This is a genomic window from Bradyrhizobium sp. WSM4873 (assembly GCF_055811355.1).
The window spans coordinates 109,791-163,998 of record NZ_JBVVPS010000003.1 but is presented as its reverse complement, the minus strand read 5'-3'; the positions used below and the strand labels follow the sequence as shown (position 1 = coordinate 163,998).

Genomic DNA, 54,208 nt, shown 5'->3' with positions numbered 1-54,208 from the left:
ATACTTGGCGCCTCGATAGTCGTCGATGGCGAGCCCGGTGTCGAAGCGCTCTGTTCTTCCCCCCAGCCGCGGACCTCATCAAACCGATTTACGCGAGCACGCCACGCTCGCGCTGCGGATGCAGAATTTCGCCGAGGCTGAGCGGCTTGCAGCCGAAGTCTTGAAGACGAGCCGGAACGATATCGTCGCGACATGGGTTCTTGGCCGCGCCTTGCTCGCTCAGAACCGCGCAGCGGAGGCCATCCTGCCCTTGGACAAGGCGGCGCGCCGCACGAGTGATCCGGGCATTGAAACTCTACTTGGCGCGGCCTTGGGCGAATCCGGACGTCGCACGGAAGCCGTCGAACAATTGCGCCGGACCGCGGCGCGTCGCCCGCCTTTCCTGCCGGCGTTCCAGGAACTCGCCGGCCAGCTTGCCAAGGATCGGCGCCTCGATGAGGCCATCGCGGTGATCGGCAACGCTCTCGCGCTCGCGCCGGAAAGCATCGACCTACAACTGGATCTTGCGCGCCTGCATCTCGAGCGCAATACGCGCGGTGAGGCGCGCGCGATTCTCGTCAAGGCCCACGAGGTCGCGCCTGGGCGTCCCGATATCTCGACCCTACTTGCACGCGTGCTGCGCCAGGACGGTGACTATGCCACGGCCGCAGAAATGTACCGGCTCGCGCTGGCGCTGCGCCCTGACGATGCCATGGCACGCACCAACCTCGCGGCCTGCCTGTTCGAGTTGGGTGAGCGCGAAGCGGGCGAGGCGAGCCTTCGTTCGGCCTTACACGGCCGCCCTCGCATGCTGGCACAAGCCGCCTACACGCTCGTCCATTCATCGCACGGCCGCTTCTTCTTCCGCCCGAGCGCGCTCAAGAAGTTTCTGCAAGGCGAAGTGCCGTAACACGGCTCACGCACGGAACTGCCGTCGATAGGCGCCGGGCTCCTGCGCGACCGACTTCGTCACCTCGAATACCCGCCGCATCTCCTCTGCAGTCAGTGGTGCGGTCTGAGCGACCCAGGTTTCCCGCTTCACCGCCATGCATTGCGCAATCGGTGTCCCCTTCTGCAGCACGCCGTTGAAATTCACGTCGTGCCAATGCACCGGGAAATGGATCCAGCTGTCACGATATCGATCGCAATCGACGAGGCCCGTCAGCGTCGTGAAGGGCAAATCAAACCGATTGATCGGATGCATGAACAGAACCGAATAACCTTCCGGCGCTTCGATCAGCCATGGGTTACGAAACTTGATGAGAAGCCGGTCCGGCTCGAACAACGGCGATCCCGTGACCTGACTGGAGTCGTGAAATCCAACGGGAGAGCGCGGGAAATCGAGCTCACCACCGGCTGGCAGGTCATTGTCCCAGGAAATTTCCCCGTTCTCAAACCTGACATCGCACATCAATGGGATCAGGAAGCCGCTCGTCATGGCGTCGACGACCGGAGGACACCGCTTGACCGTATCCTCCTCGCGCTGATTGATCGCGTTGAACGCCTGCGTCGGCATCGCCTTCAGCCAGGCAGGCAGGCCCAAACTCGCAGGGATCGGCGCCGGCAATTTGTCTTCAAGGGCCGGCGGGCAGCGGAACTTGAGGGTCAACGGCTCGTCGGGCACTTCTGATGCTCTCATTGTCGCCGGGCGAGCCCTAGGCCTGATCGCGAACAGACAATGCATCCGTTGCGATGCTTTTCGCGCGTGTGCTCAGCCAAGCCTACGAACAAATGGTCGGAGCGAGAGGATTTGAACCTCCGACCCCTAGTCTCCCAGGCGAGCGCTGAGGATTGTTTTCGCTCTCTATTTTTGCAAACCGTAGGATTCGGCCTGCACTGAAATCCTAGAGGTTTTGACTTCCATTGCAAACCGATTTCCCGCGCTCACAGAAGCGCCGCGCAACAATATTTCAAAATTCTCTTGACCCGAACGAAGTTACACGAAATAATATTGCTCATCCGATAGTTCGGACCAGCACACAGAGAATCCGTTCACTCGCCCGCCTAACCAGCGGGCCAAACGCTCTGTTGTGCTCTTTTGTCCTTCGCTTCGCGCTTCAAATCTCTTCTCGGTATCGAGACCAAGGCCAGCCTCGCTGAGCCCGACGACTTCCTGTTGTCGCTGTTCGGCGCGGGGCAGACACTCGCTGGTGCCAACGTGACCCCGGCCAGCGCCATGACGTGCGCGCCGGTTGCGTGCGCTGTGCGGTCGATCTCCGAAGCAGTCGGCCAGCTTCCGTTGCGCATTTACCGGCGGCTTGCCGATGGCGGCAAAGAGCCGGCGACGGACCATCCCCTGTATCGGCTGCTCGGTGACGCACCGAACGGCTGGACCCCGGCTTTGCTCTTCCGGTCCCAGGTCACGGCCGACGCTCTGTTGCAGCCCTACGGCGGCTTTGCGCAGATCGTTCGCGTCGACGGTAAGCCCTATGAGTTGATCCGGCTCGATCCGCAGCTGTCCTCCATCGTGGTGGACTACTCCAATTTCGAGCCTGCCTATGCCGTGAAGGCGGACGGCAAGAACCCCGCGCGCGAAATTCCCGCCGCTGATCTGATCCACCTTCATACGCCGGCCTACCGCCCGTCGCGCGGCCTTGTCGGAGAGGCCCGCGAAGCCATCGCGCTTTGCATGGTCCTGGAGCAATACGCTGCCCGACTTTTCGGCACAGGTGCCCGCCCCTCCGGCGTCCTATCGCTCAAAAGCAACATGACGCCTGACGCCATCGCAAAGGTCCGCGCGGCTTGGCAGGCGGCCCACGGCGGCTCGAACAGCGGCGCCACTGCAATCCTGCCCGGTGACGTCAATTGGCAGGCGCTCGCTCTGACCAGCGTAGACGCTCAGTTCTTGGAAATGCGCCAATTCGCCATTCGCGAGATCGCGCGCATCTTCCGCGTTCCGGCACATATGCTGATGGACACCGACCGCGCGACGCCGCGCAGCATCGAAAGCCTTGGTCAAGAATTCATCTCCATGACGCTGCTGCCCTGGCTCAAGGCCTGGGAACAGTCGCTCGAGCTGAAGCTCTTGGCGAAGGAAGAGCGCGACCAGTTCTGTATCGAATTCAACCTGGACGCCTTCGCCCGCGCTGATTTGCTCGCCCGCGCACAGGCGCTTTCCGTCGCGGTCGCGGCGCGCATTCTCAATCCCAACGAAGCTCGCGCGATCGGCTTTGGTCTGCCTGCCTACACCGGCGGCGACAAATTCGAGAACCCGAATACGTCATCTGCCCATGCCGGTGGCGCGCTCAATGCCGGCAACGACAACAACGATCAAGAGGCCGCCTGATGCTTCGCACTGTCCATCTTCACGGCAAGCTCGGCAAGCAGTTCGGCCGACTCCATCGGTTTGATGTTGCGACTGCGGGCGAAGCCTTGCGCGCGCTCAACTGCGCTTTCCCCGGCCATTTCGTGAAAGCTCTACAGGACGGCTATTACAAGGTTGTTCGCGGCGACAAGCGAAACGGCATGCAGCTCGATCTTGAGCTGGTCAATGGCTTCAATCTCGGCATCGCCGACCTTCACTTGATCCCGGTCGCTAAAGGCGCGGCCTCAAACACTGCCAAGGGCACTACCAAGATTGTGCTCGGTGCCGCACTAGTCGGCGGCGCGGTTTTCCTATCCGGCGGCGTGCTCGCAACCCCGCTCGCCGCGTCCGGCATTCTTAGCGGCACGACCTACGGCACACTTGCGGCGCTGGGTTTGGGCCTCGCCCTGTCGGGGGCATCAACGCTGCTTACAAAGCCTGCCGGCCCGTCACCCCAGGCCTCCAATGGTCTCAGCGCGAACGGCGGCAACATCGGCAATTCCGGCAAGCAAGGTGACGCGGTCCCCCTAATTTACGGCGAGGTTCTGGTCGGATCGACTCCGATCTCAGCCTGGTCCGACGTGGAAGATATCAGCGTCTACGCCGACAGTGCCGGCTCTATTGAGACAGCGTTCGGGCAATGACCATGACACCATACACAACCTTTTTTGGCGACGGCGAGCACACGTTTAAGCTCACCCCTGGGTCAATCCGCGAGCTTGAGACCAAGTGCGGCCCCATCGGCGCGCTCTGTAATCGGCTTTTTGCGCGCAACTTCGCTCAAGCCGACCTCAGCGAAACTATTCGCCTCGCCCTCATCGGCGGTGGCGTCACGCCTAAGCAGGCTCATGAGCTGATCGTCGCCTATGTCGATGGCCGGCCGCTGGTCGAAACATACGAACTCGCCGCCAAAATTCTTGAAAGGACCCTGTTTGGAAATCCCTCGAAAGGACAGGACTAAATGAGCTTCGCCATCGGAACACCGATCACTGAAGACAATCCGCTCCCGACGATCGCGGCCGACGGCGTGCGCGATGACCAGGGCGCCCTCATCAGTCCGGACAACTACTCACAGCACTTCGAATACAACGACGATGGAAAGATTGCCTCCGTATCGTTCTCCAACGGAGCCGATACGTGGGTTCAATACTACGAATACAACGGCAAGGGCCTGCTGACCGATATTAGCGCATGGATCAAGACCATCATCGAAGACGGTGAGGACTGATCATGAGCAAGGTAGACCGTCTCGAAGTCAAAGCAACGCTGAGCATTAGCGACGAAGGTGAGATCACCGGCATCGCTTGGCCGTTCAATGCCGGCCCAGACACGATGGGCGACACGATCACCAAGGGCGCCTTCAACGTCGCCACCGATCTGCCTATGCTGTTCTCACACGATCCGTCCGATCTGGTCGGCACCTGGTCAGAAGTCGCAGAGACCAATGACGGCTTAGTCGTCAAAGGCATGATCCATAGGGACCAGCCGCGGGCTCGCTCAATCCTGTCAATGGTCAAGTCGGGTTTGGTTGGCGGCTTGTCCATCGGCTTCCGCACCCGTGAGGCGAAGCAGCAAGGCCGCAACCGCGTGATCAGCTCGCTCGACCTGGTCGAAGTTTCGCTGGTCCGCAACCCGGCGCACCCCAGGGCGCGTGTCACCTCCGCAAAAGCTTACGACGCGGCGCAAGCCGTGGCCGCAGTCATTCGACGCTTCACGGCGGCGTCAACCCACTGACCTCAACTCTGAAAGGCAAAGTCCCACTCCAATGAAGCATGTTTCCCCCATCGAACTGAAAGATACCGGCGCCGGTAGCGACGACCCGGCCGCGATCGTGACCAAAGCTCTGGAGGGCTTCCAAGGCACGTTCGAAGATCGCATCAAGGCAATCGAGACCAAGTCGGCCGAACGCCTCGACCGTCTTGAGGCCAAGCTCAACCGTCAAGGTCGTGGCACCGCCGCGGAAGTCGAGACCAAGTCTTTCGAGACGTTCCTCCGCCACGGCCCGGACGGACTGAGCGAGATCGAAAAGAAGTCGCTCGCTGCTGCCGGCAACACGGTCCTGACGCCGCCGGAATTCGGCGCGGAAGTCCTCAAGCTCCTGCGTCAGTTCTCGCCCATCCGCCAGCATGCGCGCGTCGTGACTGTCGGCTCGGCACAGGTCCAGTATCCGCGCCGCACCGGCTCGACCGCTGCGACCTGGGTCGCCGATACCGCCGACCGCACGTCAAGCGATCCGTCTTTCGAAGGCGTGACGATCACGCCTTACGAAGCAGCGACCTACACCGACGTGTCCAATCAGCTCCTGGAGGACAACGCCTACACTCTTGAAGGCGAGCTGGCCTCCGATACCGCGGAATCGTTCGCCATTGCGGAAGGCACCGCTTTCGTGAAGGGCAACGGCACCACTCAGCCGGCCGGCCTGATGACGGCTACTGGTATTTCCCAGATCATCACCGGTGCTGCGGCAGACTTCCCGGCCTCAACGCCCGCAGACGTGCTGATCAAGATGTTCCACGCCTTGCCGACTCTCTGGGCCCAGCGCGGCGCGTGGCTGATGAACCGCAACACGATCGCGGCTATCCGCCTCTTCAAGGACAGCATGGGCCGTTACCTCCTGATCGACGACCTCAACAACGGCGCCGCCTCGACTTTGCTCGGCCGGCCGATCGTTGAAGCGCCGGATATGGACGATATCGGCGCGAACAAGTTCCCCATCCTGTTCGGTGACCTGTCCGGCTATCGCATCGTGGACCGCATCTCGTTCCAGGTGCTTCGCGACCCTTACAGCATGGCGACCAAGGGCCAGACCCGCTTCCACTCGCGCAAGCGCGTGGGCGGCTCGATCACGAACCCCGATCGGTTCGTGAAGCTCAAGGTTTCGGCGAGCTAAGGGACACCACTATGCAGCTCGCAGCGAATTTTGCCCTCCAGCTAGGAAGCAAGGCCTACACCTTGCGACCGACGCTGCGAGCTGCATTCCACCTACATCACAAGTATGGCTTCGCGGCCCTGTATCAGGCCGTCGCGGAAGGCAGTTTCACCACCATCATGGACCTGATCACCGCGACCAGCGATACAGTCCCGGTCGCATCGCTGCGCAGCATCTTGGATGCACGCGAACAGCTGCTCGAATTCGTCCTCATCTTGAGCGGCGCTGATGGGTCCGACGACAAGCCGGCATCGGGCAAGCCCATGCCGTTCGACGAATACTTCACTCGCCTGTTTCAGCTCGGAACGGGTTGGCTGGGCTGGTCGCCGGAAACGACGTGGAACGCGACACCCGCTGAAATCCTCAGCGCCCGCGAAGGCCGCATGGAAATGCTCCAGGCCCTCTTTGGTGGCAAGCGCGAGGAAGAGCCTGCCGGCGATCTCGGCAGCGTCCGCGACAAGCTTAACGCCATTGGGGACCTCAACGTTCATTCTTTGGGAGCCGTCTGATGCCCTACAAGTGTGGACGAGTGTGCGCATGCGGACGCGTTGTTGCCGGTTATGATCGCTGTGTCTGCCAAAGCCAGCGTCGCCAGGAAGCCGACAAGCGCCGGCCCAACGCCAATGATCGGGGCTACGACAGCCGCTGGTCCAAGGCCCGTCGCGCCTTCCTCGACAAGCATCCTGATTGCGCCATGTGCGGCAAGCCTGCCGTGGTGGTCGATCACATCAAGCCGCACAAAGGCGACCGCGCCAAGTTCTGGAACAGCAGCAACTGGCAACCGCTTTGCACCCATCACCACAACAGCACCAAGCAATCTCTCGAAAGGTCCAAGTAGTCCCATGCGCCAGATCGAATTCAACGGTGTATCTCGCCCCATCGCCGATTGGGCTAGGCTGACCGGCATCAGTTCAGACACGCTCACCAAGCGGTTGAACTTGGGTTGGTCCGTGGAAGAAGCCCTGACCAAGCCCGTCGGCAAGCAAGGACGCAAAGCGTTCGCACCGTCGGCCCGGTCGCAGTCGCGCTCGCTTACTCAAGCCTTGCCCGCCCTTGTGGAGTGGCAACGCGACATGCACGCCGCACACCGGCAAATGACAAGCGCAGTCCGTTCGTTCGTTCGCCAGATGGAAGAGCAGATGGCCCAGCTACGCCATGGCCTCGACCAGCACCTAGCCGCACAGCGCGACGAAGCGCAGCGCCACATCATCGCGTCACACACCCGGGGGGAGGCCTCAACGAACGCGAAAAGCCGCCACGACCGGTCCATTCCCCCGACGCAAGAGAGCCGAAAATTGGAGATTTATTGACCATGCCCGGCATCACCCTGGAGCAGGCGAAAGCGCACCTCAACGTCACGTTCGACGCCGACGACGCGCTGCTTACTGACAAGCTGGCAGCGGCGAAGGCGTGGATTGGCGCCTATACGGCCGCAAATCTGGATACCGACAGCACTCCCGCCCCAGTGAACGAGGCCGTGCTGCAATTGACCGCGCACCTCTATCAAAATCGTGAGGCCAGCGTTGTCGGTGTCACTGCCCAGGAACTGCCGTTCGGTTTCTTGGATTTGCTGGCCCCTTACCGCGCGTTTGCCTTCTGAAATGGCCGTTTCCGACCCCTCTCTCGCCCTTCAGAAGGCCATTCGAGCGCGGCTCATCGCGAGCCCGGAACTCATGGCTCTGGTCCAGGCTGATCATGTGATGGACGCCAATGGCCGGCCGGAGATCATGCCGGCCGTCTACATCGGCGAGGGACAGACCGTATTCCGGCGCTGGGACGCGACGACGCATGCCATGCTGCACGTCTGGTTCGCAGAGCCCGGTTTGGTCCAGTGCAAGGAAGCCGTTTCCGCTGTCGTCGCGGCGCTGCGGATCGACGCCCAGGCCGACGGCGTGCTGCCGATCGACGGCTTCACCGTGCATGACATGCAAGCCGACCAAACCCGGTATCTCCGGGACCCGCATGGCTCGTATTCGCATGGTGTAGTTGCCGTTGCGGCCATCGTGAAGGCGAACTGACATGCGCGCCGGCAACCTCGACCGTCTTGTTGAAATCCAACGGCGCACCACCGGCCTGGACCTCTACGGCACGCCCGTAGAGACCTGGACGACGTTCGCCACCATGCGGGCGCAACTGCTCAAGAACGCCATCGACGACCTGGAGGGCGCTCGCGGGCACACCGCCAACGCCGTGCTGACCTTCCGCATGTATTACTTCGCGAGCCTCAGCCTCAATGATCGGCTGCTTTATGAAGGCCACCAATACGAAGTCACCGGCATCACTGAGATCGGCCGCCGCGTCGGAATGGACATCACGTGCGAGCGGATTGGCCCATGATCTCACTCATGCAGCGCGTAAATGGAGCGAAGCCTTTTCTCTATTGCTTCGAGACGCTTAAAGCCATGCGGCGTGATACGGCTTCGGCTCCTTGTCGCGACAACGACGCGCCACTCGCCTTTGGCGTGATGGGGAACGACCGAAAGGCCGACCAAATCAACGCCGCTCTCTCTCAATTGCTCAATGATGATCCAGCTCAAATCGCCACTCGAAATCGGTTTTTTGTCCATCGAATCTCCTCAGCCCCCCTGAAGCCTATCCGCACCCGGTTGCGACGCAAGTCCGGTCCAATTCGGGGGCCAAAATGAAGGGCCGAAAACCAGAACTGTCCGTCGAGGGCGAACCGCTCACCGAGCTACCGCCACCGGCCTGGTTGTCGAAATACGCTAAGCAGGAATTCCGGCGCGTCATGCCGGAGCTGGTCAAGCGTCGCATCCTCACGCCTGCCGATCTGGGCTGCCTGGAAAGCTACTGCATCGCAATAGGCCGCATCCGCGACATTGAATTGCTGTTGCGCGCCGGCATCGATCCCAGGCTTTGCCGGATGCAAGACAAGGCCATGGTCACAGCGCGCCAACTCGCCGCCGAGCTGGGCCTAACCCCAGTGTCGCGCTCGCGGCCGGCTGTCCGGGAAGACGCTCCTGAAAGTGACGATGATCCGCTCGCCGTATCCTGATTGGCTTTTCGACGATAGCCCGATCGACGACCCGCTTGGCCATGGCGAACGCGCGGTGACGTTCCTGCGCCGGCTGCGCCATCCTAAGAGCACAGCGCGAGGGAATGCATTCCAGCTTGATCCTTGGCAAGAACGTATTGTTCGGCGGATCTATGGGCCGAGGCATGCGAATGGCACCCGTAAGGTCAAGACGGTTGTCCTTCTCCTGCCTCGCGGCAACCGGAAAACCTCTCTGGCCGGTGCACTGTCCCTGCTGCACACGATCGGGCCGGAGCGCCGGCCTGGCGGAGAGGCTATTTTTGCGGCATCCGACCGCCAACAAGCCGGGCTTGGTTTTCGCGAGGCAGCCGGTATCATCCGTTGCGATACTAGATTGATTGCCGCAACGAGGATTTACGATGCCCACAACTCAGTCAAAAAGATCGAATTTCGAAGGGATGCTTCTTTTCTGGAAGCAATTAGTGGCGAGGGTGCGCCCGCCCATGGTCGCTCGCCGGCATTCGTATTTGTGGACGAGCTTCACATCTGGAAGAATCCTGAACTCTGGAAAGCGCTTACGTCAGCGCTTCCAAAAACCCAGAATTCCCTGATGGTGGTTGCCACGACTGCCGGTCGTGGCCAAGCAAACATTGCCTACGAGATTGTCGACCGCGCTCGCAAGGTCGCAAGCGGGGAAATGGACGACCCGAGCCTACTTCCGATTTTGTTCGAAACGCCGGCTGATGCCGATTGGACCGACGAAGCCCTCTGGTATCGTTCGAACCCCGGCCTGACGCTCCAGTATCAGGACATCGAGGGCTTGAGGCAACTCGCACGTGAAGGCGCAACCAGCGTCACGTCGCGAGAGACCTTCCGCCAATATAATTTGAACGTCTGGCTCGATCATTCGACCTCGCCTTTTGTCGACATGGCTACCTACGATCGCGGCGCGGCACCGCTCGACTATGAGGCCTTGCGCGGCGCGCCGTGCTGGGTTGGCGTAGACATGAGTAAAACCACAGACCTCTCCGCAGTCGTCGCGTGCTTCAAGAATGGCGATGGCTACACCGTGTTGCCGCACTTCTTTTGCCCCGAAGCAGACATTCTCCGGCGCGGCGACGTTGACGGCGTGAACTATGAGCAGTGGAGCCGCGATGGCTTCCTGACAGCCACGCCTGGAAACGTCATCGATAACGCCGCAGTCGCCGACTACATCCGAGGCCTTGCCGAGCGCTTCCAGGTCCAGGAAGTCGGCTTTGACGTGACCTATGCCCAGGCCGTGATTGCACCGCTGCAAGAGGAAGGCTTTCCGGTCGTCATGATCCGGCAGGGTTGGGTGACGCAATCGCCGGCACTCAACACCCTTGAGGCCGCAATCATCGGCGGGAAATTCCGCCACGGTGGACACCCGATCTTGCGCTGGAACTTCTCCAACGTCGCAATCCACACCGACGCAAACTCGAACCGGATCATCCACAAAACCAAGTCGACCGATCGGATTGACGGCGTAAGCGCGACCTGGATGGCCGTGTCGCGCGCCGCTGCCGGTGAAGGCGGTTCGTTCCTCGACAACCCCGATATCACTGCCGACATGCTGGTGCTTTAATGGCCGACGACCTGGACGCCTACCTGCAATCGCTGCCGGACAAGCTCACTGAGCATTTATCGGACGTTCTGCGAGAGCAGGCATTCCGCCTTTCCGACGCCCAGCGCGCCGCGTTGCGGTCGCTTGAGCAGTCGCCAGAGACCGGCGCCTTAGAAGCGTCGTGCACCGTCGCTGCCGGCGCCCATGATCTCGAATACTTCGTTGAGGCGGGCGGCGACATGACGACCAAGGAAGTCCGCGAGGGCAGCGGCGAGCCTTATGATTACGCGCTCGGCTTTGAATTCGGGACAAGCCACCAGCCGGCGCGCCCTTTCTTTTATTCCACCTACAACGCCATGCGCGACGACATGCAGCAGGCGATCAACGAAGCTGTAAATGAGGTTCTAAATGACTGAGACTTCCCGCGAGATTACCTGGGCCGGCGGCACCCATACGTTCGACCTGGGGCACCCTTGGGTTCGCCGCGTTATGAGCTATCGTGGCCCGGCGCCCGCCCCCGTTCTGGCGCGCTTTGAAGCGGGCACCTACAGTCCAGAAGACGTAGAGCGCCTGATCGAACTAGGGTTGATCGGCGGAGGCATGCCCGAGCGCGACGTTGACGCGCTGCTCGATACCCACGTTCGCGGCAAACCTCTGGCGGCGAACGTGATGCTCGCGAGCGCTGTCCTGTCCGCGCTCTTTGTGGGGGCGGACAATGGCTAGCCTGACCATCCCCGTTAAGCTCAACCTCGACCAGTTGAAGGAACAACTGCGGCAAACGTCATCGCTGACCGGCACCGCTACGCGCCAGATCGCCAAGCAGTTCCTGGACATGAACAAGGACTTCGCTAAGGACGCAATCTTTGCGACCATGGCGCGCGGCGCCCTCGATCTCGCCGGCAAGGTCGCGCTGGCCGTCGGCGCCTACAAGCTCATGACGGCCGCGATCAGCGGCGCCCGCGAGCAGATGCAGCAAATGGTCGATATCGCGGACAAGGCCCAAAACCTTGGCGTCTCGCCCGCGTTTCTTCAGGCCTTCACCAGCGAGGCACGCAAGCTCAAGGTCGAAGCTGGCGAGCTCGAATCCGCCCTCGACCACGCCTTCCAGGCGACCAAGGATAAGTCGCCGATTGACGTCGGCGAGTGGAGCGTCGGCGAAGAGAAGATCACCGGCGTGGAGAAGGCCTTGCGCGTCTACAACGACACGATTGCCAAAGCTGCCGGCCAACAGTTGCAAGGCTTGGTTCTGTTCCGGGACGCTCAAACCCAGGAGGACAAGAGCAAGGCCGTTCTCGCGGCCATCATTCAGCTCGACCAGATCGGGCAGCATGCGGCGAGTCTGGACCTCGGCGAGAAGATGTTCGGCGCCCAGATTGTCGACCGCATGCGGCAAGGCAAAACCTCCGCCGAAAGCATGTTGCAGACGATCAGGGAGGCCAGCGCCAACGCGGACGGTATTTTCAGCAATGCATTGGTGGAGCGCGCGAAGGAAGTCGACGACCAGCTCAAGCTCGCGCATCAGCGCCTATCGACCGCGCTCAAGCCGTCCTGGGACGATCTCGCTAGTGTCATGATGGATATCAAGGGCGCCTGGGCCGACGTGATCGGCTACATCGCCAAGGCGGTGGAGCTATCGAACAAGCTTCCGCGCATTCCCGGAATGCCGGCGAGTTCCACTGATCTCGATGCGAAGCAGGACGCGCTGGCCCAGGTCAATGCTCGCCTGAACGGGACCGGCGGCGGCCTTCTCGGCAGCGTAAACCTCCCGCCCTTGTCCATTCCTGGCATCGGACAGGTCTATGGCGGCACCACCGCCGACCTGGAGGCGCACCGCGACCGCTTGCAAAAGGAAATCGCAGCGCTATCGGCGAACGGGGAGCAGTATGGCCCACCGGCGCCCAGCCGGACGCGTGGCACCGGCGCTGCACCGACGAAGATCAGTTCCGGCAGCGACGTGGACAAGCTCGACACGGCGGCCGACAGCATTGAGAAGCGCACCGCCGCATTGCAGGCGGAAGCGGCCGGGCTGGACTTGACCACGGCCGCCCGCGAGCGCGCCAAGGTGGCCGCACAGCTTGAGACCGTCGCCATGCAGGCCAACGCGGCCGCTGGTAAGGGCGAAGGCGTCGTGACGGCCGAACAGCGCCAGCGCATCCAGGAAGTCACAACCGCGTATGGCGAGGCCACCGAAGCCATCGAAAAGGCGACCGTGGCGCAATCGATCCGGCGTGGCCGGCAGACCTCGCTACTCGATCCCCAGGACGTGCAGATTGCCGAACAGTTGAAGGGCCTCTATCCGGACGTCGGGACGGCCCTGAATTCGGTTGAGGCATCCGCCATGCGGACCAATGAGGCCATGCGCTCGATCGGCAGCACCATGAGCAGCAGCCTCACGACCGGACTCGCGGACATCCTGGACGGGACCAAGAGCGTTAGCGACGGCTTTGCGAGCATGGCTAGGTCGATCGTGCGGGCGCTCGAAGAGGCCATGATCAAGATGCTGATCGTGCAGCCGATCATGCGCTCGCTTGGCGGCGCGTTCGGCTTCAGCGACGGCGGACTGGTCGGCGGCACTGCACCCCTAGCCAAGGCAGACGGCGGCTACATCGCCGGACCAGGAAGCGGCACGTCCGACAGCATCCCGGCACGGCTCAGCAATGGCGAATTCGTGGTGCGCGCGTCCGCCGTGGCGAAGCACCGCGCCGTCCTGGAGGCGATCAACAGTGATCGGATTCCAAGGTTCGCGGACGGTGGCTTGTTCGGCGGCACCGGCAGCGGGGCTGCTCCCATGATCGCTCCCTCTAATGTCATCGCGCCGCAGATCGCAGTCACCGTGCAGGGTAGTCCCGGCCAGTCTTCACAGGACCATCAGCGCATGGGCGAGAGCATCGCCCAGTCGGCCCAGCATCACATCAGGACCTTGATCGCCCAGGAACTCCGGACCCAACGGCGGCCCGGCGGCGTGCTGCGGTGAGAAAGTGCGAGGAACCCGGTCTGCCGCCGCTATAGGCCAGTATTGAACCCACTTGAATGCGAAAGCCACCCGGAGGCGAACCCGGGCGGCTTTCTGGAGGACCTGAACGTGCCGTTGCTTAAGAGAACGTCCGATCAACTTGATTATAGCGCTGCCAGCTCTATTCCGAAGGACCGCGACCAAACAAAGCGGTCGAAAAATGTCGGGCGATCGCGGTCGAAAAATGTCTCGCAGCGGGTCCGCCGATCGCCGGCCAAAGACAGCAAAATCCTTCGGAAGATACAGGCCTTTCGAGCCCCTGATGACGCCGCGCCTGGCGTGTCATCTTCAGTGGCACATCACACCCCTTCACAGGCATCCTCTAAGACACCCGCTAAGGACAACAACATACCCCTCTGGTCTCTGACAGGCGACAAGGTCAAGCTGGTGTTCGCGACCGGTGCCCTGCTGATCGCAGACAGGCCCGCCGTGGCGTTCACGTTCAATCTGACTCCGGAAGCCATAAAGCTAGCCAAAGGCCGCCCCGGGGGCTTTGTAGACTCTTTAAAGCGCTCTCTGGACGAAGAGCTACGGAAGGCCTTCGGCGCTGCCTTCCCCTACTTGTTCGCCATCGACATCAGCGACCATGGCCGCCTGCATATCCACGGCGCCTTCCTACCGCCGACTGAATCGACCAGGATCGACCGGAAGATTAGAGACGCGATGAAGGAGGCTTGGGGCACTTGGAAGGGTCCGGGCGTTCACAAGCAGCTCCTGTTCAGGCCCCTCTACAGTGATGGCTGGGTGGACTACTTGTTCAAGCGGCAGCGGCGGGTTGCCAAGATAATCGAGGGCCGCACCTTCACCATCAATCAGCCGCTGCGCCGTGAAGGCGAATGGACCTACACCGAGGTCCGGCGGATCATCCGAGGGGAACGATAGTCCCGGATTTGCCGCCGCCCCCGAGCCTGGAGGTAACAAGATCATGAATTGCCCGGGGGCGGCCGACCACCCGCGTCTTCGGCTGGGGGGCAGATTAAGACGCGAGCAGCGCGACAAAGCTATGATGCGGCGCAGGGTGTGCAACCCACGGCTTCGTGAACTCAGAAAGGGGGCGCGGTGCGCCGGCACCCTGGGAAATTTCCCAGTATGCGCCCGATGGCTGTCCTCTAAACTCCCGTTGCATTGACGCTTGGGTGGGGATCTAGCGGATGGAAGAGCTGATTGCGACGCTCGAAAAGTTTCGGGCGGAGGCGGACGATTGTGCTCGATTGGGGAGAACTGCGCCCGACAGGCAGACGCGCGCGCTGTTCGAACGGCTGGCTGAACGGCTCCGGGAGATGGTGCAAGAGATCGAGACGACGATCGCCGCGCGGACTAAGCTGAGTGGTCGATGGGAATAGCTGTCCCGGCGCGATGTAAGTCAGTGCTGACTTATGGTAGAACTACGGGATTGACGCAACTAAAAGGACATGAGTCTTATGGCACGTGGATCACCATTCCGGTGATAGCTGCCATGGGGCATTTGATGACGACGAAGTTCATTTCCGAGACGACTTTCCAATTGAAGCGCCAGCTCCTGGTCCGGCGACTCCTTTCGACGGTGCGGGAGTTCGCAGGCGACCACGGCCTGCCGCCGCTCGACGAGGCGGCCTTGCACCAAATGTCAGTCAAGCTCGATGAGGTCGCGGGCGAGCTGCTGATGTTCGGCCATGACGCATGGCCGGAATCAGCTCGCGGTGAGGATAAGGAAGCTGCCTAAAATTTGTGCGCGCGATCGGAAGGTCCAACGCTATATCGCGCTTACCGAACAGCTTCAGCCGTTCGTCTCCTCTGTCAGTGCTCAGCCGGCGCCGGATCAGCGCCGGCTGATTTTTCAGGGGAGAATAGTTCAACCAGTGACATGGAGAGAAGTGAATGCCGAGAGAGCTGAGTAGGGCAGAGCGTGCCTCGCGAGAAGCGCTCGACCTTAAGTTCAAGAGGACCGGACGCGCGAAGGAAACCAACAAAGAGGTCGCCGACGATCTGGTCGCAAAACTTACGCCGAGCGTTGCGACCTCAATCAAGGAGATGCGAGCCGCCATGCGGAAGCAAAAACTTCCCGTCGTTGGTGAGCCTCGCATTGGCGACCTGACCAGATCGCAAGCCATGTCCTACAGCAAGCAATTCGTCCTACTGGCGTTCATGCTGAATCAGGTCGCGGATGATCTTCCGGATACGCCGGAGGAAAAGAAACGGCGCAAAGAAGTCGTGCCTATTGGGATTTCGATCTAAGGAGTTTACCGAAAGGGCGCGGGTCACACCGCGCCCTTTCCTATTCATGGCCCTGAGGAGGCCTAGATTCCAAAAAAGCGCTCCCTCAGTTGATCGCATGCACCATCTAATCCGGGAAAGAGCGAGCCGGCATTGATGCCCATCATGCTCAGCTCTGTTAGAACGTCTTTCCGCTGCTCGACAGGCAAGTCGATGGCCTGGAGGTATTGTCTCCCGGAGCGCTCTTTGGATTTGGATTCCACGTATTCTTCTATGTCCTCCACATTCGTTACAGTCGAGAGGGCCTGCTGGGGGATCATGCGTTGGTTGTTTATCGCGATCGCATCCAGAATTGAGAAGTGAGGACGAGCCGGCGTCAGCTTCTGCAGTTGGTTCCAGTCATTGCGCCATTGCGTTCGATCGAAGATGAAAATCCTGATCTTACCATTGGGCTGATGAACCCGCTTGAACGCAAAGTAGGCGGCAATGAACGGGGAGTAGGTCCAGTCTAGCAGCGGAGTGGGATATCCATGATGCTGCGCTAAGCTTATGAATGCCGCGTTCTCAATAGGATTGATCAAATTGAAGACGTGCGCCGTCAAGCTGCTCAGCTGCTGTTGCAGCGCCGGCACATCGACCTGAAGAAATCTTATGAGGTCCGATCGCTCTGTTCGATGAAAAGCCGTGCAGAGCCGCCACTGGCTATTCTCCTGCCCTCTGTAAATGTAACGGTAATGCTCAAGGTCTCGCACATACCTGCGAAATTCGTCCCACGAATGGATCTCAAGCGGAATGAGGTCCGAGGGCCTGCGCGCGCTGCTGCGCTGGAGTTCCGCCTTACCGAAACTCCCTATGTCCGACTTCCATTTGACTGAGATTTGGTCGCCGTTCCAATTCCAGTCGGTATCGATGGTCTTGGGGAAGATAGCGTTCGGATAGCTAGCTTTAAGATGATCCCAGTGCGCGAAGTCTAGCGTATGTGGATCAAGTGGGGTCAGCGGGACCTTGTCGAGCTTAAAGGACTCTCGGTCCGCTGGGATTTGGACGAACGCAGCCGTCGAAGGTAAGGACCAGTCATCGTCAAACACGTAAGCGCGGCCCTCATAGTTGGGTCCGACCTTATCCATTTCTAGGACAGCAACGCCGGCATTTGACCCAGAGACACGTCCCAACCACTGGCCCTTCACGATATCCGCCCCCTCAATCTGCAAACACCAATACTCATATCCGACCGCCTCTATCATCGCCATGCGATCCGCAGCGGCCCTTCGGCAGGTCGCATTTTCCGCGCGTGATCCTCAACGTCCTCGCTATATGCAAGTCATCAGTAGCGACCAGGACGAACGGAAGTGCACTCTCTCACCAAGCGCGGGCTAACGAAACAGGAGGCAGCCGAATACGTCGGCTGCAACAGCCTCGCCGCGTTTGACCGATGGGTTCACAAGGGACTTATCCCCAGGGCAATGCCTGGGACCACCCGTTGGGACAGGAAAGCCCTTGACGCTGCCCTAGACCGGGCATCGGGGCTTGTGACAGAATCTGCCCCAGAACTGACCCCTTACCAGCGTTGGAAAGCCGAGAATGCGCGTAAGACCCAAGCCGCTTAAGCTCAAGGGCATCAACCGCGTTCCCAAGCTTCGGGCCGACGGCGCAGTCAAAATCTATTTCTACCATCGCGCCACCGGCATTCGGTTGGACCCGGATAGGCTCGCTGAGACCTATGCTGAGGCAGAGAAGCGGAGCCGACGCCGGAGCGACAAGACGCTCACCGATCTCATTCGTCTGTTCGACGCGTCAAGCACCTACGCCGCGCTAAGTGAAGAGTCCCGGAAGCAGTATCCCTGGAAGCTCAAGCGCATTGAACAGCAATGGGGGACCGTCCCTGAGGAAACGTTCAACAACTCCGACGACGCCGACGCCTTCGCGGCGGACGCCCTCGCGTGGCACCAGGAGATGGGTAAGACCTCCCGTCGATCGGCCGACAACCTCATGTCAGCGCTTTGCCGAGTGCTCTCGTTCGCCAAAGAGCAGCGCCGGATCAAGCACCACCCCATCCCGACCTTCCACCGGCTCTACAAGAGCAACCGCGCCGACAAAACGTGGTCGGATGAGCTACAGCAGCAATTCATCAAGACCGCGCGGCCCGCTATGACGACGGCGATGATTCTGGTCCGAAACACCGCGATGCGCGCCAGCGACGTCCGCATGTTTGCCTGGACGCGCTACGACGGCCAGCGCGTGCAAATCCGGTCCAGCAAAACCGGCAAGATGCTTTGGATTCCCGCGACCCGGGAGTTGAAGGCGCACCTGGACGCCCTGCCCCGCACCGGCGCGCTGATCATGCTAACGCTAACAGGTAAGGCCTACACCAAGCGCTACTTCAACGAACATTGGCGCGAGGATGCCGACGCGGTCGGCGCGGGCGATCTAAACTTCCACGACAACCGGGGCACGGCAGCGACGCTTCTAGCTGAGGCACGCGCCACGGCCCCGGAGATTGCTGAGGCCCTAACCTGGACCGTCGACAAGGCTCAGCGCGTGATTGACGCGTATTTGGCCCGCCGTGGCGTTCTGGCAGCGAACGCTATCGCAAAGCTGGAAGAACATCGCGACCGGATAGCTCAAGCAAAAGGGGCCGCCCACTGAGGCGGCCTCCAAGCCTGGTTTGCATATTCAATTAGTGAGGAGAGAGGACAGCCGCGAAGCTAAACGCCACTGCACAGGCGGCGGCTAGTGACCATAGCGTTATCTTTATCTCTCGCGGCATGCCCGGCTAACTCCGGAAGCAGAAGCTGGTTCCGCCCCCCTAAAGCGGCTTTAGTCTTTGTAGAGCAGTATCCCCAGCTCCCGTGCCTGCCTGCGCACTGAGCTAACGTGCCGGCCCAGTGCTTTGGCTGCTACTGTCGCCGTGCTGCGTTCTTGGGCAAGCCGAATGAGTTGGGCCAACTCTTCTTTGGTCCAGTCGCTCTTTGGCCGAGGGGAATCGGTTGCGAGTTCCATCCCCAAGTGTGCCGCATCATGGTTGACGAAAGCAAACGCCGCGTAGTCCTACCTGCTGACTGTTGTGCCGCGTAACTCAGCCGCTAGCTCGGCTCTGAGTTCGTTCTCAAGCTCCCGGATATGCTTGGCCGTTGGGCCATCCGGAAAGTCTTTCGCAAGCTGGCGGCAGTGCGCCAGCTTCCGTTGGATTGCCAAAATATCCCGGTCGCTTTCCATGCCGGGTAAAATCGCCTTTAGACCGCGATGGTTCCGATCAGTGAGGCGGGGCTATTCTCTGAATTGCGAACGAACAGACCAGGACACAAAGAACGGCGGGCGAACAAAACTGCAAACTATCTGCAAACGGGCGGTCGGCTGCAAACCAACCACCCAAAACAGACCTTGATCATATTGAGAAAATTGGTCGGAGCGAGAGGATTTGAACCTCCGACCCCTAGTCTCCCAGACTAGTGCGCTAACCGGGCTGCGCCACGCTCCGAACGTCGTTCCATTAGCTAGGATCGCCGGTTTGCGCAAGGCGAGGTGACACCATTTTGCTGCCTCTGCCGGAGGGCACCGGAACTGGCCCAAAGCCGAGGAGATCCGGCGTCAGGCGTCCTTGAGCGCCTGATCCAGCATCTCGCGGCAGGCGATGAGCTCGGCGAGCACCCGTCCAAGGCGCTCGCGGTCGATGGCGCTGGGGCCGGCGGGCGCGGCGGGGGTGCCGCCCTTGCGGAAGGTGGTGAGGATTTCCTCGTCGTCGGTCTCGGAGAAGCGGAAGTCGATGCCCTCCTCCTCCTCGCCCTGGTAATCGTCATCGTCGCTGTCGCGGGCGCCGCGGACGCCAGTCTCCTCCTCGGGCTCCATCAGGCTGGCGCCGACGGCGTCCTCGATGGCGCCGAACGAGACCGCGGCGGCGCTGTCGGCGAGACCCTGCACCGATTTGACGCCGTGTTCTTTCAGGATCCGCTGCACCCCGCGGATGGTGTAGCCCTCCCCGTAGAGCAGACGGCGGATGCCCTTGAGCAGGTCGACGTCGTCGGGGCGGTAATAGCGGCGGCCGCCGCTGCGCTTCATCGGCTTGATCTGGGAGAATCGGGTCTCCCAGAACCGCAGCACGTGCTGCGGAATGTCGAGTTCCTGCGCTACTTCGCTGATGGTTCGGAACGCATCCGGCGCCTTGTCCAAATGCCAAATCCTTATCCGAAGGGCGGATTACGCCTCGGGTTGCGCCTTGCTGGCGTCGCCATTGGTGCGGTGCTGGGCGTTGATCCGCTGCTTCAGGATCGCCGACGGCTTGAACACCATGACCCGGCGCGGCGAGATCGGCACCTCGGTGCCGGTCTTGGGGTTGCGACCGATGCGCTGACCCTTCTTGCGGACCATGAAGGAGCCGAACGAGGACAGCTTCACCGTCTCGCCTTTCTCAAGGCAATCGGTGATCTCCTTCAGCACGAGTTCCACGAAGGCAGACGATTCCGTGCGCGACAGCCCCACCTTCTGGTAGACGGCCTCGCAGAGATCGACACGCGTTACGGTTTTACTTTGATCGGTCATCGCCCTGCCCCACATCACGGCGAACAATTGTTGTCTGAAATTATGAGCTTACGATACGGCGGTCAACAGCGCTCATCAATGCAGGCGCATCGATAATCCGATCTGATTCGGGCAAAATTTTATCGACTGTGGCTTACCAGCGCACCAGCGCGGAGCCCCAGGTGAAGCCGCCGCCCATGGCTTCCAGCAGAACCAGGTCGCCACGCTTGATGCGGCCGTCCTTGCGCGCCACCGACAGCGCCAGCGGGATCGAGGCCGCCGACGTGTTGCCGTGAAGGTCCACCGTCAGCACCACCTTCTCCGGCGCGATATGGAGCTTGTGCGCGGACGCGTCGATGATTCGCTTGTTGGCCTGGTGCGGCACGAACCAGTCGATGCTGTCGGCATTGAGCCCGGTCGCCTTGAAGGCATCGACGATCACGTCGGTGATCATGCCGACCGCGTGCTTGAAGACCTCGCGGCCCTCCATGCGCAGATGGCCGACGGTCTGGGTCGAGGACGGGCCGCCGTCGACGAACAGCTTCGCCTTGTGACGGCCGTCAGAGCGCAGATGCGTGGTCACGATCCCCCGGTCGGTCGCGGCATTGCCCGGCTGCTCCTGCGCCTCCAGCACCACCGCGCCGGCGCCGTCGCCGAACAGCACACAGGTGCCGCGGTCGGTCCAGTCGAGGATGCGCGAGAAGGTTTCCGCGCCGATCACCAGCGCGCGTTTGAAGGCGCCCGTGCGCAGGAAATTGTCGGCGGCGGCGAGCCCGAACACGAAGCCCGAGCACACCGCCTGAAGGTCGAAGGCCGCGCCATGGTTGATGCCGAGCCCGTGCTGCACGGCGACCGCGCTGGCGGGGAAGGTGTTGTCAGGGGTCGAGGTCGCGAGCACGATCAGGTCGATCGACTGCGCGTCCACGCCGGCATCGGCGAGCGCGGCCTGCGCCGCCCTCAGCGCTAAGTGCGAGGTGAACTCGCCCTCGGCCGCGATATGCCGCTCGCGAATGCCGGTGCGCTGCACGATCCACTCGTCGGACGTGTCAATGCGCGCCGCCAATTGGGCGTTGGTCACCACCTGCTCCGGCAAATAAGAGCCGCAGCCCAGCACGACCGAACGAATTTGAGTCACGAAACAGCCTCCTGCGCGGCCTGCACGGAATTGAGTGCACCACCTTCGCGGTTGAGCATCTGATTGATCTTGTTGAGGAGATCGAATTTGACCATCTCATAGCCAACATCAATCGCATAGGCAAAGCCTTCGGCAGCGATTCCGCCATGGCTCTTGACCACGATCCCGTTCAACCCCAGCAACACGCCGCCGTTGGATTTGTTCGGGTCCATCTTGTTCCGCAGGGCCTGAAAGGCGTTGCGCGCAAAGAGATAGCCGAGCTTTGACAGCCAGCTCCGCTTCATCTCGTCCCGGAGCAATTCCGCCATCTGCCGCGCGGTTCCCTCCGCGGCCTTCAGCGCGATGTTGCCGCTGTAGCCCTCGGTGACGATGACGTCGGCCACCCCCTTGCCGATTCCGTCGCCCTCGACGAAGCCGAGATAGTCGAGCTCGGGCAGGTTCCTGGCGCGCAGGATTTCGCCGGCCTCGCGGATCTCCTCGTGCCCCTTGATCTCCTCGACCCCGATATTGAGCAGGCCGACCGTGGGTCGCTTCTTGTTGAACAGCACGCTGGCCATCGCCGCGCCCATGATGGCGAGCGACACCAGATGATGCGTATCGCCGCCGATGCTGGCGCCAAGGTCGAGAACCACGGAATCGCCGCGCCTGGTCGGCCACATGCCGGCGATGGCCGGACGGTCGACGCCCGGCAGCGTGCGCAGGTGGAAGCGCGACATCGCCATCAGCGCGCCGGTATTCCCGGCCGAGACCGCAACATCCGCCTCGCCCTTTTTCACCGCATCGATGGCAAGCCACATCGAGGAGGTCCTGCGGCCGCGCCGCAGCGCCTGGCTCGGCTTGTCCTCGCCGCTGACCGCGACATCGGTATGGATGATCTTCGACGCCGCCTTCAGCGCGGGGTGGCGCTCGAGCTCAGGCTCGATCTTGGCGCGATCCCCGATCAGCAGGAATTCGATCTCGCGATGCCTATCAAGCGAGATGGCGGCGCCTGGAATGACCACGGCGGCGCCGGCGTCGCCCCCCATGGCGTCAAGCGCGATGCGAACCTTGCTTGGCATAAAAGTCCTGGAAACCTGGTCTGGTGCGGTCTTGAACGAGCGGGGCCGCAAATGGGTTCGCCACGAACATGGCGGTCGGTCAAGCGCCACGCCGCACCCGGACCGGGGCGCGACAATAGCGTTTTGTTATCCCGAAACAACCTCTTGCCCCCAGCCTTTTGCATCTGGGAGCATCGGGCCGCGGACGGAGTAATTCACAAGAAACGCATCAAAATCAAACGGATAATTCGACCTTTCAAACCACCACCGCAAACACCTCGCGCCCCGTAGCAAAGCGGTCCTCTGGGAAAGACGGCAGCTATTGGTCTTTCTTCTTGCCCTGGAGTGCCTTCAGGACCGCAAAGGGATGGTCCTCCGGATCGGGGGCGATGACCTCGGGCTCAAACACGACCCCCGGCTTCCGCGGATAGGGGTCGACCGCCAGGAACAGGGCGTCGGTGGCGAGCCGGCCGAGGTCGATAGTGCCGTTGACGATCGCCTCCGGCGGGTCGGCGACCTGCTCCTGATCGTCCTGCCCCTCCTCCATCAGGTCGGCCAGGCGGCGGACCTCGGCCTCGGGGGCGAATATCAGGTCCACCGCCTCGTCGATGTCACTCTCCATCGGGTCAAGCGTGACCACACAGGTCTGGCCGATCCGGGCACGAACGTGGCCCGTAACCTGGATCCGGTTGCCGCTCTTCGGCACGACATCGAAGTCGGCCTGGACCGAGACAACCTCGCGCAAGCCAGCCGTCTCGGCCATGGCCTGCCGCTCGGCGGCCGAGGCCTCGAGCTTGCGATGCAGGCCGGTATCCGGGATCTGTGCAACGATGACGGGCACCCGCCAGGGATCGGGCCCGGTTGCTGGTATCGGTCGGGTCATGGCGTGACATCCTCAGGGAGTGCTGGGGGAAACTTGAAGGACGCACCCAGCAGTGCGGCCTCGCCGGTCCGGGCGAGCTCGGCCTCGACAGCCCTGGCATAGGCCGCGAGCCGCTGCGCCTGGTCCATGCCGACCCCATTCAAGATATTCTTGCAGATCGCCGATGCCAGCGCCTCGCCGCCGCTTTCCATGGCCTGATCGTAGGCCTGGACCCGGCCGTAAAACGCCTCGCCGAAGGCTCGCATCCGCTTCGGAACGGTCTGGTCGCCTATCCCCATCTCGCGCAGATTGTCGTCCATGTCCTCGCAGAAGCGGTCGAACAGCGCCTGCGACAGCTCGGTGGCGCCGTGTCCGGGAGCGCCCTGGACCGTGCGCAGGCGGCGCAGCAGCAGCCAGAGGTGCAGCAGCAACAGATCGAAACGCCCGTTAACGGTATCCGGCACGCCCAAGTCGCGGTAAAATATGGGTTCTCGCGCCTGCGTCACGATCATGCCATAGATGGCTTCAATGGTGCCCGGCGAGGCTAGGCGGGGTTTCCTGAAGTGATTGAACGGCCAAAGCATTGTGGTTTCCGCAAGCGGGCGCGCGCGTGTTGCATTCAGAGCCTCCGCCCGGTACTTCAGCGCCTCGCGCGACGCAAGGGGACGGAATCAGTTCCGCTATGACGATAACGAACCAGACCAGCCTGCGTGCAGACAAGCGGCGCGGCCTTCATGCACATTGGCGCGGCTTGCGCCTGCTCGCGGCCGCGGCCCTGATTGGCGTTGCGCTTGCCGGCTGCACCGGCGAGCAGTTCCAGAAGGGTTATATCCTGCCGCCTGGCGCGCTGGAGCAGATTCCGATCGGCGCGAGCCAGGACCAGGTGCTGATCGTGATGGGCACCCCCTCCACCGTGGCAACCCTCGACGGCGAGGTGTTCTATTACATCTCGCAGCGCTCCGAGCGCATGGTCGCCTTCATGAACCAGAGGGTGGTCGATCAGCGCGTCATCGCGGTCTATTTCGACAAGAACCGGCGCGTGCGCCGGCTTGCGAATTACGGTCTCCAGGACGGCAAGATCTTCGACTTCATCAGCCGGACCACGCCGACGTCGGGCCAGGAGATGAGCTACCTCACGCCGATCTTCAAGCTGCTCAGCTTTAACTGAGCCTTCAGCCTGCGGCTTCGTGCGGCTTGCCGTTGCGCGTCCTGTTCCATACGCTCCCTGCAAAACAAGATGCAGGGAGTGGATTCGTGCCCAATCAATTGCTGTCCCGCCGTCGCGTGCTCACCGGCGCTGCCGCCCTCTCGACCGCAGCGATCCTGCCGCGATCGAGTCTGGCGGACTGGAAGCCCACCGAAAACGTCCGCCTTGTCGTGCCGGCGGCCGCCGGCGGTTCGACCGACGTGATGGGTCGACTTCTGGCGGCGCATCTGCAGACCGCCTGGGGCCAATCGGCCGTGGTGGAAAACCGGTCCGGCGGCGGCGGTACGATCGGCACAGCCGAGGTGGTCCGCGCCAAGCCTGACGGCCACACGATCCTGATAGGCAATCCCGGCCCTAACGCGATCGCCTACAGCATTTTCAAGAACCTCACCTACAAGCCGGACCAGCTCCAGCCGGTCTCCAACATGATCCGGATCCCGAACATCGTCTCGGCGCATCCCAAGACCGGCATCAAGTCGATCGCCGAGCTGGTCGCCTATCTCAAGGCCAATCCGGACAAGCTCAGCTACGCCTCCTCCGGCGTCGGCCAGAGCCCTCACCTCACCGGCGCCTGGTTCCTGCAGCTCACCGGCCTGAAGATGACGCACATCCCGTTCCGCGGCGCCGGTCCCGCGCTCCAGGCGGCGCTCGCCGGCGACATCCAGATCCTGTTCGACAACCTCTATCCGAGCCTGCCGCAGGTACAGAACGGCACCCTTACCGGCCTCTGCGTCACCACGACTGAGCGCAGCGACCTCGCGCCGAACCTGCCGACCATGCGCGAGAGCGCGCCGGAGCTCGCGGCTTTCGACGTCTCGTCGTGGTTCTCGGTTTTCCTGCCGAAGGGTGTGCAGCCCGCCATTGTCGAAGCGCTCAACCTTCAAGTGAAGGCGATGCTCGAGCGTGACGATATCAAGAAGAACATCGTCGCCATGGGCGCCCGCGCAGACTACGGCACGCCCGACCAGTTTGCCGCCTTCGTGGACGCCGAGACGAAGAAGTTCGCCGGCATCATCCAGAAGGAAGGGCTGCAGATGGACGTGCAGTAGGTCCCGCTTGTGGCGCTGGGGATTTGAACCAGTTGAAGGCGAGGAGGATGGCCGCCGCCAGCGCGACTGCCAACATTGTGCGAGGCCCGGATTGCCGAGAGCCCCTTTGCGCCTTGCCGCAAGTTGGACAAACACTGTCTGCCGCCAACATGTCGCAGCCGCACCCTATACATCTGGTCGTCTCGAACTTCATGGCGACGGTCTCTTAGAGCGAACAACAAAAAACCCGCGGTTTGCACCGCGGGTTTGTCGCTTGTCGCGCACTGCAGGTTCAGTGCGCGAGGATCGCCAGCAGCAGCAGCGCCACGATGTTGGTGATCTTGATCATCGGGTTCACCGCCGGTCCCGCCGTGTCCTTGTAGGGATCGCCGACCGTGTCGCCGGTCACGGCCGCCTTGTGGGCGTCGCTGCCCTTGCCGCCGAAATGACCGTCTTCGATGTACTTCTTGGCGTTGTCCCAGGCGCCGCCGCCCGAGGTCATGGAGATCGCGACGAACAGGCCTGTCACGATCACGCCGAGCAGCATCGCGCCCACGGCCGAGAACGCCGCCGACTTGCCGGCCGCCCCGCCCCCCGCGATCGCATAGATCACGAAGTAGACGAAGATCGGTGACAGCACCGGAAGCAGCGAGGGGATGATCATTTCCTTGATCGCCGCCTTGGTCAAAAGATCGACCGCCTTGCCGTAATCCGGCTTGTCGGTGCCTTGCATAATGCCCGGCTTCTCGCGGAATTGGCGACGGACTTCCTCGACGATCGCGCTCGCCGCACGGCCCACGGCGGTCATGCCCATCGCGCCGAACAGATACGGCAAGAGACCTCCGAACAACAGGCCGACCACGACGTAGGGGTTGTTGAGCGAGAAGTCGGGTTTGACGCCGGCGAAGTAGGCGTGGTGCGCGGAATCCGCAATGAAGAACTTGAGGTCCTCGTTGTAGGCCGCGAACAGCACCAGGGCGCCGAGACCGGCGGAGCCGATCGCGTAGCCCTTGGTCACCGCCTTGGTGGTGTTGCCGACCGCATCGAGCGCGTCGGTCGACTTGCGGACCTCCTTCGGCAGGCCCGCCATCTCGGCGATGCCGCCGGCGTTGTCGGTGACCGGACCGAACGCGTCGAGCGCGACGACCATGCCGGCAAGCGCGAGCATCGTGGCGGTCGCGATTGCGATACCGAACAGGCCGGCGAGGCTGTAGGTGACCAGGATGCCGGCAATGATGACGATCGCGGGCAGCGCGGTCGATTCCATCGAAACGGCGAGGCCCTGGATCACGTTGGTGCCATGGCCGGTCACCGACGCCTGGGCGATCGACTTCACGGGACGATAGTCGGTGCCGGTGTAGTATTCGGTGATCCAGATGATCAGCGCGGTGACGGCGAGGCCGACCACGCCGCACTCGAACAGCGCCATGCCGGTGTAGTCGACGCCGGCGAGCTTGCCGAAGCCGATCAGGTAATAGATCACGCCGGCGATGCCGACCAGCGACAGGACGCCGGTTGCGATCAGGCCCTTGTAAAGCGCGCCCATGATCGACTGGCTCGGCCCGAGCTTCACGAAGAAGGTGCCGATGATCGAGGTGATGATGCAGATGCCGCCGATGGCGAGCGGCAATGTCATCATGTCGGCGAGGATCGGCGTCTTGGCGAAGAAGATCGCCGCCAGGACCATGGTGGCGACCGCGGTCACCGCATAGGTTTCGAACAGGTCGGCGGCCATGCCGGCGCAGTCGCCGACATTGTCGCCGACGTTGTCGGCGATGGTGGCCGGGTTGCGCGGATCGTCCTCGGGAATGCCGGCCTCGACCTTGCCGACGAGGTCGCCGCCGACGTCCGCACCCTTGGTGAAGATGCCGCCGCCGAGACGGGCGAAGATCGAGATCAGCGAGGCGCCGAAGCCGAGCGCCACCATGGCGTCGATCACGACGCGGCTGTCAGGCGCAAGCTTCAGCGAATGGACCAGGAAGCCGAAATAGAGGGTCACGCCGAGCAGCGCGAGACCCGCCACCAGCATGCCGGTGATGGCGCCCGCCTTGAAGGCAAGCTCGAGACCACCCGCGAGCGACGTGGTCGCCGCCTGGGCGGTGCGCACATTGGCGCGGACCGAGACGTTCATGCCGATGAAGCCGGCCGCCCCCGACAGGATCGCGCCGATGGCAAAACCGATCGCGACATAGAGCCCCAGGAAATAGGCGAGCAGCACGAAGATGACGATACCGACCATCCCGATCGTGGTGTACTGACGCCGCAGGTAGGCCTGTGCGCCTTCGCGCACCGCTGCCGCGATTTCCTGCATGCGCGGAGACCCCGCATCCGCGCTCAAGACCGAAGACGTCGCCCAGATCGCGTAGACGACGGAAAGCACTCCGCAGAGCACAATCAACCATAATGCTGTCATGTGATTTTTTGCCTCAGATCCTTGATGAACGTACCCCCGGCGCCTTTTGTTTTCCGTCGTGCGGTGCGGCGCCTTGATTTGAAAAAGGCCGCTCCTTGCCCGAAGGCGCGGCCCTAGTCGGTCACGACCTTGCCAAAATCAAATTGAGGGTGCAACGCCGGATGACCCGAAAAAGCCGATCTCGGCAAGTATTTAGGCCGGTCCGGAGTCGCCCGTTTGCCACAGAACAGGCAAGCGACCTACCGAAGGGACCGAGCCCAGCCGTGGCCAAGCCTAGGCCGCCGACCTCACAGGATGACGGGATGAGGACGCGATCTCGAAGGTCTGGCCATCATCCGTCCTCCGCGTAGTCGAGACCTTGATCTCATAGACGCCACCGTTCGGACTAGGCTCCAAACGAACTGCGATCGTCTGGTCGGGTGTCACGGGACCAAGCGCCACATCCTGGTCAGGCAAAACGAGTGTCGCCAGCTCGTTGACGAAAACGACCACATGCATGCCCTTCGGCATGTTCTTCGTCGCCCATTGCCGTAGGTGATCGTGATAGGGCTGTCGGCTCCATGCCGATGGCAGGCCTGGATCGACCTGGATCTGGATGTTCCGGCTGATCGGATGGATGGTGACCACCATCTTCGCCTGATCGGGCTTCCATTGCGCCGGCATCGCCGCATCCGTTCGCCAGAGGCAATTGAATTCCGCGCACTGGTCCGGCAGGCTGTCGTGGATCTTGCAGCCGCGCCCGGGCTTGCACTGCCCGCACCACTTGCCGGCAGGCTTCTGGATCTCAGGAATGTTGTAGACCTTGCAGCAGAGCGTGCAGCTTCCACATTCCCTGCCGGGAACAGGCTGCAGCTTGCTCGCGGTTGAGGTCGCTGTCATCCGAATCAAATCCGCCGGTTTGCGATTGCCGATAGTACCCGGTTGTCCCCAAAAAGCAGAGAGACTAGACGCGCCTGGCCGCACCAGGGCCTAGAAATGGCTATAGGATAGGCGGCGCAGTGTGATTTTGCGGCCTTCTGCGCCCGTCCATCGCGGCGCTTGTTGGCCGGCGATGATGGTGCCGATCGCCGTGACGCGGACACCAGCCTGCTCGGCCTCCCGTATGAAATCGGCGCAGCGCGATTCGGGAATGGCGCACAGAACTTCGTAATCGTCCCCGCCGGACACGAGCCTTTCAAGGCCGACGGCGGACATCGCAGCGGCTGGTGACAGCGGAACATGGTGCGCCTCGACCAAGGCGCTGACGCCGGAGGCGGCGCAGAGCTTGGCAAGATCACCTGCCAGACCATCGGACACGTCCATCGCTGCGCTGGCATGGGCGAGCACTGCCCCGGCCAATGCATTGCGCGGCCGAGGGAGGCGATAGCGATCGATCAGATAGTCCTGCGCGGCCTGATCTGCCGTCAGCATGGCCGCCATCGTCCCGCCCGTGAGCACATCGAGGCCGAGCGCGGCATCGCCGATCGTCCCCGTGACCAGGATACGGTCGCCCGGCTTCGCGCCGGTGCGGCCAACCATCCGCCCCTGCGGCACGCGGCCAAAGGCGGTGATCGAGATCATCTGCGGCCCCGGCGTCGACACCGTGTCCCCGCCGAGCAGCGGACAGGCGAAGGTCTTGGCATCCTCGCCTAGCGCATCGGCGAACGGCCTGAGCCAGGCGTCTTCCTTGCTGCGCAGCGCCAGCGTCAGCATGAAGCCGGCCGGCACGGCGCCCTTGGCGGCGAGATCGGACAGGTTCACCCGCAGCGCCTTGCGCGCGATGGTATCGGGCGGATCGGCGGCAAGATAATGCACGCCCTCGACCACCGCGTCGGTGGTGACGACGATGTCGCTGCCGAGCGCCTGCAGGATGGCGGCATCGTCCACCAGCCCCAGCGCGCCGGGATCAGTCGCCAGCGGTTTGAAATAGCGCGCGATGAGGGAGTCTTCGGCGGATACCGTTTCTTTGTCCTGCGTCACGGCACTAGACCCGTCATCCTGAGGTGCGAGCCCTTGCGAGCCTCGAAGGATGCGCGGCCGAGATGCACCTTCGGTGGCACGCCGCCGTCCTTCGAGGCCTCCGCTTCGCTCCGGCACCTCAGGATGACGGCTACGGCGGACGTCGTCTCAATCTACCCCCGCCCGAACTCGTCACCGCGAAACTGGCGGCCGATCTGGTCGAGCACCGCGTTGACCATGCCGGTCTCCTCGCGGTCGACGAAGGCATTGGCGACGTCGACATATTCGGACACGACGACGCGGCCCGGCACGTCCTTGCGGTGTTCCAGTTCGTAGGCCCCTGCCCGCAGCACCGCGCGCAGGATCGCTTCGATGCGCTTCAACGGCCAGCCCTTCGACAGCGCCTCGTCGATCAGCGGATCGAGCTTCTTCTGGTCGCGCACGACGCCGGAGACGACGTCGCGGAAGAACGCCGCTTCCGCCGGGAGATATGTGTCGCCCTCGACCTCGTTACCGAGCCAGTGGCTCTCGAACTCCGCAAAAATGTCGTTGATGCCGGCACCGCCGATATCCATCTGGTACAGCGCCTGCACGGCTGCGAGCCGCGCCGCACCGCGCCGGTTCGCCTTCTTCTCCGTGCCGGCCGGCGGCTTCTTGTTGTTGTCGGCCATGATCAAGCCCGCGCCAGCCGGCGCTTGATGCGCAGCATCGCAATCGCGGCCCGCGCGGCATCGCCGCCCTTGTTCAGCTCGCTGGCGCGCGCCCGCGCCCAGGCCTGCGCCTCGGTGTTGACGGTGAGGATGCCGTTGCCGAGCGGCAGCTTTCGCGCCACCGCCAGGTCCATCAGCGCGCGCGAGGATTCCTGCGAGACGATCTCGAAATGGATGGTGTCGCCACGGATCACGCAGCCGAGTGCGATCGCGGCGTCGTAGGGCTTGCCATTGGCGGCCGCGGCATCAACCGCTATGGTGATCGCCGCAGGAATCTCCAGTGCGCCGGGAACCGTGATGACGTCATGGGTCAGACCGGCCGCCTTCAGCTCGGCCACCGCGCCTTCGAGCATCGCGTCCTGGAGATCGTCATAGAACCGTGCCTCGACAATCAGCGCGCGTGCGCCGGAGATGTCGGTCTGGTCCTTGAGGGGTGCGCGCCGCGCGTCTGCCATAGTCAAATCCGTTCCACAGGGGTTGGCGCTATGTAGTCGCCACCAGCGGGTAAGCCAAGTTCAAAGACGCCGTCACTTCATTTCCGTCAGCCGCGCCGCGTAGCGGGCCATCAGATCGACCTCGATATTGACCTCATTCCCCGCCTTCCAGCCGCCGATCGTCGTGACCGTCAGGGTGTGCGGGATGATCAGCACCGAAAAGCTCACGTCCTTCACCGTATTAACCGTCAGCGAGACGCCGTCGAGCGTGATCGAGCCCTTGGTCGCGATGAACCGCGCCAGCTCCCACGTCGTGGAGAGCTCGAACCGCGCCATGTCGGGCAGGTCCTCGCGGCTGACGAGGGTCGCGATGCCGTCGGCATGGCCGGCGACGATATGCCCGCCGAGCTCGTCGCCGATCTTGAGCGCACGTTCGAGATTGAGCCTGGTGCCGACCCTCCAGTGCTTTGCGGTCGTCAGCGCCAACGTCTCGGCCGCGGCATCGACGTCGAACCATGTCCTTTGAGCAGAGTCCTTGCCGCTTTCGACGCCGGACGCGACCACCGTCAGGCAGACGCCATTGCAGGCGATCGAGGCGCCGTCCGCAATGGTGGTCTGGTCGTAGCGGCAGGCGATGCGCAGCCGGTGCAACTGGCCCCGCGCGGTCGGCGTGAAGCCGACGATCTCGCCGATATCGGTGACAATGCCGGTGAACATTACGCGCGCTCGTAGATGGTGAGAGTATCCTTGTCGAAGGTCTCGCTAGCATGAACCTTGTAGGCCTGCGACTGCGTGATTTTCGACAGCGGCAATGCGGCGAGCGCATCCACCCCGTCGGCGCCCACCGCCTCCGCGCCGCGAAACAGCCAGATCTCGTCAACGAGGTCGGCGGCGATAAAGGACGCGGCGACGCGGCTGCCGCCCTCGACCATCAGCCGCGTGATGCCCTTGCCGGCCAATGCATGCAGCACCGCCGCAAGATCGAGTCCCGAGGCGTTGCCGGGCGGCACGCGGATCACCTGCGCGCCGGCAGCACCGAGCCGCGTGGCGGCCGCGGCCTCCGCGAGTTCAGAACCCACCACCCACAGCGGAATCTCGCGCGCGGAGCCCACGAGCTTGCTTGCGCCGGGAATGCGCAGGTTCTGGTCGAGCACCACGCGCACCGGCGAGCGCACCGCCATGCCCGGCAGGCGGCAGTCGAGCTGCGGATCGTCCGCCAGCACCGTGCCGATGCCGACCAGGATGGCGTCACTCTGCGCCCGCAGGAGATGCACCCGGTTGCGCGCCGCCTCGCCGGTGATCGCGACCGGCTTGCCGCCAGCCGCACCGATCTTGCCGTCGGGCGAGACCGCGAGCTTCAGGATCACATGCGGGCGGTGATCCCTGATGCGACGGAAATGCCCGGCATGATCGAAAGCGGCTTCGCGCGCGCACAGACCCACATCCACTATGATGCCGGCGGCGCGCAGGCGCGCATGACCTTGACCCGCGACTTCCGGATTGGGATCCTCGATCGCGGCGACCACGCGCTTGATGCCCGCGGCGATCACTGCGTCGGCGCACGGGGGCGACTTGCCGAAATGCGAGCACGGCTCCAGCGTGACATAGAGCGTGGCATCGCGCGCGGCCTCGCCTGCGCGCCGCAGCGCTTCAGGCTCGCCATGCGGCCGTCCGCCGGGCTGGGTCCAGCCGCGGCCGACGATCACGCCGTCCTTGACGATGACGGCTCCGACGGCGGGATTGGGCCAGGTACGTCCCTGCCCGCGCCTGCCGAGCGCCAGCGCAAGCTCCATGAAGCGCCGGTCGGCATCCCTGGACTCGCGCGCCTTTTGCGCGAATTGATCCTCCAGGATGCGAAAGATCATTTGCGGATCGCGGCGAGCCGCGCTTCCTCCTCACCGGAGAGCTCACCGAGCACGTCGGCGAAATCCTTGGCCTCGCGGAAATTGCGGTAGACCGAGGCGAAGCGGACATAGGCGACGTCGTCGAGCGTGCGCAGATGTTCCATCACGGTCTCGCCGATCACCTCCGATGAGATTTCGGCTTCACCCCCGGTCTCGAGCTCGCGCACGATGGTGGAGACCATCTTCTCCACCCTTTCAGGCTCGACCTGCCGCTTGCGCAAGCTGATCGACACCGAGCGCATCAGCTTGTCGCGGTCGAACGGCACGCGGCGGCCGTTGCGTTTGATCACCGTGAGCTCGCGCAGCTGCACCCGCTCGAAGGTGGTGAAGCGGAAATTGCAGGCGACGCACACGCGCCGCCTGCGGATCACGGAAGAGTCCTCGGTCGGACGCGAGTCCTTCACCTGCGTATCGAGACTGTTGCAGTTCGGGCAGCGCATCCGTTGACCTTGACCGGTTTTCTTGGACCTTACTGATAGATCGGAAAACGATCGGTGAGCGCCTTGACCCGTTCCTTGATCGCGGCTTCCACCAGCGGCGCCTTGCCGTCGGAGGATTGCGCGATCGCGTTCAGGACCTCGGCGATCATGCCGCCGACCTGCTGGAATTCAGCGACGCCGAAGCCGCGGGTGGTTGCCGCAGGCGTGCCCAGCCGAATACCGGAGGTGACAAACGGCGACTCGGGGTCGAAAGGAATACCGTTTTTGTTGCAGGTGATGGCAGCGCGAACCAGCGCCTTCTCCGAGGCGTTGCCCTTCAGGCCCTTCGGCCGGAGGTCGACGAGCATCAGATGGTTATCGGTGCCGCCGGAGACGATATCGAAACCGTGGCTCTTCATCGTCTCGGCCAGCGCCTTGGCGTTCTCGACGACGTTCTTCGCATAGACCTTGAAGTCCGGCCGCAGCGCCTCGGCAAAGGCGACCGCCTTCGCCGCGATCACATGCATCAGGGGGCCGCCCTGCAGTCCCGGGAAGATCGCCGAGTTGAATTTCTTGGTCAACGCCTCGTCATTCCACAGCATCAGGCCGCCGCGCGGTCCGCGCAGCGACTTGTGGGTCGTGGTAGTGGTGATGTGGGCATGCGGCACCGGCGAAGCATGCACGCCACCGGCAACGAGACCGGCGAAGTGCGCCATGTCGACGAGGAGGTAGGCGCCGACGCTGTCCGCGATCTCGCGGAAGCGCTTGAAGTCCCAGGCCCGCGAATAGGCCGAGCCGCCGGCCACGATCAGCTTCGGCTTGACCTCCTCGGCCTGCTTGGCGACGGCGTCCATGTCGATGATCTGGTCCTCGCGGCGCACGGTGTAGTGCGCGGCCTTGAACCATTTGCCGCTCATGTTGACGGGGGAGCCGTGGGTGAGATGGCCGCCGGCCGCAAGATCGAGGCCCATGAAGGTGTCGCCGGGCTGAAGCAGCGCCAGAAACACCGCCTGGTTCATCTGGCTGCCGGAGTTCGGCTGCACGTTGGCGAAGTTGGCGCCGAACAGCTTCTTGGCGCGATCGATCGCAAGGTTCTCGGCGACGTCGACCCACTCACAACCGCCGTAGTAGCGCGCGCCCGGATAGCCTTCCGCGTATTTGTTGGTCATGACCGAACCCTGCGCTTCCAGCACGGCACGGCTGACGATGTTCTCGGAGGCGATCAGCTCGACCTCATGACGCTGACGGCCGAGCTCGCCCTTGATGGCGGCTGCGATTTCCGGGTCAGCCTGCTCGAGCGAGGCGGTGAAAAACGAATCGGGCGCGGAGGCGGTTTTGGCGAAGGTCATCTTGCGAATATCTCCACCGCCGCAGCCGTTTGGCGGGCTACGGGCGGGTCTGGTGTGGCGATCGGAAGCGGCGAGCGCGATCTACCACATCGCCCGCAACAGGCCAAGGGTTTGCGGGTCGGACCTGTGATTTATGCAAGATATGGTGGGATTGGAGGATTTGGACGACCGGCCGGCATCCGGTCGTCCAATGTCCGGAAAGGCCCGCTTTGGGTTCGAAACGCCGCGGGGTGCGACCGGCTGACCGGCCGCCGGCCTCTACAGCCCGGTATACCCCGCCTTCACGGGATCCACGCTGCCGTCGAGCTGCCGCAGATAGGTCAGGCCGCACACGGTCAACCTGTGCGTGTCCTTCTCGCCGGCTTCCATCAAGGTGTTTAGGTAGTTCGTCACCTTTTCCCGCGCCTCCGCGCTCGCCGCAGAGGTGCGGTTGGCGAGCAAATCGTAGGTATGCATGATCCGGTCGATGGCAGCTTCCATGGCACCCTCTGATTCTTGCCGCGTTTGGAGTTGAGATCAGGCAACCGCTTTGGCCTCGGACTGCGCCTCGAACCTGACGATGGCCTTGTTGGCCAGCCTGATCTTGTTGAATTCGCCGTGCTGGAGCAGCTTGATGACGATTTCGAGCAGGTGTTCGTCGGTGACGAGGGTGTCCCGGATCGCGCCGGAGCGGCGAAGATAGTTCGCGGCGATGGCATAGGCCTCGCTCACGAGTTCCACGTTCATCACCCCCACGCCACGCTCGACCAGCATCGTCCGCCCTCCGATCGAAGGGGATAAGCACCGAACCGGGAACTCGTTCCCACCGGTTGGGGATTTTTTCGCAACCGCGAAATAGAAAAAACGCACCGGTCCGGACAGAGCCGGGCCGGCGCGCTTGGGGAAGCTCAGGCACGTTCGGGAGACTTGCCGGTCTTGTTGTGGGCCGGCTTGGCCAAATCCCGTCGAAGAGCTCAGAGACGATACAGGATCTGGTCGGTCCAGAACCGCTCGAGGCGATGCAGCGACTTGTTCAGGGTCGAGAACTCCTCGCCCGAGATGCCACCGACCTGCTCCACGGTCTTGACGTGCTTCTGGTAGAGCGAGTCGACGATGCGGCGAACTTCCTGGCCCTGCGGCGTCAGGCGAATGCGCACCGAGCGGCGATCGACGCGCGAGCGCTGATGATCGAGGAAGCCGAGTTCGACGAGCTTCTTCAGATTGTAGGAGACGTTGGAGCCGAGGTAATAACCGCGCGTGCGCAGTTCGCCCGCGGTCAGCTCCTTGTCGCCGATGTTGTAGAGCAGGAGCGCCTGCACCGAGTTGATGTCCGCACGGCCGCGGCGATCGAACTCGTCCTTGATGACGTCGAGCAGCCGGCGATGCAGCCGCTCCACCAGAGTCAAAGCTTCCAGATAGAGCGTCTGCACCGAACCCTGCTGGCCGGAGACGCGTTCTGCGGTATCTGCCGCAGTTGCGACGGCTTTCATCATGACACTTCCCCTGTTGTCGTTTTTATCGACACTCATTCGACGAAACTTGTGTCCCGTCTGATAGGTGCAACTTAAGGGGGCTCGTTTGAAGATCGGCTTAAATAAGAGAATAAAGAGATCATGAATTTAAGACAGTGAATTGCGGATTAAGCCTGTGCCACAAGCACTTTTCGCAACAGTCTGTTGACTCTCGAAAGGTCCTGTTCACCCTCCGTCCGCCCCGATTGTCGCATTCCAGAACAGCCCCGCCCCGTTTCGAAACGCCCGCGTAAGAGCTGTGGCGGAACAGGCTGGTTAGCGAAAACTTACGTCGAATTTTACGCAACGAACGGTCAACCAAGCGGGCACAACTGCGCCCTCGTGTCCCGGACGAGCGTAGCGAAGATCCGGGACCCAGGGGCTACAAACGCGCTTGTGGAGAGATGGGCCCCGGCTCAGCAGCGCATCACTACGTGCTGCGCAGCGTCCGGGGCACGAGAGAGAGAGAGAGAGAGAGAGAGAGAGAGAGAGAACGTTGAAATGACTTCGCCTATGGCGGCCGTTCGCGTGCGGCCATCCAGGCGAGCGCGAGATAGGCGGCGAGCATGAAGGCTTCGACGCCGACCACAATCAGGCTGCCGCCGTAGATGCCCGGGAACATCAGCTCGATCACCGCCATCGACACCACGGTCGTCAGCCACACCACGGCGCCCCAAGGTGTGGCGAGCCAGAGGCCAACCGCGGCAACGAGCTCGATCACGGCGAAGTAGATGGTTGAGGCCTGCCAGGCCATCGACTGGTTCTCGAACGCCTCGTCCTCGCCGCCGACGAAGCCCGTCACCTGCGCCCAATGATAGAGGCCCTTGAGAATCGAGAGCAGCGCCATCACCCGCAGGAACAGCACGAGCCGGCGCGTCCAGACATTGTCGTCGGACTCGGCCCGATCCGACGAGATCGCCGCCACCGACATTGCGCTGTCTCTGGCATTGTCTCGGACGGCATCCCTGGCGCTGTCGCGGGCCGCATCGCGGGTGGAGATCTCGGACATGCCCCCTTCTGGCTGCTTTGCCCCGCAAAATCAATCGGCTGCCATCTTTTGCGGCAGGTCAACCCGCGGTGACGGGAACCATGCGAGCTGGTATAAGAATAATTCCAGCCGGAGGAAGAGTGATGGCGATCAAGTACGGGCGTCCGATCGAATTGCGCGAGGTCTCGCGCCGGGATGGCACTGGGGCCTCCCCTGCCCTCGATCTGACCGTCCGCCCACGCCGCAACCGCAAGGCCGAATGGGCCCGGCGCATGGTGCGCGAGAACGTGCTCACGACGGACGATCTGATCTGGCCGCTGTTTCTGATCGACGGCAACAACAAGCGCGAGCAGATCGCCTCGATGCCCGGCGTCGAGCGTCTCAGCGTCGACCAGGCCGTGCGCGACGCCGAGCGCGCGATGAAGCTCACCATCCCCTGCCTCGCGCTGTTTCCCTACACCGACCCGTCCCTGCGCGACGAGGAGGGCTCGGAAGCCACCAACCCGAACAATCTGGTCTGCCAGGCGGTGCGCGCGATCAAGAAGGAATTCCCGGAGATCGGCATTCTCTGCGACGTTGCGCTCGATCCCTTCACCAGCCACGGCCATGACGGTCTGATCTCCGACGGCAAGATACTGAACGATGAAACCGTCGCCGTGCTGGTGCGTCAGGCCCTGGTGCAGGCCGAAGCCGGCTGCGACATCATCGCGCCGTCAGACATGATGGACGGCCGCGTCGCCGCGATCCGCGAGGGCCTGGATCGCACCGGCCTGCTCGACGTGCAGATCATGGCCTATGCCGCAAAATACGCCTCCGCCTTCTACGGCCCGTTCCGCGATGCCATCGGCTCGGCCAAGACGCTCACCGGCGACAAGCGCACCTACCAGATGGACAGCGCCAACACCGACGAGGCGTTGCGCGAGGTCGAGCTCGACATCGCCGAGGGCGCCGACATGGTGATGGTCAAGCCCGGCATGCCCTATCTCGACGTCGTCCGTCGCGTGAAGGACACGTTCGCAATGCCGACCTTCGCCTACCAGGTGTCCGGCGAATACGCCATGATCGCGGCCGCCGCCAACAACGGCTGGCTCGACGGCGACCGCGCCATGATGGAGAGCCTGCTCGCCTTCAAGCGTGCCGGCGCCGACGGTGTGCTGAGCTACTTTGCACCGAAGGCGGCGGAGAAGCTGCGCGCTCAGGGGTAGGCCCCAATGTCGTCCCGGCGAAGGCCGGGCACACCTGTCTCTTCATCGTCGTCCTGGCGAAAGCCAGGACCCATACCGCGTGATCTATCGAGAGCACGCGGTATCGATACCGGCGAACGTACCAACTTCCAGTCATCGCCAAACTACGCCCTGGGGTAATGGGTCCTGGCTTTCGCCAGGACGACACGGAGGGTGTGGCGCCGCCACCACCTCCACCGCCCCCGAATCGCCGGAATATTTCGTCTTGTTAATCCCGGCACCCTTGGCACGCGGACGGCCTATTCCCATGTGCTGCCACGGGAGTTTCCCCTCGGGAGGACGGTGATGTCGTATTCGGACTCGGGCAATGCCTGGCGCAGTGATGGTGCGGCTCACGCCTACGATCCCTATCTGCACCCGGAACTGTTCCGCGGCGTTGCGACGCGGCGCGTGTTCGCTTTCCTGATCGACATGGTCGTGATCTCGGTGCCGGTGATCCTCGGCTACCTCTTCATCGCGGTGTTCGGCGTGGTCACGCTCGGCATCGGCTGGGCGCTTTTCTGGCTGGCCTGGCCGGCCTCCGTGATCTGGGCCATCGTCTATTACGGCGCCTGCATCGGCGGTCCGTCGTCCGCGACCATCGGCATGCGCGTGATGGATCTTGAATTGCGCACCTGGTACGGCGCGCCCGGCTATTTCGTGCTCGGCGCCACCCACGCCGTGCTGTTCTGGGTGACCGTCTCGTTCCTGTCGCCTTTCGTCGTCCTGGTCGGCCTCTTCAACGGCCGCAGGCGCTTGCTGCAGGATTTCGTGTTGGGAACGGTCGTAATCAACAATTCCGTTCGCGCGCCGGTGCCTCAAGGCACCAGGACATACTGATCAGCGACCTTTCGATCATGGACCCGCTGATCAAGAACCTATCAACCTGGACCCGCTATGCTGTCCGATCTGACCTGCCGAGTAGACCAATTGACCGGCGGCTTTCGTAGCGCGATGCTGATGCATATTTTGGAGGCCCACGACGTCCCTTGACCCAGCACTCGCGCGACACCCCACAATTTTACCTCACGGCGCCCTCCCCCTGCCCCTATCTGCCGGGCCGGCACGAGCGCAAGGTGTTTACGCACCTCGTAGGTGAGCGCGCCGGTGACCTCAACGACCTCCTGACCCATGGCGGCTTCCGTCGCAGCCAATCGATCGCCTACCGGCCCGCCTGCGACCAGTGTCGCGCCTGCGTCTCGGTCCGGGTGATCGCCAACGAGTTCCGCCCCTCCCGCAACTTCCGAAAAGTCATCGCGCGAAACGCCGACATCATCGGCGAGCAGCGCAGCGCGGTGCCGACCTCCGAGCAATATTCGGTGTTCCGCGCCTATCTCGATTCCCGTCACCGCCATGGCGGCATGGCCGACATGACCGTGCTCGACTACGCCATGATGGTCGAGGACAGCCACGTCGAGACCCGCATCATCGAGTACCGCAAGCGCGGTCCCGACAGCGGCATCACCGGCCGCGGCGAGCAGCTGATCGCGGTCGCGCTGACCGACGTGCTCAGCGACGGCCTGTCGATGGTCTATTCATTCTTCGAGCCCGGCGAAGTCAGCCGCTCGATGGGCACCTTCATGATCCTCGACCACATCGCCCGGGCTCGCCGGCAAGGACTGCCTTACGTCTATCTCGGCTACTGGATCGAGGGCTCGAAGAAGATGGACTACAAGGCCCGCTTCCTGCCTCAGCAGCGCCTCGCGCCGTCAGGCTGGCTGCGCATCGACGCGCAAGGCGACGCCGCGTCCGAACCGCAGGATTGATCGGCGCGCCGATTTCATAAGCCGGGCAGTTTGTAACTGCGAGAATGAAACCAACTCCGGAGGTTTCCTTGTCGAGCACCTATGATTTGATTGCGCGGGGCATGGTCGAGCGCCAACAGGTGCTCTGTTTGTATCAAGGCCACCCGCGCGCAATTTGCCCCGCGATATTAGGCCATACAGATGGCGAGGAACGCACGCTCGCCTTTCAGTTTGCTGGCAGTTCCAGCAAAGGCTTGCCGCCCGAAGGGGCATGGAAGTGCTTTAAGCTTGTGGAGATGACGGAGGTCGAGCTTCAGAGGGGGAAATGGCACGCGGGCTCGAGCCATCGCGAGCGCCAACAATGCGTCAAGGTTGTCGATCTCGACGTAAATCCCCTCAGTCCTTACCAGCCGCGACGCCGGGTCTAGTTTACGCAGGAGCGCGCAACAATCACGACCCGAACAGCGTATCCACCAGCAGCTTCACGTTCAAAATCACAATGATGCCCGCGACGATCCACGCGATCGCCGCGACCCACACCGGGATTACGAACTTGCCCATCTTGCGACGGTCGGAGACGAAGCGGACCAGCGGGATGACCGCGAAGGGCAACTGCATCGACAGCACGACCTGACTGAACACCAGCAGATCGGCCGTGCCGCGCTCGCCATAGATTGCGGTGACGACGATCACGGGAACGATCGCGATGCCGCGCGTCAGCAACCGGCGTGCCCAGCTCGGCAGGCGCAAATCGAGAAAGCCCTCCATCACGATCTGTCCGGCGAGCGTCGCCGTCACCGTTGAATTCAGGCCCGAAGCGAGCAGCGCCACCGCGAACAGCGTCGAGGCGATGCCGAGGCCGAGCAGCGGAGACAGCAGCTCGAAGGCCTGGCCGATCTCGGCCACATCAGAATGGCCGCTCTTGTGGAACGTCGCAGCCGCCACCACGAGGATCGCCGCATTGATGAACAGCGCCAGCATCAGGGCGACGGTCGAATCCGTCGTCGCCCATTTGATCGCCTCGCGCCGGCCCGTGTCGTTGCGCTCATAGGCGCGCGTCTGCACGATCGAGGAGTGCAGATAGAGATTATGCGGCATCACGGTCGCGCCGATGATGCCGATCGCGATGTAGAGCATCTCGGGGTTGGTGAAGATCTCGGTCTTCGGCACAAATCCCTTCAGCATCTCGGCCACCGGCGGTGCCGCCGCGGCAAGCTGGACCGTGAAGCAGACTGCGATCACGACGAGCAATGCGATGACGAAGGCTTCGAGGAAACGGAAGCCACGATTCATCAGGATGAGCAGCAAGAAGGCGTCCAGCGCAGCGATCAGCGCGCCGCCGATCAGGGGAATGCCGAACAGGAGTTTTAGCGCGATGGCGGTGCCGATCACCTCGGCGAGATCGCAGGCGATGATCGCCGCCTCGCAGGCGATCCAGAGCAGGAAATTCACGGCCGGCGAATAGGTCGCACGGCAGGCTTGCGCGAGATCGCGGTCGGTGACGATGCCGAGCCGTGCCGCCAGCGATTGCAGCAGGATCGCCATCAAATTTGAGAGCAGGATGACCGAGAGCAGCGTGTAACCGAACTTGGACCCGCCGGCGAGGTCGGTCGCCCAATTGCCGGGGTCCATGTAGCCGACCGACACCAGATAGCCCGGACCGACGAAGGCGAGCAGCCGCCGCCACCACACCCCCGCGATGGGGAGGGCGACCGAGGCATTCACCTCGGCAAGGCTCTTGGTCGCAGGTGCGTCATTGCGCCAGCCGGCGGCGTCTCGGGTCAAATCGGGCGAGCGAGCATCCATGGGGCGAGAATACCGAAGTCGAGCCTTATTGCAACTCATTTGCAACTGCATCTAGCCGGGTGCGTTCCGGTGGCGGTCGCTATTTGGCGCCCTGTCGGGAACCGGGTGGGTTCGGCGGCCTCCCGAGGCGGATAGTGGCGCTAACCCGACTTTGCAGGAAATGAGCCATGTCGAATTCCCCACGCCTCCCCGAGACATTCAACCGCCTCGCTTGGTCGAACCTGGCGGCACAGTCGGCCGAACAGATCGCGCTGGCCGCGGCCCCCATCGTCGCGGTGCTGACGCTCGGCGTCGCCGAAGGCCAGACCGGCCTGCTCCAGACCGCGCTGACCCTGCCCTTCGTCCTTTTCGCCATCCCGGCCGGCCTGCTGGCCGACCGCATCTCCCGCCGTTCGCTGATGGCGGGCGCCGAGGCGCTGCGGGCCGCGGCCCTTGCAGCGATCGTGCTGCTGCTCGCACTCGGCGCGCTCAATTTGCCGCTGCTGGCTCTGCTCGGCTTTGCCGCCGTGTGCGGCACCGTCGTCTACAGCGTGGCCGCGCCGGCGTTGGTGCCCTCGCTGGTGAGTTCGGACCTGTTGCCGGCCGCCAATGCGCGGATCGAGCTTGCACGCACCATCGCGTTCGCCAGCGGCCCTGCGCTCGGCGGCGCGCTGGTGGGGTGGTGGGGCGCGAGCCCCGCCTTCGGCTTTGCGGCCGCGCTGTCCGCAATCGCCGTCGTGCTGCTCTCCGGCATCTACGAGCCCGCCCGCACGCCGGCGCCACGGCGGCATCCGTTCCAGGACATCCGCGAGGGCGCAGCGTTCGTGTTTCACCATCCGCTGCTGCGGCCGGTCTTCATCACCCAGTTCATCTTCAACACCGGATGGTTCCTGCAGATCGCGGTGTTCGTGCCCTACGCCGTACGTCACCTCGGCCTGACCGCTGCCGGTGTCGGCGCCGTGCTGACGATGTACGGCGTCGGCATGGTGATCGGCGCGCTGTTCGCCACCCGCGTGATGAAGCGCATCGCGTTCGGCACGGTCGTCGGCCTCGGCCCCGTCACCGGCTTCGTCGCCGCGATGGTGATGGCGCTGACGGTGCTGGTCCCCTCGCCCTGGCTTGCGGCGTTGAGCTTCTTCCTGCTCGGCGTCGGGCCGATCCTGTGGGTGATCTCGACCACGACGCTGCGCCAGTCGGTAACCCCGCCGCGCCTGCTCGGCCGCGTCTCCGCCATCAACATCATGAGCTACGGCGCCCGTCCGGTCGGCTCGGCGCTCGGAGCTATCGTCGGCGGTGTCTGGAGCGCGGAAGCCTGCCTGTATCTCGCCGCGGCGGTGTTCGGCGTGCAGGCGCTGGTGATCTCGCTCTCGCCCGCGGTGGCGCTGGACCGGCAGCCGGACATGGTGGGCGATGAGGTGGCGGCGCGGTGTTAGACAATTTCTCTGGCGTCGTCCTGGCGAAAGCCAGGACCCATTACCCAAGGGAGCAGTTTGGCAAGAAATCGCCAACTACAAGTCTTCGCAAAACTACAGTCGGTGGTTATGGGTCCTGGCTTTCGCCAGGACGACATTGGGGGAGCAGCCAGCCTAGCCCGCCAGATATCGCTCGTAGCTCCCCGTCACCGGCTCGCTCGCGTCCACCTCCGGATCGAGCGTGTAGAGATCCTGCGCGCGGCCGATGCCGCGCAGGGCGTAGCGGCCGGTGGAGACGAGATAGCGACGGCCGGCGGCGTCGAGGCCCTTGTAGAACTCCGCCGAGGCCAGCAGCTCGCGATCGACCGAACGGCTCATCGAGGCGATGCGACTGACCTCGTTCACGGTCGGACCGACCACGGTGAAGTCGAGCCGGTCCTCGCTGCCGATATTGCCGTAAAAGACCTCGCCGACATGCAGGCCGATATAGGCGGACGTGGTGGGACGGCCCTCGGCCCCCCGCCGCAGGTTCAGCGCAGCGACGTTCTTGCGGAACAGATGCTCGGCGCGTAGCGCCGCGCGCCGGGCATGCGCCATGTCCTCGCCGGTGAACATCGCGAGCACGCCGTCGCCGATCAGCTTCAGCACGTCGCCGCCGGCGTCGTGGATCGCATCGATCACGGCCTGCGCATAGTCGTTGAGGAACGGGATAATCTCGTCGGGGCCGATGCTCTCGCTGATTCCGGTCGAGCCGCGCAGATCCGAATACCAGAGCACGGCGTTGATGCGCTCGGTGACGCCGCGCGAGATACGTCCGCTCAAAACCTGCTCTGACGCATCGCGTCCGAGATAGACGCGGCCGAGCGTGCGCGCGATGTCGACCTGCTGCGCCGACTTGATCGCGAGCCCCAGCACCGGCACGAGATCGCGCAGCGCCGCGAGCTCGCCTTCCGCGAAGCCGCTGTCGCGTCGCGTTGTCCAGGATGAGTAAAGGCAGTCCATCTGCCCAAGCGCTCCGGTCTCGCCGAAGCGGTGCACAAAGGCCAGGAAATGGCGGTGACCCGTTTCGGCGAGCTCGCCGATCTGCGAAAAATCGAGCGAGGGCGCGTCGGCGAGGTCGATCACCATCTCGTCGTGGCCATGCTCGAGCAAATGATAGAACACCGACCGGCGCCAATTGTTGGCCGCGTCGCCCTCGACCGTCGAGCCGTATTCGACGACGTCGCTCTCGTTGGTCGGCGTATCGCTCCAGCGAAAGGCGCGACCCTCGTAGATCGGGTGCAGCGTATCGATGACGACAAGCCCACGCGAGAGTTCCAGCCCCTCGGCGCAGCAGCGCTCGCAAAAGCCGCGCAGCAGTTCGGGTTCGGGCAGGCCGGTGAGCCCCTTGCCGGCCAACCAGTTCATCAGCGCAAGGCGCGAGGTCAATTGCATGCGCCATTATGCCGTGCATTCGTGACTAGCGAAAGGCGGGGCGCGACCTTGCGTCAAGGCTCTCACCCGCGGTAGGTCGCATATGTCGCGGACGCTGTTGACGCGCTGCCGCCTCGGGCCGCAAATGGGAATGATGACACCGCCGACCAGAAATACCGGGATATGAGCCAGCGCCAGCTTCCGATCATCCTGGCGCTCGGTACCACGCAGACCCTGGCCTGGGCCTCGAGCTACTATCTGCCGGCGCTGCTCGCCGATCCCATGGCGCGCGATCTCGGCATCTCCTCGAATTGGGTCTTTGGCGCGTTCTCGGCCTCGCTGGTGATCTCGGCGCTGCTCGGCCCGCGTATCGGGCGACAGATCGATCTCGTCGGCGGCCGGCAGGTCCTCTCGGTGTCGAACCTGACGATCGCCGCCGGTCTCGTTCTGCTCGGCCTCTCGCAATCGGTGGCGGTGATGACGATGGCCTGGCTCGTGCTCGGCATCGGCATGGCGATGGGGCTCTACGACGCCGCCTTCGCCGCGCTCGGCCGCATCTACGGCACCGAGGCGCGCAGGCCGATCACCGGCATCACGCTGATGGCGGGCTTTGCATCCACCATTGGCTGGCCGCTCACCGCCTGGGGCCTCGCCCATATCGGCTGGCGCGACACCTGCTTCGCCTGGGCCGCCGCCAATATCCTGATCAGCCTGCCGCTAAATTTCTTCATGCTGCCGACGATCAAGGGCGCGAGGGAGGCCGCGGCGACAGCAGAGAAGCCGCATCTGCCGCTCGACCGCACCATGATCCTGCTCGCGTTCGTCTTCGCCGCGGTCTGGACCGTCACCGGCGCGATGGCCGCGCATTTTCCGCGTATCCTGGAGACCACCGGCGCGACGCCGGTCGAGGCGATCGCGGCCGGAGCGCTGATTGGCCCTGCGCAAGTGGCCGCGCGGGTTCTGGAAGCAGGCTTCCTCAGCCGCTTTCACCCGCTGTGGTCGACGCGGCTTGCCTGCCTCACCCACCCGATCGGCGCGGTGGTCGTGGCGATCTTCGGCGGCGCCGCAGCCAGCGCGTTTGCGCTGTTCCACGGCTCCGGCAACGGCATTTTGACCATCGCGCGCGGCACGCTGCCGCTGTCGATCTTCGGCCCCAAGGATTTCGGCTATCGCCTCGGCATCATCGGCGCGCCGGCACGGATGGCGCAGGCCGTGGCGCCGCTGGCCTTCGGCCTGCTCATCGACGTCATGGGCGCCAAGGTGCTGATCGTCTCCTCCGCGCTCAGCCTCTCGGCGCTGGCCGCGCTGTTCATGATCCGCGCGCAACCGCGGCCGGATTGACCGGGCGGGAGCTTTCGCGCACAAGCGGAGCATGGCCGAAGACACGCGCCCGCCCCGCACATTCAAAGGCCTCCTGCGCTGGGCGACCACGCCGCCGCAGGCCTGGGGTGTCTATCTCCTCGCCATCATCCTGGTCTGGCTGATCTCCTTCTACGCCGGCTCGCTGAAACCGAAGAAGGCGCCGGACGCGAGCCCGCCCGCCGTGACCGCACCGAAAGGCTAGCCGCGCTAGTCGTAAAACTCCGGCGACATCTTCTGGCTGTCGCGCTGGGACTTGTCGTGGTTGATCCAGAGCTGCGCCTTCTCCTTACTGAGCGTGTCGGCGATCTTCTGCATCGAGGCCGCGCTCTGGTCCTTGTTGGCGTTCATGCTGGGCACACGGCGGTTATCCCAATTGTCCTTGAAATGCACTGCATCGCCCGACAGCACCACAGCGCCGGTCTTCGGCAACTTCACCAGCAGCGATTGGTGTCCCGGCGTATGGCCGGGCGTCGACAGGATGGTCACGCTGCCGTCGCCGAACACGTCCTTGTCGCCCGCAAGCAGCTCGACCGGATGCGACGGCTTGAAGCGCGGCTCGTTGTTGGCGCCGGGCCAGTCATACTCGGCCTTCTGCACGTAGAGCGTGGCCTGCGGGAATAGCTCGACATTGCCGGTGTGGTCGGGATGGGTGTGCGAGACAGCCATCATCTTGACGTCGTCCGGCTTGAGGCCGAGCTGTTCGAGCTGGGCGGCAAGCGTCTTCGGCCGGCGCCAGGTCACGGCCTTGGGATCAGCGGGCGTAAGTCCATTCGGCATCGCGGCGACTGCGTCGGTGATGCCGGTGTCCCACAGGAACCAGCCCTTGGCGTGCTTGATGAGATAGCAGCTGTCGACGAAGTCCATCGTCTTGCCCTCGTTGAGGCCGGGCGTCCAGCGCGAGATGTCGCCGGCGGTGCCCTCCCCGCAATTGAAGACGTAGAGCTTTTCGACACCCGTCTTTTCGGACTGCGCGAGCACCGCATGACCGGACAGAACGAGTGCAGCGACGGCGACAGCGAGCTTGGTCCTTTTGATCCTCTTGACCATTGGCATCATTCGTCCCTCCCTTGCAGCCATGTCGACTGCCATGTCGGCTGTGACCGAAGATCAACCCCGGCCAGTCCGCAGAATTCCCGCAAAAGACATTGTCAATGCGGGCAGGTCTCGACCTCGACGGTAACGTGGCTCAGCCCCTTCAGTCCGGCGAGCCGCTTTTTGTAGACCGCCGGCTGCTTGGGCTTGTCCGACACCACGGACACCAGCACGGCGCAATGGCCGGGACCGACCTGCCACAGATGCAGATCGGTGACGCGGTCGTCGCCGGTCTCCATGCGCGCCCGGATCACGCGCTCGAGCTTCTCGTCGGCGCGCACGTCGAGCAGCACCGCGCCTGACGTCTTGATCAGACCGAACGCCCAGCTTGCGATCACGGCACTGCCGATCAGGCCGACCGCCGGGTCGGCCCAGGCCCATCCCGAATACATGGCGACCACGAGCGCGGCGATCGCCAGCACCGAGGTCGCTGCATCCGCCATGACGTGGACATAGGCGGCGCGGAGATTGTTGTCGTGATGATGGTGGTGGTGATCATCGTGATCATCATGCGCATGGCCATGATGGTGGTGATCGTGGCTGTCGCGAAGCAGCCAGGCACTGGCGAGGTTGACGCACAGACCGAGGGCAGCGACCGCGATCGCCTCGCCATAGACGATCGGCACCGGATTGATCAGCCGCAGCACGCTCTCATAGGCGATCTCGACCGCGATCAGACCGAGGATGATCGCGCTGGCGAAGGCGGCGAGATCGCCGAATTTCCCAGTCCCGAAGCTGAAATGCGAGCTCCCCAGGTGCCTCCGCGCAAAGCGATAGGCGAACGCGGCAATCCCCAGCGCCGCCGCATGCGTGCCCATGTGCCAGCCGTCGGCGAGCAGTGCCATCGAGCCGAACAGCGAGCCGGCGACGATCTCGCCGACCATCATGACCAGCGTCAGGATGACGACGAGCCAGGTGCGCCGCTCGTTCTCGTCGTGCTTGTCGCCCAGGAAGGCGTGGTCATGGGTCCATTGTTCGACGGAATGAGAATGCATCGCAAAGTCTCCGAAAGGCCCGGGCCGTTGACCCCTAATATAGACCTGCGAGTCTTCTGGGCAAAATCGCCGGAACGAGCCGATTGACAGGTAGGTGCCGTTTCGGTGTAATGAAGGCCATGGGGATTTGAGCGATCTCCCCACGAGGCGACATGCCCAAGTATCGCGTCCCGTTGTTTTTCACGAGGGCGCATCATGTCTTCCTACACGACGATATCATCTGACAAACTGGCACGGTTGATCGGCACGGCGAACGCTCCTGCCCTGATCGACGTGCGCACCGACGAGGATTTTGCCGCCGACCGGCGGTTGATCCCAGGTTCGATCAAGCTCAGTCACGACAATGTTCCGGAATGGGGTGCCGAATTCGCCGGCCGCACCGCCATTGTCTCCTGCCTGCGCGGCGCAAAGCTGGCGCAGGGCACGGCAGCCTGGCTCAGGCAGCTTGGGGTCCAGGCCGAGACGCTGGAAGGCGGCTTCGAGGGCTGGAAGGAGGCAAAGCTGCCGCTGCTCGATACCCGCAAGCTGCCGCCGCGCGACGCCAAGGGACGCACCGTCTGGGTGACGCGGGCGCGGCCCAAGGTCGACCGCATCGCCTGCCCCTGGCTGATCCGACGCTTCGTCGATCCAAACGCGGTGTTCCTGTTCGTGGCTCCGTCCGAAGTGGTCGCCGTCGGCGAACGCTTCAAGGCAGCCCCGTTCGACATCGAGAACGTGTTCTGGAGCCACCGTGGTGAGCTCTGCACCTTCGACGTGATGATCGAGGAGTTCGGGATTGCAGCGCCGGCGCTGCTCCGGCTCGCAACGCTGGTGCGCGGCGCCGACACCGGGCGGCCCGACCTTGCGCCGGAGGCTCCCGGATTGCTCGCAGCTTCGCTCGGGCTGTCGCGGATGTATGATGACGACCTCGAACAGCTCGAGGCCGGCATGCTGCTCTACGACGCCTTTTATCGCTGGTGTCGCGACGCCACGTCCGAGACCCACAACTGGCCGACCAACAAGGCGAAGGCTTGATGGATATCCGTACGATCGAAGCAGGAGCTGATGCCGGTCACGGCGTCAGCTTCAGCGAAGCCTTTCGCGTCTGGCTCCGCGTCGCCTGCCTGAGTTTTGGCGGGCCCGCGGGCCAGATCGCGGTGATGCACCGCATCCTGGTCGAGGAGAAGAACTGGATTTCGGAAGCCCGTTTCCTCCACGCGCTCAATTACTGCATGCTGCTGCCGGGCCCGGAGGCGCAGCAGCTTGCGACCTATGTCGGCTGGCTGATGCATCGCACCGCCGGCGGGCTGATGGCGGGCGGGCTGTTCATCCTGCCCGGCATCATCGCCATCATGGGCCTGAGCTACGTCTACGCCGCCTACGGCAATGTCAGCTTCGTCGAGGCGCTGTTCTTCGGGCTGAAAGCCGCCGTGCTCGCCATCGTCGTCGAGGCCGTGGTGCGCGTCGGCAAGCGCGCGCTGAAGAACCGCATCATGATCGCGCTTGCCGCGATAGCCTTCGTCGCGATTTTCTTCTTCGCGATCCCCTTCCCGGTCATCATCATCGCCGCAGGCGTCATCGGATATATCGGTGCCAAACAGGGCCGTCCGGAATTCGCGCCGGCCGGTCACGGCCCTGCCGGCAGCAGCGCCGTGATCGACAGCATGCTCGGCGACGCCGTGCCCGAGCATGTACGCCCCAACACCGCGCGCACGATTCGCGTCGGCGCGTTGTGGCTGGCGCTGTGGCTGGTGCCGGTGATCGCGCTGCTGCTCGCTGTTGGACAAGAGAATGTCTTCAGTCACATCGCACTGTTCTTCTCGAAAATGGCGCTGGTCACCTTCGGTGGCGCCTACGCAGTGCTGGCCTATGTCGCCCAGCAGGCGGTCGAGAATTATCACTGGCTCAAGCCGCACGAGATGCTCGACGGTCTCGGCATGGCCGAGACCACGCCGGGCCCCTTGATCATGGTGCTCCAGTTCGTGGGCTTCATGGCCGCCTACCGCGACGCCAGCGGGCTGTCGCCGATGCTCGCGGCCACGCTCGGCGGGCTGCTCGCGACCTGGGTCACCTTCACACCCTGCTTCCTCTGGATTTTTGTAGGCGCCCCCTACGTCGAACGGCTGCGCGGCAACAAGGGCCTCGGCGGTGCGCTCAGTGCCATCACGGCTGCCGTCGTCGGCGTGATCCTCAACCTCTCGATCTGGTTCGCGCTGCACACGCTGTTCCGCGACACCGTTCCGGTGCACGCCTTCCCGTTTGCCTTCGACATGCCGGTGCTGACCAGCGTCGATATCCCCGCGCTCGTGCTGTCGATCGCGGCCGCAACCGCGATCTTCCGGTTCAAGCTGGGGATGCTGACGGTGCTGGCGGGCAGTTGCGCTGCGGGCGTGGCATTGCGGTTGGCGGGGATGATCTAGGACGCGAACTCAGTGGTTCGTTGCGTCCGGGGTGCCCTTGAAGGCGTCACTAAGCCGTCAGATTGCATGGCGGCTATGGGCCAAAAAGCGGCTGTCGTACACCGTCTCTTGAACTGGAAGGAGAGGCCGCCTTGCAAACGGCATCTCCTTCGTGCGGGAGACGATGACGGATGAGCGATGTCGTCAAGACCTGATGAACGAGAGCAGGTCGGGGTTGAGGACATCCGCATGTGTGGTGAGCATGCCATGGGGATAGCCGGGATAAGTCTTCAGCGAGCCGTTCTTAAGCAGGTTGACCGCACGCGGCACGGTACTTGCGAATGGGACGACTTGATCCGCCTCGCCATGCATCACCAGCACCGGCACGGTGATCTTCTTGAGATCCTCGGTGTAGTCTTCGAGCCAAGAGTCGACGGTCGCATAGTGAGCGAGGGCACCACCAGCCATGCCTTGGCGCCACCAGTTGGCGATAATGGCCTCCGAAGGCTTGGCTCCGTCGAGATTGTAGCCGTAGAACGGATTCTCAGGGACGAAACGGTAGAACTCCGACCGGTTACCCAACATACCTGCCCGGATCGCTTCGAACCACTCCGGCGGTTGACCGGACGGATTGTCCTCGCTCCGGTACATGTTCGGCGTCAGTGAAGCGACCAGCACGGCCTTCGCGACGCGCGCCGGGTGGCGAGCAACATAGCGAGCGACCTCACCGCAACCTGTCGAATGCCCGATATGTATCGCGTCGCGCAGGCTGAGGTGTTCAGTCAGGGCCGCGAGGTCGGCAACCCAATTGTCCATATTGTTGCCGGTGTTGGGTTGGTCGGACCGGCCGTGGCCGCGCCGGTCGTGGGCGATCACCCGGTAGCCGTGGCGAAGGAAGAACATCATCTGGGCATCCCAGTCGTCCGCTGTCAGCGGCCAGCCGTGGCTGAACACGATCGGCTGACCTGATCCCCAATCTTTGTAGAAAATGCTTACGCCGTCTGTAGTCGTGATCGTCGACATCGAGTCGCTCCATCTGCGCTGTCAGATCTTTGTTGAAAAGTTTGCGGACGGGGGTCTAAAAAGCAGGCAGGCCCAAGCTGATCAGGCCACAGACCGCGCCCCCTGGCTTTCCAAAAGACACGATGTTCAGCGGCCTCGCAGGCGAGCCCTTGCCGTGACGACACCCGATCGCCGGCGCGTTATCGCCGGATCCGGCACGGCGCTATTCGTCGCTCCTGCGCATTCGCGTGCGTTTCCCGCTAAATGAGGGACTCCACTCTCGATCGCGCTGCAGAATTGTCGAGGCCGTGCTGAATTGCGATCACGCCGTGCCTATCGGCCTGGAGTGCTGGGATCACTTTGCTGAAGACGATACTATGCTTCGGCGAAGACATTGTTCGTTGTCCTTTTTGGTTGAAGACTGCGAAACGGTAAATCCCTCTTTGGCTCCTGACCAAGACCTTGTAGGCTTCAAGCTATGCCTGGAAGATATACGAGGGATCATGGAGCTCCGGCACCTGCGCTATTTCGTTGCCGTCGCTGAAGAAGGCAGCCTGCTGAACGCCGCCGAACGGCGACTGAACACCTCCCAGCCGTCCTTGAGCCGGCAAATTCGCGATCTGGAAGTCGAAGTCGGCGTCCAATTGTTGGAGCGCCAGGCGCGAGGCGTGACGCTGACCGCTGCCGGACGCGTGTTTCTCGATCATGTGCGGCTGGCGCTGCTGCAGGTCGAGGCCGCAACGGAAGGGGCCCGGCAGACGGCGCAACCGCAAAGGCCCGTCCTCTCGATGGGCTTTCTCGTCGGGCTGGAGGTGATGTGGCTCCCCCAGTTGCTGCGCATCCTCCGCGAGGAAGCCCCCGATGTCGACGTGACGCTCAGCACGCAATCTTCGCCAGAACTCGCACTGGCATTGATGCGGGGAAAGCTGGACATTGCTTTCCTTCGTCCAGAGAAAGACAACGAGTGCGTCGTCTTCAAGATATTGGCGAAGGAGCCCTTGATTGCCGTGCTGCCGGCCGAACACCGCTTGGCGTCACGGAAGAAGATTCGTCCGCAGGATCTCGCCCGCGAGATCTATGTCAGCTCGGCAAGAACATCGCCGGTCTTGCAAGAGGTCATACAGGATTACGCATCTCGGGTCGGCATTACCCTCAAGGCGAAATACGAAGGCGAAAACATATCATCGGCCATGTCGCTCGTGGCTTCCACAGGCGGAATTAGCCTCGTCCCGCTCTATGCGCAGAACATGCTTGCACCGAACGTCGTCGCCAGAGCGCTCGAGGGCGGCACGCCGTCGGTCGATCTGGCGCTGGGATACAATCGGACCAATCCGTCGCCGCTGCTCCGCCGTCTTTTGTCCCGCGCGGATGAATTGGTTGCAAACGTTCAAAATCAGAGCATCATTCGCTACGTTGAAGCTGACTAGTAACCGATGCGAGAGTCCGCTACGGGGTCACAAGCCGTCGATGATGTCCGAGCCGAACAACTCCCGCTCCGCCCTCAAAAGCTGCCGTCTCTCAGCACTTTGGGCCAAAGCTCGTCCCCCTCGCCTCCCCGTGCCCGTCGGGCAAAACAGCCGCGACCATTTCCGCCACACCGCCTGTCAAGCCCACCCCGCGAAATACTCCACTTTACCGAAATTCGGATTTGACGTACAAGCGACACACCCTGGCCCGAGACAAGGGGCGGATCGCGATCGTCACGAACCGCGGGCTGGGCAGCGATGGACGCGACGGCGTCGGGCATAACAGGCATTGCAGGGCGGCTTCGGCTGTGAGCAATGGCTTTCGTGCCTACGACACGATGCCGAAAGCGTCTTGGCATGGCTTTGGGTGTGAGCACACGCCAGCACTCGAAGCGACATGCGAGGACGTGCGCGGACGAACAAGTCGTGTGGTCCTGACGCCCGGGGTCTGTGCGTCAAGTCCTGCGGTGATGTGGCGGCCCAACCGGGCGCGCGCATCAGTCATCTGCATGGCGACGGGGGCAATAGTGCGTCGCTCCCCGAGGAGAGCACGAAGGACACGTTAAAACCATCGCGCAGGGAAGGCCGGGCGATCCGGCGAACCTGTGGTCCACCCCGTGTGCATTTCTATCGCGCACGGACCTGCGGGTGCCAGCCGGCGCCCGGCCTTCCCTGCGCCCTTGTCTCAACGAGGGCAATGCGACGAAGCAAACTCGGGCGGAACGCGCGGCGAGATCGCGAGCGCTCGTCCGCTGTGTGGATCGTATATCGGCGCGAAGACCAGTCATTCCACTCTCGCTGTCGTGGGGGGGGGGGGGGGGCCGGCCCCCAAAAAAAAACAAAAAAAAAAAAAAGAAAGCGGTCGGGCCGCCGTAAGAAAAAAACAAAAAGGTGGGTTTTTGGTGGTGGGG

At 63.1% G+C, this 54,208-nt stretch carries 62 protein-coding genes and 1 tRNA gene; 35 read left to right on the top strand and 28 right to left on the bottom strand.

What is annotated here, in order from left to right:
* Window positions 1-25: 25 nt before the first annotated feature.
* Complete coding sequence (locus AC0L21_RS07440) at window positions 26-889, top strand: tetratricopeptide repeat protein (RefSeq protein ID WP_473259752.1); 864 nt, start codon at window positions 26-28, stop codon at window positions 887-889.
* 6 nt (window positions 890-895) lie between these two features.
* On the opposite strand, the gene AC0L21_RS07435 is transcribed toward AC0L21_RS07440, so the two are convergent.
* Window positions 896-1,618, bottom strand: coding sequence for a hypothetical protein (locus AC0L21_RS07435; RefSeq protein ID WP_473260104.1), 723 nt, complete (start codon window positions 1,616-1,618; stop codon window positions 896-898).
* Between the two features lie 399 nt (window positions 1,619-2,017).
* Here AC0L21_RS07435 and AC0L21_RS07430 point away from each other — a divergent pair, with 399 nt between their 5' ends.
* From AC0L21_RS07430 to AC0L21_RS07375, 12 genes are all read left to right on the top strand, one after another.
* Window positions 2,018-3,265 (top strand): phage portal protein, encoded by a 1,248-nt coding sequence (locus AC0L21_RS07430; RefSeq protein ID WP_473259750.1) that lies wholly within the window; start codon window positions 2,018-2,020, stop codon window positions 3,263-3,265.
* 86 nt (window positions 3,266-3,351) lie between these two features.
* On the top strand, window positions 3,352-3,927 hold the full coding sequence (locus AC0L21_RS07425) for a tail assembly protein (protein ID WP_473259748.1): 576 nt from the start codon (window positions 3,352-3,354) through the stop codon (window positions 3,925-3,927).
* A 2-nt stretch (window positions 3,928-3,929) separates the two neighbouring features.
* A complete protein-coding gene (locus AC0L21_RS07420; protein ID WP_473259746.1) occupies window positions 3,930-4,244 on the top strand; it encodes a gene transfer agent family protein in 315 nt (104 codons plus the stop codon).
* The gene (locus AC0L21_RS07415) at window positions 4,245-4,511 is read left to right on the top strand and encodes a hypothetical protein (protein ID WP_473259743.1); all 267 of its coding nucleotides are present in this window, start codon (window positions 4,245-4,247) and stop codon (window positions 4,509-4,511) included.
* Window positions 4,512-4,513: 2 nt separating this feature from the next.
* Window positions 4,514-5,017 (top strand): HK97 family phage prohead protease, encoded by a 504-nt coding sequence (locus tag AC0L21_RS07410; RefSeq protein WP_473259741.1) that lies wholly within the window; start codon window positions 4,514-4,516, stop codon window positions 5,015-5,017.
* A 31-nt stretch (window positions 5,018-5,048) separates the two neighbouring features.
* The gene (locus AC0L21_RS07405) at window positions 5,049-6,173 is read left to right on the top strand and encodes a phage major capsid protein (RefSeq protein WP_473259739.1); all 1,125 of its coding nucleotides are present in this window, start codon (window positions 5,049-5,051) and stop codon (window positions 6,171-6,173) included.
* 11 nt (window positions 6,174-6,184) lie between these two features.
* Complete coding sequence (locus AC0L21_RS07400) at window positions 6,185-6,721, top strand: phage tail assembly chaperone (protein ID WP_473259737.1); 537 nt, start codon at window positions 6,185-6,187, stop codon at window positions 6,719-6,721.
* Window positions 6,721-7,050 carry an HNH endonuclease signature motif containing protein gene (locus AC0L21_RS07395; protein WP_473259735.1) on the top strand — a complete coding sequence of 110 codons (330 nt, stop codon included), beginning with the start codon at window positions 6,721-6,723 and terminating at the stop codon, window positions 7,048-7,050. Before AC0L21_RS07400 ends, AC0L21_RS07395 begins: the two co-directional genes overlap by 1 nt.
* Window positions 7,051-7,054: 4 nt before the next feature.
* Window positions 7,055-7,522 (top strand): hypothetical protein, encoded by a 468-nt coding sequence (locus tag AC0L21_RS07390; protein WP_473259733.1) that lies wholly within the window; start codon window positions 7,055-7,057, stop codon window positions 7,520-7,522.
* Window positions 7,523-7,524: 2 nt separating this feature from the next.
* Window positions 7,525-7,812: a head-tail connector protein gene (locus tag AC0L21_RS07385; protein WP_473259731.1), complete on the top strand. Its 288-nt coding sequence runs from the start codon at window positions 7,525-7,527 to the stop codon at window positions 7,810-7,812.
* A gap of 1 nt (window position 7,813) precedes the next feature.
* Entirely contained in the window at window positions 7,814-8,230 is a 417-nt protein-coding gene (locus AC0L21_RS07380; protein ID WP_473259729.1) for a DUF3168 domain-containing protein, read from the top strand.
* A 1-nt stretch (window position 8,231) separates the two neighbouring features.
* Complete coding sequence (locus AC0L21_RS07375) at window positions 8,232-8,549, top strand: head-tail adaptor protein (RefSeq protein ID WP_473259727.1); 318 nt, start codon at window positions 8,232-8,234, stop codon at window positions 8,547-8,549.
* A gap of 2 nt (window positions 8,550-8,551) precedes the next feature.
* Here AC0L21_RS07375 and AC0L21_RS07370 read toward each other — a convergent pair whose 3' ends face one another.
* The gene (locus AC0L21_RS07370) at window positions 8,552-8,779 is read right to left on the bottom strand and encodes a hypothetical protein (RefSeq protein ID WP_473259725.1); all 228 of its coding nucleotides are present in this window, start codon (window positions 8,777-8,779) and stop codon (window positions 8,552-8,554) included.
* Between the two features lie 74 nt (window positions 8,780-8,853).
* Here AC0L21_RS07370 and AC0L21_RS07365 point away from each other — a divergent pair, with 74 nt between their 5' ends.
* The 9 genes from AC0L21_RS07365 to AC0L21_RS07325 all read left to right on the top strand — a co-directional run bounded on the left by AC0L21_RS07365 (window position 8,854) and on the right by AC0L21_RS07325 (window position 16,016).
* A complete protein-coding gene (locus AC0L21_RS07365; protein WP_473259722.1) occupies window positions 8,854-9,225 on the top strand; it encodes a phage terminase small subunit P27 family in 372 nt (123 codons plus the stop codon).
* On the top strand, window positions 9,203-10,810 hold the full coding sequence (locus AC0L21_RS07360; RefSeq protein ID WP_473260102.1) for a terminase large subunit: 1,608 nt from the start codon (window positions 9,203-9,205) through the stop codon (window positions 10,808-10,810). The genes AC0L21_RS07365 and AC0L21_RS07360 overlap by 23 nt, the downstream gene beginning before the upstream one ends.
* A complete protein-coding gene (locus tag AC0L21_RS07355; RefSeq protein WP_473259720.1) occupies window positions 10,810-11,205 on the top strand; it encodes an HK97-gp10 family putative phage morphogenesis protein in 396 nt (131 codons plus the stop codon). Before AC0L21_RS07360 ends, AC0L21_RS07355 begins: the two co-directional genes overlap by 1 nt.
* Complete coding sequence (locus tag AC0L21_RS07350; protein ID WP_473259718.1) at window positions 11,198-11,512, top strand: gene transfer agent family protein; 315 nt, start codon at window positions 11,198-11,200, stop codon at window positions 11,510-11,512. Before AC0L21_RS07355 ends, AC0L21_RS07350 begins: the two co-directional genes overlap by 8 nt.
* Window positions 11,505-13,763 carry a hypothetical protein gene (locus tag AC0L21_RS07345; protein ID WP_473259716.1) on the top strand — a complete coding sequence of 753 codons (2,259 nt, stop codon included), beginning with the start codon at window positions 11,505-11,507 and terminating at the stop codon, window positions 13,761-13,763. The genes AC0L21_RS07350 and AC0L21_RS07345 overlap by 8 nt, the downstream gene beginning before the upstream one ends.
* Before the next feature lie 42 nt (window positions 13,764-13,805).
* A complete protein-coding gene (locus AC0L21_RS07340; RefSeq protein ID WP_473259714.1) occupies window positions 13,806-14,684 on the top strand; it encodes a hypothetical protein in 879 nt (292 codons plus the stop codon).
* Window positions 14,685-14,953: 269 nt separating this feature from the next.
* The gene (locus tag AC0L21_RS07335) at window positions 14,954-15,145 is read left to right on the top strand and encodes a hypothetical protein (RefSeq protein ID WP_473259712.1); all 192 of its coding nucleotides are present in this window, start codon (window positions 14,954-14,956) and stop codon (window positions 15,143-15,145) included.
* Between the two features lie 50 nt (window positions 15,146-15,195).
* Window positions 15,196-15,504, top strand: a complete 309-nt coding sequence (locus tag AC0L21_RS07330) for a hypothetical protein (protein WP_473259710.1) — start codon at window positions 15,196-15,198, stop codon at window positions 15,502-15,504.
* Window positions 15,505-15,659: 155 nt separating this feature from the next.
* Entirely contained in the window at window positions 15,660-16,016 is a 357-nt protein-coding gene (locus AC0L21_RS07325; RefSeq protein WP_473259708.1) for a hypothetical protein, read from the top strand.
* Window positions 16,017-16,078: 62 nt separating this feature from the next.
* On the opposite strand, the gene AC0L21_RS07320 is transcribed toward AC0L21_RS07325, so the two are convergent.
* On the bottom strand, window positions 16,079-17,245 hold the full coding sequence (locus AC0L21_RS07320) for an FRG domain-containing protein (RefSeq protein WP_473259706.1): 1,167 nt from the start codon (window positions 17,243-17,245) through the stop codon (window positions 16,079-16,081).
* 331 nt (window positions 17,246-17,576) lie between these two features.
* On the opposite strand from AC0L21_RS07320, the gene AC0L21_RS07315 reads away from it, so the two are divergent.
* Entirely contained in the window at window positions 17,577-18,641 is a 1,065-nt protein-coding gene (locus AC0L21_RS07315; RefSeq protein ID WP_473259704.1) for a tyrosine-type recombinase/integrase, read from the top strand.
* Window positions 18,642-19,395: 754 nt separating this feature from the next.
* On the opposite strand, the gene AC0L21_RS07310 is transcribed toward AC0L21_RS07315, so the two are convergent.
* From AC0L21_RS07310 to AC0L21_RS07280, 7 genes are all read right to left on the bottom strand, one after another.
* Window positions 19,396-19,473 (bottom strand) — tRNA-Pro (locus AC0L21_RS07310).
* A gap of 110 nt (window positions 19,474-19,583) precedes the next feature.
* Window positions 19,584-20,162, bottom strand: a complete 579-nt coding sequence (locus AC0L21_RS07305) for a MerR family transcriptional regulator (RefSeq protein ID WP_007611070.1) — start codon at window positions 20,160-20,162, stop codon at window positions 19,584-19,586.
* Window positions 20,163-20,189: 27 nt separating this feature from the next.
* Window positions 20,190-20,531 carry an integration host factor subunit alpha gene (locus AC0L21_RS07300; RefSeq protein ID WP_018456841.1) on the bottom strand — a complete coding sequence of 114 codons (342 nt, stop codon included), beginning with the start codon at window positions 20,529-20,531 and terminating at the stop codon, window positions 20,190-20,192.
* A gap of 133 nt (window positions 20,532-20,664) precedes the next feature.
* Window positions 20,665-21,645 carry a beta-ketoacyl-ACP synthase III gene (locus AC0L21_RS07295; protein WP_473259700.1) on the bottom strand — a complete coding sequence of 327 codons (981 nt, stop codon included), beginning with the start codon at window positions 21,643-21,645 and terminating at the stop codon, window positions 20,665-20,667.
* Window positions 21,642-22,703, bottom strand: a complete 1,062-nt coding sequence (plsX, locus tag AC0L21_RS07290; RefSeq protein ID WP_473259696.1) for a phosphate acyltransferase PlsX — start codon at window positions 22,701-22,703, stop codon at window positions 21,642-21,644. The genes AC0L21_RS07295 and plsX overlap by 4 nt, the downstream gene beginning before the upstream one ends.
* Before the next feature lie 298 nt (window positions 22,704-23,001).
* Window positions 23,002-23,565 (bottom strand): YceD family protein, encoded by a 564-nt coding sequence (locus AC0L21_RS07285; protein ID WP_473259694.1) that lies wholly within the window; start codon window positions 23,563-23,565, stop codon window positions 23,002-23,004.
* Window positions 23,562-24,128, bottom strand: a complete 567-nt coding sequence (locus AC0L21_RS07280) for a ubiquinol-cytochrome C chaperone family protein (protein WP_473259692.1) — start codon at window positions 24,126-24,128, stop codon at window positions 23,562-23,564. Before AC0L21_RS07280 ends, AC0L21_RS07285 begins: the two co-directional genes overlap by 4 nt.
* Window positions 24,129-24,226: 98 nt before the next feature.
* Here AC0L21_RS07280 and AC0L21_RS07275 point away from each other — a divergent pair, with 98 nt between their 5' ends.
* Window positions 24,227-24,712 carry an outer membrane protein assembly factor BamE gene (locus tag AC0L21_RS07275; RefSeq protein ID WP_473259690.1) on the top strand — a complete coding sequence of 162 codons (486 nt, stop codon included), beginning with the start codon at window positions 24,227-24,229 and terminating at the stop codon, window positions 24,710-24,712.
* Window positions 24,713-24,798: 86 nt separating this feature from the next.
* On the top strand, window positions 24,799-25,800 hold the full coding sequence (locus AC0L21_RS07270) for a Bug family tripartite tricarboxylate transporter substrate binding protein (RefSeq protein WP_473259688.1): 1,002 nt from the start codon (window positions 24,799-24,801) through the stop codon (window positions 25,798-25,800).
* 271 nt (window positions 25,801-26,071) lie between these two features.
* Here the strand turns inward: AC0L21_RS07270 and AC0L21_RS07265 are convergent, their stop codons facing one another.
* From AC0L21_RS07265 to AC0L21_RS07205, 13 genes are all read right to left on the bottom strand, one after another.
* On the bottom strand, window positions 26,072-28,192 hold the full coding sequence (locus tag AC0L21_RS07265; RefSeq protein WP_473259686.1) for a sodium-translocating pyrophosphatase: 2,121 nt from the start codon (window positions 28,190-28,192) through the stop codon (window positions 26,072-26,074).
* Window positions 28,193-28,465: 273 nt separating this feature from the next.
* Window positions 28,466-29,071: a hypothetical protein gene (locus tag AC0L21_RS07260; RefSeq protein WP_473259684.1), complete on the bottom strand. Its 606-nt coding sequence runs from the start codon at window positions 29,069-29,071 to the stop codon at window positions 28,466-28,468.
* A 90-nt stretch (window positions 29,072-29,161) separates the two neighbouring features.
* Complete coding sequence (thiL, locus tag AC0L21_RS07255; RefSeq protein ID WP_473259681.1) at window positions 29,162-30,151, bottom strand: thiamine-phosphate kinase; 990 nt, start codon at window positions 30,149-30,151, stop codon at window positions 29,162-29,164.
* A 152-nt stretch (window positions 30,152-30,303) separates the two neighbouring features.
* Window positions 30,304-30,801 (bottom strand): transcription antitermination factor NusB, encoded by a 498-nt coding sequence (gene nusB, locus AC0L21_RS07250; protein WP_007611091.1) that lies wholly within the window; start codon window positions 30,799-30,801, stop codon window positions 30,304-30,306.
* A 2-nt stretch (window positions 30,802-30,803) separates the two neighbouring features.
* Window positions 30,804-31,295, bottom strand: a complete 492-nt coding sequence (ribH, locus tag AC0L21_RS07245; protein WP_473259678.1) for a 6,7-dimethyl-8-ribityllumazine synthase — start codon at window positions 31,293-31,295, stop codon at window positions 30,804-30,806.
* Between the two features lie 72 nt (window positions 31,296-31,367).
* Window positions 31,368-31,991, bottom strand: coding sequence for a riboflavin synthase (locus AC0L21_RS07240; protein ID WP_473259676.1), 624 nt, complete (start codon window positions 31,989-31,991; stop codon window positions 31,368-31,370).
* A complete protein-coding gene (gene ribD, locus AC0L21_RS07235) occupies window positions 31,991-33,139 on the bottom strand; it encodes a bifunctional diaminohydroxyphosphoribosylaminopyrimidine deaminase/5-amino-6-(5-phosphoribosylamino)uracil reductase RibD (RefSeq protein ID WP_473259673.1) in 1,149 nt (382 codons plus the stop codon). The genes AC0L21_RS07240 and ribD overlap by 1 nt, the downstream gene beginning before the upstream one ends.
* Window positions 33,136-33,618 (bottom strand): transcriptional regulator NrdR, encoded by a 483-nt coding sequence (gene nrdR, locus AC0L21_RS07230; RefSeq protein WP_007603426.1) that lies wholly within the window; start codon window positions 33,616-33,618, stop codon window positions 33,136-33,138. Before nrdR ends, ribD begins: the two co-directional genes overlap by 4 nt.
* Before the next feature lie 29 nt (window positions 33,619-33,647).
* On the bottom strand, window positions 33,648-34,946 hold the full coding sequence (gene glyA / locus AC0L21_RS07225; RefSeq protein WP_473259671.1) for a serine hydroxymethyltransferase: 1,299 nt from the start codon (window positions 34,944-34,946) through the stop codon (window positions 33,648-33,650).
* Window positions 34,947-35,204: 258 nt separating this feature from the next.
* The gene (locus tag AC0L21_RS07220; RefSeq protein WP_007603423.1) at window positions 35,205-35,426 is read right to left on the bottom strand and encodes a hypothetical protein; all 222 of its coding nucleotides are present in this window, start codon (window positions 35,424-35,426) and stop codon (window positions 35,205-35,207) included.
* 36 nt (window positions 35,427-35,462) lie between these two features.
* Complete coding sequence (locus tag AC0L21_RS07215) at window positions 35,463-35,699, bottom strand: hypothetical protein (RefSeq protein WP_473259669.1); 237 nt, start codon at window positions 35,697-35,699, stop codon at window positions 35,463-35,465.
* Window positions 35,700-35,899: 200 nt separating this feature from the next.
* On the bottom strand, window positions 35,900-36,418 hold the full coding sequence (ldtR, locus tag AC0L21_RS07210; RefSeq protein WP_007603420.1) for a transcriptional regulator LdtR: 519 nt from the start codon (window positions 36,416-36,418) through the stop codon (window positions 35,900-35,902).
* Between the two features lie 529 nt (window positions 36,419-36,947).
* Entirely contained in the window at window positions 36,948-37,445 is a 498-nt protein-coding gene (locus AC0L21_RS07205) for a DUF6163 family protein (RefSeq protein WP_473259667.1), read from the bottom strand.
* Window positions 37,446-37,567: 122 nt separating this feature from the next.
* On the opposite strand from AC0L21_RS07205, the gene hemB reads away from it, so the two are divergent.
* From hemB to AC0L21_RS07185, 4 genes are all read left to right on the top strand, one after another.
* The gene (gene hemB / locus AC0L21_RS07200; RefSeq protein ID WP_247289350.1) at window positions 37,568-38,629 is read left to right on the top strand and encodes a porphobilinogen synthase; all 1,062 of its coding nucleotides are present in this window, start codon (window positions 37,568-37,570) and stop codon (window positions 38,627-38,629) included.
* A 324-nt stretch (window positions 38,630-38,953) separates the two neighbouring features.
* On the top strand, window positions 38,954-39,487 hold the full coding sequence (locus AC0L21_RS07195; RefSeq protein ID WP_473259664.1) for an RDD family protein: 534 nt from the start codon (window positions 38,954-38,956) through the stop codon (window positions 39,485-39,487).
* Between the two features lie 149 nt (window positions 39,488-39,636).
* Entirely contained in the window at window positions 39,637-40,413 is a 777-nt protein-coding gene (locus AC0L21_RS07190) for an arginyltransferase (protein ID WP_027518334.1), read from the top strand.
* A 68-nt stretch (window positions 40,414-40,481) separates the two neighbouring features.
* Window positions 40,482-40,820 carry a hypothetical protein gene (locus tag AC0L21_RS07185; protein ID WP_473259662.1) on the top strand — a complete coding sequence of 113 codons (339 nt, stop codon included), beginning with the start codon at window positions 40,482-40,484 and terminating at the stop codon, window positions 40,818-40,820.
* A 22-nt stretch (window positions 40,821-40,842) separates the two neighbouring features.
* Here AC0L21_RS07185 and AC0L21_RS07180 read toward each other — a convergent pair whose 3' ends face one another.
* Complete coding sequence (locus AC0L21_RS07180) at window positions 40,843-42,198, bottom strand: Nramp family divalent metal transporter (RefSeq protein ID WP_473259660.1); 1,356 nt, start codon at window positions 42,196-42,198, stop codon at window positions 40,843-40,845.
* 167 nt (window positions 42,199-42,365) lie between these two features.
* Between AC0L21_RS07180 and AC0L21_RS07175 the strand changes: the two genes are divergently transcribed.
* Window positions 42,366-43,610, top strand: a complete 1,245-nt coding sequence (locus AC0L21_RS07175) for an MFS transporter (protein ID WP_473259657.1) — start codon at window positions 42,366-42,368, stop codon at window positions 43,608-43,610.
* A gap of 153 nt (window positions 43,611-43,763) precedes the next feature.
* On the opposite strand, the gene AC0L21_RS07170 is transcribed toward AC0L21_RS07175, so the two are convergent.
* On the bottom strand, window positions 43,764-45,023 hold the full coding sequence (locus AC0L21_RS07170) for an adenylate/guanylate cyclase domain-containing protein (protein ID WP_473259654.1): 1,260 nt from the start codon (window positions 45,021-45,023) through the stop codon (window positions 43,764-43,766).
* Window positions 45,024-45,185: 162 nt separating this feature from the next.
* Between AC0L21_RS07170 and AC0L21_RS07165 the strand changes: the two genes are divergently transcribed.
* Entirely contained in the window at window positions 45,186-46,343 is a 1,158-nt protein-coding gene (locus AC0L21_RS07165; protein ID WP_473259652.1) for an MFS transporter, read from the top strand.
* Window positions 46,344-46,374: 31 nt separating this feature from the next.
* A complete protein-coding gene (locus AC0L21_RS07160) occupies window positions 46,375-46,566 on the top strand; it encodes a hypothetical protein (RefSeq protein WP_473259650.1) in 192 nt (63 codons plus the stop codon).
* A gap of 5 nt (window positions 46,567-46,571) precedes the next feature.
* Here AC0L21_RS07160 and AC0L21_RS07155 read toward each other — a convergent pair whose 3' ends face one another.
* Complete coding sequence (locus AC0L21_RS07155; RefSeq protein ID WP_473260099.1) at window positions 46,572-47,411, bottom strand: N-acyl homoserine lactonase family protein; 840 nt, start codon at window positions 47,409-47,411, stop codon at window positions 46,572-46,574.
* 101 nt (window positions 47,412-47,512) lie between these two features.
* Complete coding sequence (gene dmeF / locus AC0L21_RS07150) at window positions 47,513-48,451, bottom strand: CDF family Co(II)/Ni(II) efflux transporter DmeF (RefSeq protein ID WP_473259648.1); 939 nt, start codon at window positions 48,449-48,451, stop codon at window positions 47,513-47,515.
* 195 nt (window positions 48,452-48,646) lie between these two features.
* Here dmeF and AC0L21_RS07145 point away from each other — a divergent pair, with 195 nt between their 5' ends.
* The gene (locus tag AC0L21_RS07145) at window positions 48,647-49,465 is read left to right on the top strand and encodes a chromate resistance protein ChrB domain-containing protein (RefSeq protein ID WP_473259646.1); all 819 of its coding nucleotides are present in this window, start codon (window positions 48,647-48,649) and stop codon (window positions 49,463-49,465) included.
* Window positions 49,465-50,850, top strand: coding sequence for a chromate efflux transporter (chrA, locus tag AC0L21_RS07140; protein WP_473259644.1), 1,386 nt, complete (start codon window positions 49,465-49,467; stop codon window positions 50,848-50,850). Before AC0L21_RS07145 ends, chrA begins: the two co-directional genes overlap by 1 nt.
* Window positions 50,851-51,033: 183 nt before the next feature.
* Here chrA and AC0L21_RS07135 read toward each other — a convergent pair whose 3' ends face one another.
* Window positions 51,034-51,852 (bottom strand): alpha/beta fold hydrolase, encoded by an 819-nt coding sequence (locus AC0L21_RS07135; protein WP_473259642.1) that lies wholly within the window; start codon window positions 51,850-51,852, stop codon window positions 51,034-51,036.
* A gap of 482 nt (window positions 51,853-52,334) precedes the next feature.
* On the opposite strand from AC0L21_RS07135, the gene AC0L21_RS07130 reads away from it, so the two are divergent.
* On the top strand, window positions 52,335-53,258 hold the full coding sequence (locus AC0L21_RS07130) for a LysR substrate-binding domain-containing protein (RefSeq protein WP_473259640.1): 924 nt from the start codon (window positions 52,335-52,337) through the stop codon (window positions 53,256-53,258).
* Window positions 53,259-54,208: the final 950 nt, after the last annotated feature.

What these genes read in the sequence shown, in the direction of transcription:
- AC0L21_RS07160 (WP_473259650.1), top strand. Translation starts at nt 46,375, where the DNA reads ATGGCCGAAGACACGCGCCCGCCCCGCACATTCAAAGGCCTCCTGCGC.
- AC0L21_RS07440 (WP_473259752.1), top strand. Translation starts at nt 26, where the DNA reads ATGGCGAGCCCGGTGTCGAAGCGCTCTGTTCTTCCCCCCAGCCGCGGA.
- AC0L21_RS07435 (WP_473260104.1), bottom strand. Translation starts at nt 1,618, where the DNA reads ATGAGAGCATCAGAAGTGCCCGACGAGCCGTTGACCCTCAAGTTCCGC.
- AC0L21_RS07195 (WP_473259664.1), top strand. Translation starts at nt 38,954, where the DNA reads ATGTCGTATTCGGACTCGGGCAATGCCTGGCGCAGTGATGGTGCGGCT.
- AC0L21_RS07355 (WP_473259720.1), top strand. Translation starts at nt 10,810, where the DNA reads ATGGCCGACGACCTGGACGCCTACCTGCAATCGCTGCCGGACAAGCTC.
- AC0L21_RS07135 (WP_473259642.1), bottom strand. Translation starts at nt 51,852, where the DNA reads ATGTCGACGATCACGACTACAGACGGCGTAAGCATTTTCTACAAAGAT.
- AC0L21_RS07410 (WP_473259741.1), top strand. Translation starts at nt 4,514, where the DNA reads ATGAGCAAGGTAGACCGTCTCGAAGTCAAAGCAACGCTGAGCATTAGC.
- AC0L21_RS07285 (WP_473259694.1), bottom strand. Translation starts at nt 23,565, where the DNA reads ATGACCCGACCGATACCAGCAACCGGGCCCGATCCCTGGCGGGTGCCC.
- AC0L21_RS07130 (WP_473259640.1), top strand. Translation starts at nt 52,335, where the DNA reads ATGGAGCTCCGGCACCTGCGCTATTTCGTTGCCGTCGCTGAAGAAGGC.
- AC0L21_RS07420 (WP_473259746.1), top strand. Translation starts at nt 3,930, where the DNA reads ATGACACCATACACAACCTTTTTTGGCGACGGCGAGCACACGTTTAAG.
- AC0L21_RS07170 (WP_473259654.1), bottom strand. Translation starts at nt 45,023, where the DNA reads ATGCAATTGACCTCGCGCCTTGCGCTGATGAACTGGTTGGCCGGCAAG.
- ribD (WP_473259673.1), bottom strand. Translation starts at nt 33,139, where the DNA reads ATGATCTTTCGCATCCTGGAGGATCAATTCGCGCAAAAGGCGCGCGAG.
- AC0L21_RS07220 (WP_007603423.1), bottom strand. Translation starts at nt 35,426, where the DNA reads ATGGAAGCTGCCATCGACCGGATCATGCATACCTACGATTTGCTCGCC.
- ribH (WP_473259678.1), bottom strand. Translation starts at nt 31,295, where the DNA reads ATGGCAGACGCGCGGCGCGCACCCCTCAAGGACCAGACCGACATCTCC.
- nrdR (WP_007603426.1), bottom strand. Translation starts at nt 33,618, where the DNA reads ATGCGCTGCCCGAACTGCAACAGTCTCGATACGCAGGTGAAGGACTCG.
- AC0L21_RS07240 (WP_473259676.1), bottom strand. Translation starts at nt 31,991, where the DNA reads ATGTTCACCGGCATTGTCACCGATATCGGCGAGATCGTCGGCTTCACG.
- AC0L21_RS07405 (WP_473259739.1), top strand. Translation starts at nt 5,049, where the DNA reads ATGAAGCATGTTTCCCCCATCGAACTGAAAGATACCGGCGCCGGTAGC.
- AC0L21_RS07390 (WP_473259733.1), top strand. Translation starts at nt 7,055, where the DNA reads ATGCGCCAGATCGAATTCAACGGTGTATCTCGCCCCATCGCCGATTGG.
- AC0L21_RS07365 (WP_473259722.1), top strand. Translation starts at nt 8,854, where the DNA reads ATGAAGGGCCGAAAACCAGAACTGTCCGTCGAGGGCGAACCGCTCACC.
- AC0L21_RS07375 (WP_473259727.1), top strand. Translation starts at nt 8,232, where the DNA reads ATGCGCGCCGGCAACCTCGACCGTCTTGTTGAAATCCAACGGCGCACC.
- AC0L21_RS07335 (WP_473259712.1), top strand. Translation starts at nt 14,954, where the DNA reads ATGGAAGAGCTGATTGCGACGCTCGAAAAGTTTCGGGCGGAGGCGGAC.
- AC0L21_RS07370 (WP_473259725.1), bottom strand. Translation starts at nt 8,779, where the DNA reads ATGGACAAAAAACCGATTTCGAGTGGCGATTTGAGCTGGATCATCATT.
- AC0L21_RS07180 (WP_473259660.1), bottom strand. Translation starts at nt 42,198, where the DNA reads ATGGATGCTCGCTCGCCCGATTTGACCCGAGACGCCGCCGGCTGGCGC.
- AC0L21_RS07315 (WP_473259704.1), top strand. Translation starts at nt 17,577, where the DNA reads ATGCGCGTAAGACCCAAGCCGCTTAAGCTCAAGGGCATCAACCGCGTT.
- AC0L21_RS07165 (WP_473259652.1), top strand. Translation starts at nt 45,186, where the DNA reads ATGAGCCAGCGCCAGCTTCCGATCATCCTGGCGCTCGGTACCACGCAG.
- ldtR (WP_007603420.1), bottom strand. Translation starts at nt 36,418, where the DNA reads ATGATGAAAGCCGTCGCAACTGCGGCAGATACCGCAGAACGCGTCTCC.
- AC0L21_RS07400 (WP_473259737.1), top strand. Translation starts at nt 6,185, where the DNA reads ATGCAGCTCGCAGCGAATTTTGCCCTCCAGCTAGGAAGCAAGGCCTAC.
- AC0L21_RS07345 (WP_473259716.1), top strand. Translation starts at nt 11,505, where the DNA reads ATGGCTAGCCTGACCATCCCCGTTAAGCTCAACCTCGACCAGTTGAAG.
- nusB (WP_007611091.1), bottom strand. Translation starts at nt 30,801, where the DNA reads ATGGCCGACAACAACAAGAAGCCGCCGGCCGGCACGGAGAAGAAGGCG.
- AC0L21_RS07350 (WP_473259718.1), top strand. Translation starts at nt 11,198, where the DNA reads ATGACTGAGACTTCCCGCGAGATTACCTGGGCCGGCGGCACCCATACG.
- AC0L21_RS07415 (WP_473259743.1), top strand. Translation starts at nt 4,245, where the DNA reads ATGAGCTTCGCCATCGGAACACCGATCACTGAAGACAATCCGCTCCCG.
- AC0L21_RS07265 (WP_473259686.1), bottom strand. Translation starts at nt 28,192, where the DNA reads ATGACAGCATTATGGTTGATTGTGCTCTGCGGAGTGCTTTCCGTCGTC.
- AC0L21_RS07320 (WP_473259706.1), bottom strand. Translation starts at nt 17,245, where the DNA reads ATGGCGATGATAGAGGCGGTCGGATATGAGTATTGGTGTTTGCAGATT.
- hemB (WP_247289350.1), top strand. Translation starts at nt 37,568, where the DNA reads ATGGCGATCAAGTACGGGCGTCCGATCGAATTGCGCGAGGTCTCGCGC.
- AC0L21_RS07300 (WP_018456841.1), bottom strand. Translation starts at nt 20,531, where the DNA reads ATGACCGATCAAAGTAAAACCGTAACGCGTGTCGATCTCTGCGAGGCC.
- AC0L21_RS07380 (WP_473259729.1), top strand. Translation starts at nt 7,814, where the DNA reads ATGGCCGTTTCCGACCCCTCTCTCGCCCTTCAGAAGGCCATTCGAGCG.
- AC0L21_RS07280 (WP_473259692.1), bottom strand. Translation starts at nt 24,128, where the DNA reads ATGCTTTGGCCGTTCAATCACTTCAGGAAACCCCGCCTAGCCTCGCCG.
- AC0L21_RS07205 (WP_473259667.1), bottom strand. Translation starts at nt 37,445, where the DNA reads ATGTCCGAGATCTCCACCCGCGATGCGGCCCGCGACAGCGCCAGGGAT.
- plsX (WP_473259696.1), bottom strand. Translation starts at nt 22,703, where the DNA reads ATGCCAAGCAAGGTTCGCATCGCGCTTGACGCCATGGGGGGCGACGCC.
- AC0L21_RS07275 (WP_473259690.1), top strand. Translation starts at nt 24,227, where the DNA reads ATGACGATAACGAACCAGACCAGCCTGCGTGCAGACAAGCGGCGCGGC.
- AC0L21_RS07360 (WP_473260102.1), top strand. Translation starts at nt 9,203, where the DNA reads ATGATCCGCTCGCCGTATCCTGATTGGCTTTTCGACGATAGCCCGATC.
- AC0L21_RS07215 (WP_473259669.1), bottom strand. Translation starts at nt 35,699, where the DNA reads ATGCTGGTCGAGCGTGGCGTGGGGGTGATGAACGTGGAACTCGTGAGC.
- AC0L21_RS07260 (WP_473259684.1), bottom strand. Translation starts at nt 29,071, where the DNA reads ATGACAGCGACCTCAACCGCGAGCAAGCTGCAGCCTGTTCCCGGCAGG.
- dmeF (WP_473259648.1), bottom strand. Translation starts at nt 48,451, where the DNA reads ATGCATTCTCATTCCGTCGAACAATGGACCCATGACCACGCCTTCCTG.
- AC0L21_RS07385 (WP_473259731.1), top strand. Translation starts at nt 7,525, where the DNA reads ATGCCCGGCATCACCCTGGAGCAGGCGAAAGCGCACCTCAACGTCACG.
- chrA (WP_473259644.1), top strand. Translation starts at nt 49,465, where the DNA reads ATGGATATCCGTACGATCGAAGCAGGAGCTGATGCCGGTCACGGCGTC.
- AC0L21_RS07175 (WP_473259657.1), top strand. Translation starts at nt 42,366, where the DNA reads ATGTCGAATTCCCCACGCCTCCCCGAGACATTCAACCGCCTCGCTTGG.
- AC0L21_RS07155 (WP_473260099.1), bottom strand. Translation starts at nt 47,411, where the DNA reads ATGGTCAAGAGGATCAAAAGGACCAAGCTCGCTGTCGCCGTCGCTGCA.
- AC0L21_RS07395 (WP_473259735.1), top strand. Translation starts at nt 6,721, where the DNA reads ATGCCCTACAAGTGTGGACGAGTGTGCGCATGCGGACGCGTTGTTGCC.
- AC0L21_RS07145 (WP_473259646.1), top strand. Translation starts at nt 48,647, where the DNA reads ATGTCTTCCTACACGACGATATCATCTGACAAACTGGCACGGTTGATC.
- AC0L21_RS07325 (WP_473259708.1), top strand. Translation starts at nt 15,660, where the DNA reads ATGCCGAGAGAGCTGAGTAGGGCAGAGCGTGCCTCGCGAGAAGCGCTC.
- glyA (WP_473259671.1), bottom strand. Translation starts at nt 34,946, where the DNA reads ATGACCTTCGCCAAAACCGCCTCCGCGCCCGATTCGTTTTTCACCGCC.